The organism is Microbacterium sp. 67-17 (assembly GCF_001898325.1).
Classification (GTDB): Bacteria; Actinomycetota; Actinomycetes; order Actinomycetales; family Microbacteriaceae; genus Microbacterium; species Microbacterium schleiferi.
Map to the genome: position 1 here is coordinate 224,211 of NZ_MKTR01000014.1, position 56,249 is coordinate 280,459.

Below are 56,249 nucleotides of genomic sequence, written 5' to 3' on the forward strand. Positions count from 1 at the left end.
CCCGGCGGTGGTGACAACCCCGGCGGTGGTGACGGCTCCGGTGTGCCGACGGAGAACACGGTTCCCGTGAGCGTCGCGGACCTCGACCCGTCGCTCGAAGGCGTCATCGCCCCGTCGGGGACGCTGCGCGTCGGCGACCCGATCACCATCTCGGTGCCGGGCCACGACGGCGAGTGGGTCCAGGTCTGGCTCCACTCCACGCCGACCCTGATCTCAGGCTGGACGAAGGTTGCTGGCGGCACCGTGACGGCAACCGTTCCGGCATCCGTGCCCGCGGGTACCCACACGCTCGTCGTGCAGAACAGCAGCGGGGTGATCGGGTGGGCGACGGTCACCGTGCAGGGCGCAACCGGCCAGGCGGTGCTCAGCGATGGTGTCATGGCGCAGACGGGTGCCGACGGACTGCCGCTCGGGATCGTCGCGGTCATCGCGTTCCTGGCGATCCTTGCTGGCGCGGGGATCGTGGTTCGCCGCCGCATCGCCGCCTGATTGGCGCGGACGTCTCATACCGGCCAGCGGTAGGGTGGCGGATGCTGCGGCATCCGTCACCGCCGCCGGCTGAGGAGAGTCCATGATCGTCGGGATCGGCGTCGACCTTGTCGACATCGAACGCTTCGAACGGACGATAGCGCGCACCCCGAAGCTGCTCGTTCGACTGTTTTCACCAGCCGAACGGATGCTGAAACCGCGGTCTCTGGCCGCGCGCTACGCGGCGAAGGAAGCGCTCATCAAAGCGCTCGGCGGGTCGGACGGTGTGCACTGGACCGAGATCGAGGTGACTCCCGAGGCATCCGGTCGACCGTGGTTCACCCTCACGGGTTCGACCGCCGACGTCGTCGCCGCCCGGTCGATCACGACCCTGCACCTGTCGATGTCCCACGACGCGCACCTGGCCACCGCCTACGTCGTCGCGGAGTCTGCCCAGGGACGCGGCATTGCCGAGGAGGGAGCGGCATGAGCGTCATGCCCGGGTCGAGGTTGCCCGAGGGGATGCTGCGCGAGGCATCCGTCGACGTCGCTGCGATCGCGGCGAATGTGCAGCACCTGCGACGGATGACCAACTCCGAGGTCATCGCTGTCGTGAAGGCCGACGGGTATGGCCACGGTGCGACCCGGTCAGCCGTCGCGGCTCTGGCGGGCGGTGCGACCCGGATCGGTGTCTCGGACATCACCGAGGCACTTGCTCTGCGCCGTGCGGGGATAACCGCCCCGATCCTCGCGTGGCTGCACGCGCCGGGTACGTCGTTCCGCGACGCAGCGCACGCCGGGATCGAACTGGGCATTTCGAGCTTCGACCAGTTGCAGCAGGCCGCCGGCGCGGCATCCGTCGACCGGCCCGTCGGCGTGCATCTGAAACTCGAGACCGGACTCGGTCGCAACGGCATCGCACCGGCTGATTACGGGGTCGTCTTCGCCGAAGCCGCGCGGCTCGAGCGCATCGGCAAGCTGTGGGTGATCGGACTGTTCAGCCACCTCTCGAACACGAGCGACGACGATGACCGGGCGGCGCTGCGGGTGTTCCTGGATGCCGCGGGCTCGGCGGCCGCGGTCGGTCTCGCGCCCCCGCTTCGCCACCTCGCCGCCACCCACGCCGCCATCGCTCTGCCCGAAACACGGCTCGGGTGCGTGCGGCTGGGCATCGGGATCTACGGCCTCTCGCCGTTCGCCGACCGCACGTCGGCAGACCTGGGCCTGCGGCCCGCCATGACGCTGCGGGCGGCGGTCGCCGCGGTGCGCCGCGTGGATGCCGGACACGGCGTCTCATACGGGTACCAGCACCGCACTGAACGCGAGAGCACCCTCGCGCTCATCCCGATCGGGTACGCCGATGGGGTCCCGCGAAACGCGTCCGGGCGCGGGCCGGTCTGGATCGGCGGCAAGCCCTTCGCGGTGGCCGGCCGCATCGCCATGGACCAGTTCGTCGTCGACGTCGGCGACCACCCGGTCGCGGTGGGTGACGAGGCTGTGCTGTTCGGCGACCCCACCCTCGGTGTTCCGTCCGCCGACGACTGGGCCCGCGCCGCCGACACGATCAACTACGAGATCGTCACTCGGATCGGTCCGCGCGTGCCCCGGCGGCAGGTGTCATCGTGAGCGGCCTCGATTCCCTGATCGGCGAGCGCGAGATCACGAGCCCCGCCGACATGCACGCCCTCGGGGTGCAGATGGGGCGGATGCTGCGTCCGGGCGACCTCGTTGTGCTCACCGGCGTCCTGGGTGCAGGCAAGACGACCCTCACGCGCGGGATCGGCGAGGGACTCGGCGTGCGCGGCCCGATCCAGAGCCCGACCTTCGTGCTTGCCCGCACGCATCCCTCTCTCGTCGGCGGCGCGCCGCTGGTGCACGTGGATGCCTACCGCCTGGGCTCCGCCGCCGAACTCGACGATCTCGACATCGACTACGACGGATCGGTTGTGGTCGTCGAGTGGGGGCGCGGAATGGTCTCGGGCCTGCGCGATCACTGGTGGGATGTCGAGATGCAGCGCGAGTGGCACGGCACCGGCGTCGACACCGCCTGTGGCACGTACTCCCGTGCCACGGAAGATCTCGCCGCCGATGCGCCGCGCCTGGTCAGCATCCGTCGCGAACCATCCTGATCCGCGACGCTCCCGAGGGAGCCGGGCTCGCACCCGGTCGACCCGGACCGATTGCAGGATGAACCGGGTGCCACGAGGACAAAGCACGCGGGCTCCGGCGGTTGAGCCTGTACACGGCACACGTCAGGCGTTCGCGGGTTCGGGCCCGGATACCCTGGAGGGGTGATTCTCGGCATCGATACCTCGGTCGGCACCGCAGTCGCGGTCGTCGAGGCCGATGGCGTGGTGCTCGCCGAAGCCTCGAGCGCGAACCCCCTCGGACACGCCGAGGTCATCGGCGACCTGCTGCGGGCTGCCCTGGGCGCGGCGCGCGCTGACGCCCCCGTCGGGCACGCCGGCGCCGGCACCCCGGGCGCGCCGGCGCAGATCACCGCGGTAGCTGCGGGAATGGGTCCCGGGCCCTTCACCGGATTGCGCGTCGGCATCGCCGCAGCCCGCACTTTCGCGCTCGGGCGCGGCGTCCCCGTGGTCCCGGTGGTCAGCCACGACGCTGCGGCCCTCGGCATCCTGCTCGATCAGGCCCTTCTCGGCGAGACGGAAGCCGGCCGCTTCGCGATCGTCACCGACGCCCGTCGCCGCGAATTCGCCTACACGGTCTACGAGGGGATGGATGACGACGGCCTGCCGATCCGGGTCACCGAACCAGCCCTCACCCCCCGCGACGCGATCGATACCGTGCTCGCCGGGTTCGGCGCCGAGCGGCGCGACACGACGGCAGTTTCGGCGGCGATGGTCGCGCTGGTGGCCGCGCGGGCGCTGGCAGCGGGGCGTGAGGTCGGCCCCCGTGATGCGCTGTACCTGCGCTCGCCGGATGTCACCCTCCCCGCCGGGCCGAAGAAGGTGGGCGTATGAGCATCCGCCTCGCTTCTGCCGACGACCTCGCCGCGATCATGGCGATCGAGCGGACCTCGTTTCCGACAGACGCCTGGTCAGAGGCGATGATGGCCGGCGAACTCGCGTCGCCGCACGGTTCGTACCTCGTGGTCGAAGAGGCGGGTCGCATCATCGGCTACGGCGGCGTCCGCGCGGTGAGCGGGGCAGCGGATGCCGACATCCAGACCATCGCCCTCGATGCTGGCGTGCGCGGCGCGGGACGTGGACGGATGCTGCTCGCCGCGCTTCTCGAACGCGCCCGCGGGGCCGGCGCGCGGACCGTATTCCTCGAGGTGCGCGCCGACAACCCGGTGGCCCAGGGCCTGTATCGGCGCGAGGGCTTCATCGAGACCGGACGCCGGCCGCGGTATTACCAGCCCGACGACGTGGACGCGATCATCATGCAGCTCGATCTGGTGGGTTGGGATGCCGCCCGGCAGGAGGCCAGCGGTACCGAGCCCGCAGCCGCGGCATCCGGGGGAGTGTGCACGTGAGCGCCGCCGAACCGCTCGTCCTCGGGATCGAGACCAGTTGCGACGAGACCGGCATCGGCATCGTGCGCGGCCGCACCCTGCTCTCGAACACGATCGCCTCGAGTATGGACGAACACGCCCGGTACGGCGGGGTCGTCCCCGAGGTCGCCGCGCGAGCCCACCTCGAAGCCCTGCAGCCGACGATCGAGACGGCGCTTGCCGAAGCCCAGGTCTCCCTCGCCGAGATCGACGCGGTCGCGGTGACGTCCGGACCGGGGCTCGCGGGGGCGCTCATGGTCGGCGTCGGCGCCGCGAAAGCGCTCGCCGTCGCGCTCGACAAACCCCTCTACGCCGTCAACCACCTCGTGGGCCACATCGCCGCCGACCTTCTCGACGCCGAGGCGGAGCCCCTGGAGTACCCGACGATCGCGCTGCTGGTCTCGGGTGGGCATACGTCGCTCCTGCTCGTGCGCGATCTCACGAGCGATGTCGAACTGCTCGGCGAGACCGTGGATGACGCCGCCGGCGAGGCCTTCGACAAGATCGCGCGTATCCTCGGCCTGCCCTACCCGGGAGGGCCCGAGATCGATCGGGCAGCGGCATCCGGATCTGACGGCCTCGGCGGCACGAGGGCCGGCGACCCGAATGCGATTCGCTTCCCGCGGGGGCTTTCGCGCGCGAGCGACCTCGCCGAGCACCGGTACGACTTCTCGTTCTCGGGCCTGAAGACCGCCGTCGCACGCTGGGTCGAGCAGCAGGATGCCGCGGGCCAGCCGGTCTCGACAGCGGATGTCGCGGCATCCTTCCGCGAAGCCGTCGTCGACGTGCTCGTGACCAAGGCGCTCGCCGCCTGCGCTGACTACGGCGTGCCGCGGCTGCTGCTGGGCGGCGGGGTCATCGCGAACCGGCGGCTGCGCGAGGTCGCCCTCGAGCGCGCGGAAGCGGCAGGGGTGACCGTGCGGATTCCGCCGCTGTCGCTGTGCACCGATAACGGGGCGATGATCGCGGCGCTTGCCTCGGAACTGATCATGGCCGGGCGTACCCCGTCGACGATGGCCTTCGGTGCCGACTCGACGCTGCCGATCACCGACATCCAGGTCGCGGGGGAGGTGGGATGACTGATCGTTCTCGAGGGTTCTCACGGTTCCCGACGGCGCCGGTCGAGGTGCCGACGACCCTCAGTGGCCCCGACTTGTCGTCGGATCGTCCCGGATGGGAGCCGGATGCTGGACCGGTTGAAGCAACGAGCTTCGACCGCGGGTTCGCCGGTTGGGCCCTCGGGTTCGCGATCGTGGGTCTTGCCGTCTCGCTGTTCGTGGGATGGGGCTTTGTCATCGGGATCGTCGCGATCGTGGCGGGCATCATGGCGCTGCGGCATCCGCGCGACAGCAGGCGCGTCGCGGTGTGGGCGATCGTGCTCGCCGGCGTATCCATCCTCTACAGCGCCGGCTGGCTCCTCTACGCCTGGACCGTGCTCACCTGACCTGACCGCACGTCGTGGGCTGCGGTCCGGCGTGCGCCGACTCTTCGGTCGCGCCGTGTTGCGGGTTCGGGGATGTCGCACCCGCAGATTGGCGCGACTGATGGGTGGGGGTGGTTCTTCGGTCGCGCCGTGTTGCGGGTCGGGTGGGCTGGAGGCCGCAGGATGGCGCGACTGAACGAAGGGGGTCGCTCGCCGAGAGCCTTGGCGTCAGGCCGCGGGCGGAACCCGGTCGGCGAGGATCGCGACGCGGGAGCCCGCGATGCGGGTCATGATGAGGGTCGCCGACTCCTCGCCCTTCAGCTTCAAACTCTGACGGAGTGCGGCGGGGTCGACATCCACTCCGCGCTTCTTGATCTCAAGGATGCCGATACCGCGCTCCTTCAGCGCCCGCGCAAGCTTCTTCGTGTCGGCCGGCAGCACCTCGCGCACCCGGAAGCTTTGCACGAACGGACTCGTCACCGCCTCATCACCGGTGAGGTACGCGATCTTCTCCGCCAGCATCCCCGCCCGCAGCGACCTCGCAACCTGTCCGATCAGGCGGGCACGGATGACTGCCCCATCGGGTTCGTGGATGAACTCGCCGAGCGCGCGCACCGGTTCGTCCTCGCTGTCGGCGGGCGCCGTGAGCTCCGCGGCGTGCTGCCCCCGCAGGAGCAGCGCCGACCGTGTCACGCCCTCGCGCGCGAGCGCGCCCGACCACAGCACGAGCTCGATCGTCGATCCGTCGGCGCTGACCCACTGCGCCTCGTACCCGTCGGGGATGCGGTCGCGGTCGAGTCCCGGGCCGAGCTTGACGCCGCCCGGCATCCAGCCGGTGAGTTCGAACACCCACTCCAGCGACGGTGACCAGTCGTCGGTACGCGCGCGGCCCGTCTCGCCGGCCTCGCGCCGTGCCGGATCAAGCCAGACCGCCTCGACCCCGCTGAGGTCCTGGTTCTCGGCCAGGCCGTGGCGCACGGTGACGTCAGCGCCGAACGGCGCAAGATTCACGGTAGCGAGGGCCGCGGTCACCTCGTCGGCGTCGACGGCGTCGACACGGATGCCGAGACTTGCCAATGCCAGCGCATCTCCGCCGATCCCGCAGCCGAGATCTGCGACGCGCTCGATCCCCGCGCGGCGGAACCGCCCGGCATGGTGGGCGGCAACCGACAGACGCGTCGCCTGTTCGAGACCGGCGCGAGTGAAGAGCATCCGTGCCCCGAAGTCGCCGAACTTCGATCGCGCCCGCTCCCGAAGCCGCGCCTGGGTCACGACAGCCGACACCAGGTCGGGGGAGTGCCCGGCGCCGCGCAGCCGCGAGACGGTGCGCGCCACCTCGTCGCTGGAGGAGACGGGGCCGAGGCTGTTCAGCAGGTCGAGTCCTGCCGGCGTCAGCAGCGCCCGCACCTCGGCGATGTCCATCCATCCACCCTAGGCGCGGGCGCTGCTAACTCCTCAACGGCGCCGTCGGATCGAGCTCCGTCGGCCGATTGTCACCGCTGACCCCCGATTCTTGAGGAGTTGCCGACGCGGTCGACGCGGCATCCGTGTCAGGTGCAGCTGCTCACGAGATCCCACGAGGATGCCGAGACTCGCTGCAGACTCGCCACGGTGGCGTCGCCGAGGCCGAGGTAGTCCTGGGTTCCCACCGCGTAATAGGGGTTGTAGGGGTTCACCCCGTACGACGTCGCGCGGCCCGCAGCCTTGTGGGCGGCGTTGGTCGCGGTGATGCAGTCGCTCGGCGGGACCGTCGGCGTCGGTGTCGGCGTGGGAGTGACCGTCTGGGTCGGGGTCGGGGTCGGCGTTCCGGTCGGTGTCGGCGTGGGCGTCGGCTGACCCGACCGATCGACGCGGCGGTTGTTGTCGAAGAAGAACTCCGTCACGTATGCCGGGTAGTCGATGCTGTTCGCGCTGATGTACGAGCCGCCCGAGCCCGCGCCCGCCGGCCAGTTGTGGCCGAGTCCGGTGTTCTGTATGACCGAGACCCGGGGTCCTTCGGCGTCCGCGTACAGCGTGCCCGAGCCCGATGTGTTCGTTCCGGCCAGGCCCGAGAGGCTGAAGCTCGAGGTCTGGTCGGCATCGTAGATGTCGGCCATGATCTGACCGTTGAGCGTGTTGTATCCGGGCGCCACTGTCGAATCGTTGCTGCCGTAGACGACCGAGGTCAGCTGCGTGTCGAATGACCCGGATGCCGAGCCGGCGAAGCCCGTGCACGTCGATATCCCCTGGCTTTTCGAGACCGCGACCGACGAGATCTGACCCGAGGTGGTGCCCACCGTCGGCCCGGCGTTGATGCCCATCCCGGCGAAAACGTCAGGCGCGAGGCATCCCATGACCATCGTCTGCCCGCCGCCGGACGAGAGCCCCGACACATACACCTGGTCGGCGTCGATACCCAGGCTCGCGCGGGTGGTGAGCGTCGAGGCCAGCGAGAGCAGGTTGTCGTCGTGGCGCGACGGCGCGGTGCGCGAGTGATTCGCGTCGTAGTAGTCCCAGCAGCCGAGGATGACGCCGCCGTTCGGGGCATCCGGCAGCGCGACCACCATCCCGTACTCGTCGGCAGTCTGCGCCCAGTTGCCGGCGGACTGCAGATCGGATGCCTTCTGCACGCATCCGTGGAGCGAGATCATCAGCGCCCGGCCGGCGGGGAGAGCGGCAGCCGTCGTCGGCGTGTACAGCCGCACCGACATCCCGGCGATCGTCTCGGTTGTCCAGGCGCCAGTGCCGCCCGTGGATCCGCCGCCGGAGCCGCCCCCGCCGTTTGTGCATCCCGGCAGGGTCTCGAAGCCCGGGGGACAGGTGATTGCCTGGGCGGCGGGGGCTGCTGCGGCCAGGCCCGCCACCGCCAAGCCTGCCGCCAGGAGCGCGCCGACTGCGCGCTTTCGGACACGAGAGATCATGCGTCATCCCTTCGTCGGCGCCCCGGCCATCGCCCCGGGTGCCATCGCGCGGTCGTCCCGGTCGGAGCACGGGCATCCCTCGTCAGCGAGCGGATGCCGAGGTGCGTCATCGCACGCGACTCACGGTAACTGAAAGATGATTCATATACCAGGTTAAGTCGTCGCGCATGGCAGGACTCTCATCGTGCAGGCCGCCGTGATGACTAAGCGGGCACACGGATGTCGAACCCGGCGCATCCGGATTGGCACTCGCGTTGCGTGAGTGCCAGAGCTTCAATACACTTGCGTTAGCACTCTCGGTGTGAGGTTGCTAACGAGTCTTGGTATCTCAAGGAAAGCAGAGGTAGACCCGTGTCGGTTTCCATCAAGCCGCTCGAGGACCGCATCGTCATCAAGCAGGTCGAGGCCGAGCAGACCACCTCGAGTGGTCTGGTCATCCCCGACACCGCGAAGGAGAAGCCCCAGGAGGGCGAGGTCGTCGCGGTCGGACCCGGTCGTATCGATGACAACGGTAACCGCGTTCCGCTCGACGTCGCCGTCGGTGACCGCGTCATCTACAGCAAGTACGGCGGGACCGAAGTGAAGTTCGGCGCCGACGAGTACCTGGTGCTCTCGGCTCGCGACGTGCTGGCGGTCGTCGTCCGCTGAGTCGACAACTCTTCGACGGGGCTCGGATGCTGCGGCATCCGGGCCCCGTCTGTTGTCGTGTCCGGGGACGCACGCCTGCGGGGCATGGCAGGAATCCACCGGGAGTCGGCCGCCCGGCTCTCTGCCTGCACGACAGACGCGCGCCGCAGTGTCGCTGGCGCGCCCTAGGCTGAGTGGGTGACGCGCGAATCGGTTCCGGGGGATGGGACTTCCGTACCCGCAACCGGTGACATTCCGGCATCCGGCGCGGCCGAGATCGCCGGGTCGGATGCTGCGCAGCTCGCCCAGGAAGCGCCAGCAGAGGCCGCGCGCGAGCGGCTCGTCGGCGGTGTCTTCGCGTTCTCGGCCTACCTGCTCTGGGGCTTCCTTCCGCTCTACTTCATCCTGCTGGCCCCGATCACAGGCTGGGAGCTGGTGGGATGGCGGATCCTGCTCTCCCTCGTCTTCTGCATCTTCCTGCTCACCGTCATGCGCGCGTGGCGTCCGTTCCTCGCGATCGTGCGTCAGCCGCGCCTGCTCGGCTGGACGGCGCTGGCGGGAGCTGTCATCTATGTCAACTGGCAGGTGTTCATCCTCGCGACCCTCTCGGGTCACGTCATCGAGACGAGCCTTGGCTACTTCATCAACCCGATCGCCACGGTGTTGCTCGGTGTCATCGTGCTGCGCGAGCGGTTGCGTGTGACGCAGTGGGTCGCCATCGCGATCGCAGGCATCGCTGTGATCGTCACGATCGTCGGCTATAACTCGGTGCCGTGGGTAGCTCTCACGCTCGCGGCATCCTTCAGCGTCTATGGCCTGATCAAAAAGCGCATCGGGCCGTCGGTGGATGCCGTCAGCGGCCTCACCCTCGAGTCGGCGTGGCTCACGCCGGTCGCGATCGTGCTGCTGGTGGTCACGTCGCTGACGAGCGGTCTCGCCGCCGGCGCATACGGGGTCTGGCATGTCGTGCTGGTAAGCCTCGCGGGCGCCGCGACAGCCGTGCCGTTGCTGCTGTTCGCCGCCGGAGCGCGGCGCGTGCCGCTCACCGTGGTCGGACTGCTGCAGTTCATCGCCCCGATCATGCAGTTCATCACGGGGGCCTGGATCCTCGGAGAGCCGATGCCTCCGGAACGTTGGATCGGCTTCGGATTGGTCTGGGTCGCGTTGGCAGTGTTGACCGTCGACTCGATCGTGTTCGCGCGCCGAGCGCGCGGCGTCAGCGACGTCGCCGAATACAGCTGACTCGGCGGCCGCACGCCGAGGCCCGGGTGTCAGCGCACGAAGCGGGCGATGGCTGCCGAGGCTTCGCGGATCTTCTCCTCGGCCTGCTCGTCGCCCTGGCGCGCGGCATCCACCACGCAATGACGCAGGTGGTCTTCGAGAAGCCCGAGCGCGACCGACTCCAGCGCGGCAGTGGTCGCGCTGATCTGCGTCAGGATGTCGATGCAGTACTTCTCGTCCTCCACCATCGAACGGATGCCGCGGGCCTGCCCCTCGATGCGCTTCAGCCGGTTCAGATACCGCTGCTTGTCGCCGATGTAGCCGTGGTGCGCCGCCGGCCCGTGAGCACTGTGCTCGCCATCCGCCGCTCCGCCCTCGTGCGGGGTCGTCTCGAGAGTGTCGCTCATCGCGGGCTCCGTTCGTTCGTGCGTGTGCGTGACGGGGCGACTGCCGGGTCGATGCTCTGGAAGCGGCGCAGTCGCAGGCTGTTGCCGACGACGAAGACGCTGGATGCCGCCATTGCCGCCCCGGCGATCATGGGGTTCAGCAGCCCGAGGGCAGCCAGCGGAATCGCCGCGACGTTGTACGCGAACGCCCAGAAGAGGTTCCCACGGATTGTGCGCAGCGTCGCGCGCGACAGCCGGATGGCATCGACCGCACCGAGGAGGTCTCCGCGCACGAGCGTCAGATCGGATGCCTCGATGGCGGCGTCTGTACCCGTGCCCATCGCGATGCCAAGGTCTGCCTGCGCGAGCGCTGCGGCGTCGTTGACGCCATCGCCGACCATTGCCACGACCAGGCCGCTGGCCTGAAGAGCCTCGATCTGTGCTGACTTCTCGGCCGGCAGCACGCCCGCGATCACCTCGCGGATGCCGACCTCGTCGCCCACGCGCCGCGCCACGGCCTCATGGTCACCGGTCAGCAGGATCGGCTCGAGTCCGAGCGTGCGCAACCGGGTGACGGCCTCCCTGCTCGAGGGCTTCACCGAGTCTGCGACGGTCAGGATGCCGCGAGCCTCCCCATCCCACGCCACGACGACCGCCGTCATCCCTGTTGCTCCGGCACGCTCGATGGCGGCCGCGATCTCGGCATCCGGATGCACTGACCAGTCGGACATCAAGCCGAGCGATCCGACCGCGACGGCGTGGCCTTCGACCACCCCCGTCGCACCCCGCCCCGCCAGGGACGAGAACGAAGCGGCCTCGGGAAGCGGACCCCCTCCGGCAGCCGCGGCCGCCGCGATTGCCTGGGCGATGGGGTGCTCGGATGCCGACTCCACCGCTCCAGCAAGACGCAGCACCTCGGCGGCATCCCCGCCTCGCGCGGGCAGCACGTCGACGAGCGTCATCCGGCCCTCTGTGACGGTTCCTGTCTTGTCGAGCACGATGGTGTCGACGCGCCGGGTGGACTCCAGGATCTGCGGGCCCTTGATCAGGATGCCGAGTTGCGCGCCCCGGCCGCTCCCCACGAGGAGCGCGGTCGGTGTCGCGAGCCCCAGCGCGCACGGACAGGCGATGATCAGCACGGCGATCGCCGCGGTCAACGCCATCGCCGTGCCGCCGCCGAGCAGGAGCCAGGTCACGAGGGTCAGGGCGGCGATCACGATGACGATGGGCACGAACACCCCGGCGACGCGGTCGGCCAGTCGCTGCACCTCGGCCTTACCCGCCTGCGCCTGTTCGACCAGGCGCGCCATCTGCGCCAGCTGAGTCTGCTCGCCCACACGCGTGGCGCGCACGACGAGGCGACCACCGACGTTGACCGTCGCGCCGATGACCGCGTCACCCTCACCGATCTCGACGGGAACCGACTCGCCCGTGATCGTCGAGGTATCAACCGCTGATGTTCCCGACACGACGACCCCGTCGGTCGCGATGCGCTCGCCGGGGCGCACGACGAACTCGTCGCCGACCCGAAGCTGCGCGAGCGGAACCCGCACCTCGGTTCCACCGCGCAGCAGCGCGGCATCCTTCGCGCCGACCTCGAGCAGGGCGCGAACCGCCTGGCTTGCGCGCCGCTTTGCTCGCACCTCGAGGTAGCGGCCCAGCAGCAGGAATGTCGTGACCCCCGCGGCGACCACGAGGTAGATCGTGTTTCCGGCTTCGCCGGGCTGTGCGATCCACGTGAAGCCGTGGGTCATGCCCGGCATCCCGGCGCCCCCGAAGAACAGCGCGTACAGCGACCACAGGTAGGCGGCCGAGACTCCCATGGAGATGAGGGTGTCCATCGTGACGGCGCCGTGGCGCAGGTTGATCGCCGTCGCCCGGTGGAACGGCCACGCCGCCCACACGACGACGGGTGATGCCAGCGCGAGCGATGCCCACTGCCAGTACGTGAACTGCAGCGCGGGGATCATCGCGAGCAGGACCACCGGCACCGACAGCACCGCCGCACCGATCAGACGCTGACGCAGCGAGGCGAGCTCGGGATCGGCCGCAGTGTCATCCCTCTCGGAGGCCGGTGGTGCGGGCAGGGTCGCCGTGTATCCGGTGCGTTCGATCTCGGCGATGAGGGCTGCGGCATCGGCGCGCGCCTCGCCACCGTCGGCCGGGACGTCGTCGACGTGGACGACAGCCTTCTCGGTGGCGTAGTTGACGGATGCCGACACCCCCGGCATCCGGTTCAGTCGCTTCTCGATGCGCGCGGCGCACGAAGCGCATGTCATTCCACCGATCTGAAGCTCGATCGGTGCCGAGCCGCCCCCGCCGAGGGGCATCACAGTCGCGCGGCCTGGTACCCGGCCTCGTCGACCGCGCTCAGCACTGCACTGTCGTCGAGGGTGTCGGCGGTCACTGTCAGGAGTCCCGTCGCGGCGCTGACCTCAATAGCCGTGACTCCCGGGATCTGCGACACTTCGTCGCGCACGGCGTGCTCGCAGTGGCCGCAGGTCATTCCGGTGACGAGGTATTCGTGGTTTGTCATGGCGGGTTCCTCCCGTGCGCGTTCCGTGTTGAGGTATATACCCCCATGGGGTATATACCTCAACACTACGCCTATCCGTGCCCTTCCCGCTCCGCAGATCACGACGGATACCTGCGCCAGGTAACGATCTGATGGCGTTACACATCGTTAACGCACCGCAACACACGCGAGACCAGTCCGCGGATAGGTTATTGGCACTGTGCGGGCGCTTGACGGCCCGCATCCATTCACAGCAAGGAGCATCATGGGCGTCTTCACACGATCCCGCGCCGGCTCGATCCTCGGCGGTATCGCCGTGGTCGGTGTCAGCGCGGTCTTCCTGGCGGGTTGCGCCGGCGACTCCGGTGGCGGGAGCGGTACCACCGAGCCGAGCGAATCCCTCGACCTCAAGATCGGCACGGCGCTGCCTGTCACCGGTAACCTCGCCTTCCTCGGCCCGCCGGAGATCGCGGGTACCGAATACGCCGCATCCGAGGTCAATGCCGCGAACGCGGGCGTGACCATCGAGATGATCCAGGGCGACTCGGGTGACACCGACAACAAGGCCTACGAGACCGAGATCCCGCGTCTGCTCGGCGAGGGCGTCTCCGCCATCATCGGTGCAGCCTCGTCGGGCACGTCGCTGCAGTTCATCGACCAGGTCGTCGGCGCCGGTGTCATCCAGTTCTCGCCCGCCAACACGTCGGCGGCGTTCACGACCTACGACGACAACGGCCTCTACTTCCGCACGGCACCGTCTGACACCCTGCAGGGTGAGGTGCTCGGAAACCTGATCGCCGAGTCGGGCGCGCAGACCCTGGGCATGATCGTCCTCAACGACTCGTACGGCACCGGTCTTGCGAGCTTCGTCAAGGACGCGTTCGAGGCAGCTGGCGGCACCGTCGTTGCCGAGCCCACGTACAACACGGGTGACACGAACTTCTCGGCTCAGGTCTCGGAGGTCGTCGCGGCCAACCCCGACGCGATCGCTCTGATCACGTTCGAAGAGGTCAAGACGATCCTGCCCGAGCTGTTCGCCGCAGGCGTGCCCGCCGACAAGCTCTACTTCGTCGACGGCAACCTGTCGCAGTTCGGCAGCAACGGCATCGACGTGGGTGGTTCGCTCGAAGGAGCCAAGGGAACGCTTCCCGGCCTTTCGATCGACACGATCACCGACTTCACCGATTCGCTCAACACCTTCTGGGTCGATGAGGGCAACGAGGAGCTGACCGAGTTCAGCTACGCTGCCGAGTCGTACGACGCCGTCATCCTGCTCGCGCTGGCGTCGCTTGCCGCCGGCTCCACGGATGGCGCGGCGATCGCCGACAAGCTGGTGGAAGTCTCGGGTGGATCCGGTGACGGTGAGAAGTGCACCACGTTCGCCGCGTGCGCCGAGATCATCAACGGCGGCGGAGTTGCTGACTACGACGGTATCTCCGGTCCGATCACGTTCGACGACGTGGGCGACCCGACCGAGGCGTCGATCGGCATCTACCAGTACACGGCAGACAACGACTACGTCGCGTACGAGTAAGTCTCACGGCTAGCGAGCGGGGCTCCGACCTTCGGGTCGGGGCCCCGCTCTCGTGTGTCCAGCGGACGCTGTGACCGACGACGGATGTCGCGCCAGCCCGGGTCCGTGTGTGAACTCTCACGCGAGGGGTCGCAACACGCCGTATCCCTAGGGAGCGGTGCGGCGTGTTGCGACCCCTCGCGTGGGGCAGGGGCCCTCAGGGCGCCGGCGCGGCGAGTCCGGGCTAGGCGCCGAGGGTGCCGAGGTAGAGGCCGATGACCTTCGGGTCGTTCAGCAGCTCGCGGCCGGTGCCGGTGTAGGCATCCTTGCCCTGGTCGAGCACGTAGCCGCGGTCACAGATCTGGAGGCACCGACGGGCGTTCTGCTCGACCATGATCGTCGTCACGCCGGCCTTGTTGATCTCGGAGACGCGCAGGAAGGCGTCGTCCTGCCGGGCGGGGGAGAGGCCGGCGGAGGGCTCGTCGAGCAGGATGACGGCAGGGTCCATCATGAGGGCACGACTCATCGCGACCATCTGACGCTCACCGCCCGAGAGTGAGCCCGCTCGCTGGTTCAGCCGCTTGCCGAGCTCCGAGAAGATACCGGTAACGAACTCCAGTCGCTCGTTGTAGAGCTTGGGGCGCTGGAACAGGCCCATCTGGAGGTTCTCGGCGATCGTGAGGCTCGGGAAGACGTTGTTGGTCTGCGGCACGAACCCGACACCCTTGGCAACGAGCTTGTTCGCCTTGAGGCCCGTGATCTTCTCGCCGTTCAGGGAGATGTCACCCTGGCGCACCTTCACCTGACCGAAGATCGCCTTGAGCAGCGTCGACTTGCCGGCGCCGTTGGGGCCGATGATGCCGATGAGCTCGCCGTCCCAGGCGGTCAGGGTCGCTCCGTTGAGGATGTTGACTCCGGGCAGGTACCCGGCGTGAACGTCATCGACCAGAACGACGGGTGTGCCCTCGCGGACGGGGGGACGCTCGTCGGTGGCTGCTGCGTCGGTCATGACTTCTCCGTCCCGGTGCTCTCGCCCGACTCAGGTGTCTTGCTGGGGCTGGCATCCGACTCGTGGTGAAGGGTCTTCTCGATCACCTCGTCGAACTCCTGCACCTCCTGCTGCAGTTCGATGGCGGCGGTATTGAGTTCGCCGGGCACACGGCCCGTGACAACGCCCAGGTCGACATCCTGGTGCGACCCGAGGTAGGCATCGATCACCGCGGGGTTCTGCATGACGGTGTCGGGCGGCCCCTCGGCGACGATCTTGCCCTCGGCCATCACGACGACCCAGTCGGCGATGTGACGGACCATGTGCATGTCGTGTTCGACGAACAGCACCGTCATGCCCTCGTCCTTCAGGTCCAGGATGTGGTCAAGCAGCGACTGCGTGAGCGCAGGGTTCACCCCAGCCATCGGCTCATCGAGCATCACGAACTGCGGCGAGCTCATGAGGGCTCGCGCCATCTCGAGGAGCTTGCGCTGGCCACCCGACAGGCTCGCCGCGAAATCGGACTCCTTCGCGTCGAGCTTGAACTTCTTCAGCAGCACGCGGGCGCGCTCTTCGATCTCGGCATCCTGCTTTCGCCACAGGAACGGGAAGAGGGACGCGAAGAAGCTCTCGCCCCGTTGCCCCGTCGCACCGAGCTTCATGTTCTCGAGCACTGTCAGAAGTCCCAGAGCCTTGGTCAGCTGGAACGTGCGCACCGCGCCCATCCGCGACACCTTGAACGCGGGAACTCCCGCGAGCGCTGTGCCGTCGAAGGTCCACGACCCCTCATCGGGCTTGTCGAAGCCGGTGAGCAGGTTGAAGAACGTCGTCTTTCCGGCGCCGTTCGGGCCGATCAGGGCGGTGATCGCATTCCGCGGGATCTCGAGGTGCTCGACATTCACGGCGGTCAGGCCGCCGAACGTGCGCTTCACGCCGTCGGCGATGATGATCGGGTCGACCTTGGCGACACCCGGGCGGATCTCACCCTCATGAAGGCCTGTCGTCTTGGGACGCGCCACCGGCGCGAGCGGCTCATCGGACAAAGCTCAACTCCTTCTTGTTCCCGAGGATCCCCTGCGGGCGGAAGATGATCAGCAGCATGAGCGCGACCCCGATCAGGACGAAGACCGACTGCTGTGCCTGCTCGCGCGAGAGGAAGGGCAAGAGCCCGGCATCCACCAGCGCGGGAAGGAGGTTGGAGAGGAACGCTCGCACGACCCAGAACAACACGGCGCCGAGCACGGGGCCGAAGATCGTCGCCGCCCCGCCCAGCAGCAGCGCCGTCCAGATGAAGAAGGTCTGCGAGGTCACGTAGACGTTGGGGTTGACGTTCGTTCCCATCGCCGTGACGATGCCGCCGGCGGCGATGATGACGCCACCGATGACGAGGGCCTGCATCTTGAACGAGAACACGTTCTTGCCGAGCGACCGCACGGCATCCTCGTCTTCTCGGATGCCCTTGATGACGCGTCCCCAGGGGCTGCGCATCAGCGACCAGGTGAACAGCACGGCTACCGCGGTCAATGCCAGGCCGATGATGATGACCCACCACTGATCGCTCGTGTACGTCCACGGGCCGAAGCCATAGGTCCCCTGCGGCAGCGGGTTTGCCGCACGGAACTCGGCCTGGAAGCCGAACAGGCCGTCAGCAGAACCGGTCACGTCCTTGTAGGCGGTCGAGAGGAACAGCAGCCGCACGACCTCTGCGGCGGCGATCGTCACGATCGCGAGGTAGTCGCCGCGAAGACGCAGCGTCGGGATGCCGAGAATCAGCGCGAACACCGCTGCGAGCACGAAGCCGACGAGCGCCGCCGCCCACCACGGCAGCCCGAACGTCAGGATCGAGATCGCGAAACCGTAAGCACCGACTGCCATGAAGCCGGCGACACCCATGTTCAGCAGGCCCGCGAAGCCGAAGTGGATCGACAGGCCGATAGCCGCCAGCGCGAAGCCGAGGGTGGTGGGGCTGAGGATCTGGCTCAGCGTGTTGCTCAGAATCTGACCGAAGTCCATCGTCGTACCCCCTTCAGCCCACTCGCTCTTTTCGACCCAGGATGCCCTGTGGTCGCAAGAGGAGGATCAGAATCAGGACGACCAGCGCGCCCACATACTTGAGATCGTCGGGAACCCCGAACAGGCTCGTGGTCTCGACGAGGATGCCGACGATGAGGGATCCGACCAGGGCGCCAAGGGCAGTGCCGAGGCCGCCGAGGACCACCGCGGCAAACAGCAGCAGCAGGATGCTCGAGCCCATGTCCCACTTGATGCCGGGGCGGAAGTAGGCCCACAGGACGCCGGAGAGCCCCGCGAGGGAGGCCGCCAGGATCCAGACGATCCGTACGATCGCGTCCACGTCGATTCCGGATGCCGCCGCCAGCGATGGGTTGTCGGACACTGCCCGCGTCGCGCGCCCGATCCGACTGCGCGTGAGCCACAGAGCGAAGACGATGATCACGACGACCGAGATGACCATGCTGAGCAGGTCCATCCAGGTCAGCACGATCGACCCCGGCAGCGGGATGACGCCGGAGAGCGGATTGGGCAGTTGCAGGGTGCCGCCGCCGACGAACATCTGGAAGATGTAGCGGAGGGCCAGCGAGAGCCCGATCGACACGATCATCAGCTGGACGACACCGAGGCCCTTTCGGCGCAGGGGGCGCCAGAGCCCGGCATCCATCGCGTATCCGAATGCTCCTGACACGATCACCGCCAGCGGGACTGCCACGAGCAGCGGCAGACTCAATCCCACGGCGAACAGCAGCGCTATGAGGGCACCGAAGGTGACCATCTCGCCGTGGGCGAAGTTCGAGATCCCGGTCGTGCCGTAGACCAGCGACAGGCCGATGGCCGCCAGCGCCAGCATCAACCCGAAGTTGACGCCATTGACCAGCCGCTCTAGCAACTGATCGATGAAGCTCGTCGTGTTGCGTTCGCCTTCACCGATGAAGAAGTTCGTCGTGACGCGGCCACCCGGCCCGACGGTGACCTCACGGACATTGGGCGAGGTGTCTTCGCCGGTCTCGTCGATGACAGCGATGCCCTCGGGGAGCGTCTCTTCGTTGAGGGTGACTGTGTAATCAGCATTGCGTTCGGGCACCCCGACCGACCACTGCCCGCTGGCGTCTGTCTCGACTGTCTGTTCGCCGCCGGGACCGTCCACCGTGAGCTCGACGCCCTCGAGCGGCTCGCCCTCGAGCTGCACGTTGCCGCTGATACGGTAGGGATCGTCCTCGGCCGCGTGCGCCGCGGTCGGCAGGGCGAGAAGGCCCATGAGGGTCAGTGCCAACGCCAGAAGCGCACCCGCGCGATTGCGCGTCGTCCTGGCTCGGGCATTCGGATGTGTCACTCAGACCTCCCGGACGGCAACGGCCGAGGAAGTCGCTTCGACCGTGATAGACGACCGTACGAGCGTAATGTGTCGGCGGTGTTTCCGGGGCATATTCGGGTGAGAACGATCCCATTCCGTTGCGGGGCTGGCCGCGAGGACGACTCGGGAATGTTGGCGAGCCCGCGAACGTAGAATTCTCTATAAGGCTCGCGACCGCAGGAGAAGCATGGACACTCACGACCCGTTCGGATTCGTCGGACTCACCTATGACGACGTGCTTCTGCTGCCGGGTCACACCGATGTTATCCCGAGCGAGGCCGACACGTCGTCCCGGGTGACGCGCCGCATCACCGTCGCGATCCCGCTCATCTCCAGCGCGATGGACACCGTGACCGAGGCGCGGATGGCGATCGCCGTCGCCCGTGAGGGGGGCCTCGGCATCCTGCACCGAAACCTCTCAATCGAAGAGCAGGCGGCTCAGGTCGACCGCGTCAAGCGCAGCGAGTCGGGCATGATCTCCGACCCCGTGACCACGACTCCCGACGCCACGATCGAAGACGTCGACGCGATGTGCGCGACCTACCGCATCTCGGGCCTTCCGGTCGTCGACGATGAGGGAACGCTCGTGGGCATCGTCACCAACCGCGACATGCGCTTCGTGTCGGGCTTCGAGCGCAAGACCACCCTCGTCAAAGACGTCATGACCAGCGAAGGTCTCATCACCGCTCCCGTCGGGATCGGCGCGAACGATGTCATCGCGACCTTCGCCAAGCACCGCGTCGAGAAGCTGCCGCTCATCGACGACAACGGCAAGCTCGCGGGCCTGATCACCATCAAGGACTTCGACAAGAGCGAGAAGTACCCGCTTGCCACCAAGGACGAGCACGGGCGACTGCGCGTGGGAGCTGCCATCGGATTCTTCGGCGATGCGTGGGAGCGTGCTGAGGCGCTGCGGGATGCCGGAGTCGACGTGCTCGTCGTCGACACCGCCAACGGTCAGTCGGCGGGAGTCATCGACATCGTGCGGCGGCTGAAGGCCGACCCGTCGTTCGCGGGCATCGACATCATCGGCGGCAATGTCGCTACCCGCGAGGGTGCGCAGGCGCTGATCGACGCCGGTGTGGATGCCGTTAAGGTCGGCGTGGGCCCGGGCTCGATCTGCACGACGCGCATTGTCGCCGGTGTCGGCGTTCCGCAGGTCACGGCGATCTACGAGGCGTTCCAGGCTGCGCGCGAGGCTGGTGTTCCGGTCATCGCCGACGGTGGCCTGCAGTACTCGGGCGATATCGCGAAGGCGCTGGTTGCTGGCGCAGACTCGGTCATGATCGGTTCGCTGTTCGCCGGCACCGACGAGGCTCCGGGTGAGATCGTCTTCCAGGGCGGCAAGCAGTTCAAGCAGTACCGAGGCATGGGATCGCTCGGGGCTCTCCAGACGCGCGGCAAGAAGACCTCCTACTCGAAGGACCGGTACTTCCAGGCCGACGTCCCCACCGACGACAAGCTCATCCCCGAGGGGATCGAGGGGCAGGTCGCTTACCGCGGCCCGCTCGCTGCAGTCGCCTACCAGCTCGTGGGTGGCCTCCGGCAGTCCATGTTCTACGTCGGCGCCCGCACCGTCGAAGAGCTCAAAGCCAAGGGCAAGTTCGTCCGCATCACGTCTGCCGGCCTCAAGGAATCGCACCCGCACGACGTGCAGATCGTGGTCGAAGCCCCGAACTACAAGCGCTGACCCGCGGCATCCGTCTGGCTCGCCGCACCCGTCTCGGGTCCGCGAGGTTCGCAGATTCGCGCGGGCCCCGCACTTTCTGGCCTGAAGCCTGTGGGGTTGGCGCGATTCTGCGACGTTGGCGGCTCCTCCCCAGCGCAGCCGCGCCGTCAGGAGCGTGTAGAAGGATGCCGTCCGCGGTCGTTGCGCTCGCTGACGACACAGACTCGCGGTGTGACGTCAGAGCTCGAAGAGTGGTTGCGGGAACGGCGCGGAATTGCGCACCGGAGCGACATCTTGCGTGCCGGGTACGGGGTCGCGGCATTGCGCGGGTTCGTGCGGGACGGGAGGGCACGCGTCATCCGTCGCGCATGGGTGACCCTTCCGGATGCCGCGCCCGATCTCGTCACCGCGGCCACCGCGGGCGGGCGGATTTCGTGTCTGTCCCTCGCGCGCAGAAGGGGGTGGTGGATGCCGCCAGACCTGGACCCGCATCCCCATCTGCATATGGTCCCCGGCTCCGGTTCTGCGCGCCTTCCGGACGGATGGCCAGGACGGCTCCACTGGACGATTCCTCTCTCGCCGCCTGGCCGCGACCTCACGGCGACGGTTGAGGACGCTCTGGCTCACGTCGCTGGATGCGTTCCCCATGACGCGGCTCTCGCCGTGTGGGAGTCCGCGGTTCGTGTGGAAGGTCTTGCGCCCGAGGCGCTCAGGTGCATCCCCTGGACCTCCCGGGCCGCGCGAGAGCTGGCCGGGGAGGTTATCGGGCTCTCCGATTCGGGGCTGGAGACCCTCGTCGTCCTGCCGCTGCGCCGCTGGGGCATTCCGGTGGTGCAACAGGCGAGGATCGCCGGACGGTTCGTCGACCTCCTGATCGGCGAGCGGCTCGTGCTGCAGATCGACGGGTTCGCGCATCATTCCTCAAGCGCGCAGCGCACGAAGGACATCGCGCACGACGCCGAGCTCGCGCTTCGCGGATACACCGTCATGCGCTTGAGCTACGCGCAGATCGTTCACGACTGGCCGGCAGTCGAGCGCAGCATCCGTCGCGCCCTCGCGGCACGTCTGCACCTCGCATCCTGAGCCCGCCCGCGCCGCGCCCGTGCATCATCCAGGTCCGCAGAATCGCGCCAGGTTCGCAGGATGCCGCGGCAATCGTGCGAACTTCGCGTGATTCTGCGGACTTCGTGGTGCCGGGCACGGCCCGGGGGAGGGGTGGTCGAGCCGCGCGGGGCGGGCGTATGGTCGGGGCATGTGCCGGAACATCCACACCCTTCACAACTTCGAGCCGGCTGCGACCTCGGATGAGGTGCACGCGGCGGCTTTGCAGTACGTGCGCAAGATCGCCGGGACGACCAAGCCGTCCAAGGCAAACCAGGATGCCTTCGACCGGGCGGTCCACGAGATCGCCCACGCTACCCAGCACCTGCTCGACGACCTCGTCGCCGTAACGCCGCCGAAGAACCGGGAAGAAGAGGCGGCCAAGGCTCGGGCTCGCGCCATCGCGTCGGGGCGCTACTCGGTCGCGTAGGGCAGCTCGCGGAATCCGGGAGCTGGCCTCTGCCGGTGTGCCCCGAGCCCGCAGAATCGCGCGAGGTTCGCAGGATTGTGCCCCACGGATGCGGAGTTGGTGCGAATCTGCGGAGTCGGCGCCGGCTGCCCCGCGAGGCCCAGGCGTGCTGGCGCGGGGCTAGCGTAGGGACATGTCACTTCCCCCTCTCGTCGCGCCCGTCGATGCGCTGACGGATGCCGAACGCGACCGCACCGCGCGCCACCGAAAACTCTTCGCTATCGGTGACCTGGGTCAGCGCCGCCTCGCTGCAGCTCGCGTCGCGGTCGTGGGAGCCGGTGGGCTCGGGTCCTCCGTCATCCTGGCCCTCGCCGCCGCCGGCGTCGGAACGATCGGCATCATCGACGACGACGTCGTGGACCTGACCAACCTGCACCGGCAGATCATTCACTCCGTTGACACAGTCGGCGAGCCGAAGACCGAGAGCGCCGCGGCTCGTGCGCGCGGCCTCGCACCCGGCGTGCGGGTGATCGAGCATCCGGTGCGCCTGACCGCGGCGAACGCGCTCGAGATCCTGTCTGGCTACGACCTCGTGCTCGACGGGTCTGACACCTTTGAGACCCGCGACATCGTGGATGCCGGGGCCGCAGAGCTCGGACTGCCGGTCGTGTGGGGGAGCGTGCTGGAGTTCTGGTCGCAGGTGACCGTCTTCTGGTCGGCGCCACCCGCCGGCGTGGATCCGGTGCGCCTGAGCGACCTGTTCCCCGTCGGATCGACCGGCCAGGTCGTCACGTGCGAGCAGGTCGGCGTGCTGGCCTCTGTCTGCATGCAGACCGGGTCGCTCATGGCATCCGAGGCGATCAAGCTCATCGTCGGTGAGGGGCGCCCGCTGCTCGGGCGGATCGCCGTCATCGACGCCCTCGCCGGAACGATGCGAGAACTCCCGGTCCGCTCGGCATCCGCCGTTCCTGCGCCGTCACACGCATGAGCTTCACGCGCACTGTCGCCGAGCATCGCGACGCGATCCTCGCGGCGACCACGCCCTTGACGCCGGTGCGGGTCTCCATCACGGATGCCTGGGGTCGCACGACCGCGGAACCTGTCGTTGCGACCCTCGAGATCCCCGCCTTCGACAATTCCGCGATGGATGGCTACGCCGTCCGGACCGGCGACGGAGCCGTCCCGCGAACCGTCGTCGCCGACATCCCGGCAGGCGTTGCCCCCGGCGCCAGCATCGGGCCCGGGGAAGCAGCCCGGATCATGACAGGCGCTCCGCTTCCGGCGGGAGCCGACGCCATCGTGCCGCACGAGCAGACCGCGGAGCCGTTCCGTGACGTCGCGCCGGGATCGGTCATTCACCTCGACGCCGCGCCGACCCCCGGCGCGCACATTCGCGGCCGGGGAGATGACGTCTCGGTCGGGGATGCCGTGGTCGCGGCAGGCGAGCGACTGGGTGCGCTGCAGCGATCGGCGGCGGCAGCGGCCGGTGCGGCATCCGTGCTCGTTCGCCCGGCCCCGCGCGTTGTGGTGATCGCCAGCGGCGACGAGCTGGTCGCGCCTGGTGAGCCCGTCGGGCCGGGGCAGATCCCCGAGTCGAACGGGCTGCTGCTCGACGGACTCGTGCGAGCAGCTGACGGTGTCGTCACCGAGCTCATCCGCGTCGGCGATGACCCGGCGGTGTTGCGGCGGGTACTCGCCCGCGTCGAAGCCGACTCCCCGGACGCGATCGTGCTGACCGGCGGCGCAAGCGTCGGCGCCTACGAGGTGGTGCGCGAGGTGCTCGAACCGACAGGTGTGCAGTTCCTGACGGTCGCTATGCAGCCCGGCAAGCCGCAGGGGCACGGCGCCGTCGGCGGCATCCCGGTCTTCTGCCTGCCCGGGAACCCCGTGAGCGTCGCCGTGTCGTTCGAGGCATTTGTGCGCCCGGCGCTGCTGCGGATGCAGGGCAGACATGACGTGCTGCGCCCGATCGTGCGCCTGCGAGTCTCGACCGGATGGCGCACGCCGCCCGGTCGCGAGCAGTTCATGCCCGTCGCAATCGATCGGTCGGATCCCGCGGTATGGACGGTGCGTCCGGCGACAGCGGGCGGATCCGGTTCCCACCGCGCCGGTGCGCTCGCGCTCGCCGAGGCGTGGGCAGTGGTTCCGGCATCCGTCGAGGCGGTGGCCGCGGGCGATCTCGTCGATGTCATGCTGGTGACATGAGTTTCACGCACCTCGACGAGTCCGGTCACGCCCGCATGGTGGATGTCACCGGCAAGCAGCCGACGGTGCGTGCGGCCTCCGCGCGCGCCTTTGTCTCGATGGCTCCCGACACCGTCGCGGCGCTGCGTGAGGGCAGTGTGCCGAAGGGTGATGTGCTCGCGGTCGCGCGGATCGCCGGCATCCAGGCCGCCAAGCGCACCCCCGAACTGCTGCCGCTCGCGCACGTCATCGGGGTGCACGGCGTCGTCGTGGACCTGCAGATCGAGGATGCCGGAATGAGCATCACCGCGACGGTGCGCACCGCCGACCGCACCGGGGTCGAGATGGAGGCGCTGACCGCCGTGACCGTCGCTGCGCTCTCGGTGGTCGACATGGTCAAGGGTATCGACCGCACCGTCACCATCACGGATGCCTGCATCACCGCCAAAGAGGGCGGCCGCTCGGGATCGTGGACGCGTGCGGAGTGATGCCTGACGACCCGGTTTCAGGTCCGGGTGTGTCCGCCCCCCGTCCGCGAGCCCGGATCGGTGCGATCATCCTGTCGGGAGGCCGGGCATCGCGGATGGGCGGTATCGACAAGACCACCCTGGAGGTCGCTGGTCGGTCGATGCTGCGACGTACGACGGATGCCGCGCTCGACGCGTGTGATGGGACAGTCATCGTCGTCGGCACGCCGCCCACGCACCCGGCGACGGGTCGCTACCCTGCCGAGGCCGGGCCGAATGCAGGATCAATGCCCTACGGAGCCGCGCCGACGGGTACGGGTGCGCCGTTCATCCTGCGTTCGGGACAGCCGGCCGCATCGCGCGTCGTGGTGATGCGCGAGGAACCGGCAGGAGGCGGGCCGGTCGCCGCGATCACCGCAGTGATCGGCCGCGTGGATGCCGACGAGGTGCTGCTGTTGGCCGGCGACCTCGCCGCAGGCGATCGCACCGTGGCGGCCCTCGTCGCGGCGGGTCGGGGCGACTCCGCAGGCGTGGACGGGATCGTGCTCGTGGACGGTGCCGGTCGCCGCCAGTGGCTTTGTGCCCGGATTCGGACGCAGGTGCTCGCCGAGGCCACTGCCAGACTGACGAATCCGGTGGGGGCGCGGATGAGTGATCTGTTCGCCGACCTGCACTGCCGAGATCTGCCGGATGCCACCGGGGTGACGACCGATGTCGACACGTGGCAGGATCTGTCCCGTGCCCGGTCTCGAGAGTCAGGAGCCCGCATGAACGACCGCACCCTTCCGCCCGAGGCGCTCGATGAGTGGTCCTCGATCCTGCGCGACCGCTTCGGTCTGGATGCCGAGCAGGTTCCGATTGCACTCGTTCTCGACCTCGCGCGCGATGTCGCGCATGACGTCGCGCGCCCCGCTGCGCCGTTAAGCGCTTTCGTCGCAGGGCTCGTTGCCGGCCGTGCGGGCGGCAGTCCCCACGACACGGCGGCTGCCCTCGCCGAAGTCGTTGCGCTCGCCGGCGCGTGGGCCGAGGGTCGTGCTCCTCGCAGCGACGGGAGCGGAGTCTGATGGCGACGGTTCGCTACTTCGCCGGCGCAGCTGACGCGGCCGGTGCCGAGGAAGAGATCCGCGGCGAGGTGACGCTCGACGCCCTGCGCGCTGCGATCGTGCGTGACCACGAACGCCTCGGATTCGTGCTGCCGCGGTGCGCGGTGCTCGTCAACGGAGAGCGCACGGATGCCGATATGCCGCTGTCGGCATCCGATGTCGTCGACATCCTGCCGCCCTTCGCCGGCGGCTGAGCGCGTCCGAACTTCGCAGATTCGCGCGAAGTTCGCAGGATGACGCAGTGGCGGTGCGACGTACGCGCGATTCTGCGGACTTCGCTCGGGCACGTCGCGGGGGCGTGGATGCCGGGGGTCAGCCGCCGATCGCGCTCATGGGGCGCTGGGGCTGGAGGAATCCGGGGTCGTCGATTCCGTGACCGGCGCGCTTGCCCGCGATCGACCGGCGTAGCAGCTCGGCTATCGCGTCGTCGTCAGCCGGCCCGACGCCCTCGCCCCCGCGCAGTAGCGGCAGCAGATCGGACTCCTCGCGGGCGAACAGGCAGTTGCGAATCTGCCCGTCAGCAGTCAGCCGCACGCGGTCGCACGCGCCGCAGAACGGAGCTGACACCGACGCGATGAGCCCGACAGTGGTCGGCCCGCCATCCACGAGGTAGTCCTGCGACGGCGATGAACCGCGCTCGCCGATCGGTGTGAGCGTGAAGCGCTGCGTGAGCTTGTCGAGAATCTCGCCGGCATCGACCATCTCGGTGCGCGACCAGGTGTGCCCGGGATCCAGCGGCATCTGCTCGATGAACCGCATCTGCGCGCCGTTGTCGACCGCGAACTGCACCAGGTCGACGATCTCGTCGTCGTTGACGCCGCGCATCGGCACCGCGTTGAGCTTGAGCGGTGAGAACCCGGCGCGGCGGGCCGCGCGGATGCCGCGCAGAACGTCATCCAGGCGATCGCGGCGCGTCAACTCCGCGAAGCGGCCCCGCCGCAGCGTGTCGATCGAGACATTCACCCGCGCAAGACCCGCCTCTCGCAGCGGCTCGGCAAGCTCGGGGAGCTTGAGTCCGTTGGTCGTCATCGACACCTCGAGCGGGCCCGCGACCCCCTCGATCGCGGCCACGCGACGCACGACATCCACGATGTCGCGGCGCAGCAACGGCTCACCGCCGGTCAACCGAACCTCGACGATGCCGAGGCTTGCGAGAACGCCCGCAACCCGCACGATCTCGTCAGTCGTCAGGATGCTGCTCTTGGCGAGCCACTCCACACCCTGCTCGGGCATGCAATAGGTGCAGCGCAGCGAACAGCGATCGGTCAGCGAGATCCGCAGGTCCCGATGGACCCGGCCGAACCTGTCGACCAACTGCCCGCGCGAGCCGGGTGCCGCACGCTCGCTGGGCGCCGCATCGACGCCGCCGGGCCGGGCGAGCGTCGTCGGCAGGGGCAGGGGGACCGCGCTCATGCGTCGAGTCCCACCCAGCTTGCGGTGCCGTCGTGTTCGTGCTGACGCTTCCAGATCGGTAAGTCGGTCTTGATGCGCTCGATCAGCGCCCGGCACACCTCGAACGCGGGAGCGCGGTGGGCGCTCGAGACTGCGACGACCACGGCGAGGTCGCCGACAGCGAGCTTTCCGATGCGGTGCGTCACGGCGATGGCGCACTCGGCGTCAGTCTCAGCGAGACAAGACGCCGCGATCTCGCCCAGGATCCGCTCGGCGTCCGGGTGCGACGAATACTCGAGAAGCGTCACCTCACCGTGCGCGCCCGGATCGTGGTCGCGGACCGTGCCGATAAAGGTCGCGATCCCGCCGACGGTCGGGTCCGACACCGCGGCGAGGTGCGCCGCGAGGTCGAGGGGCACGTCGCTGATCCGTGCGACCCGCACGGCATCCTGTGTCATCAGTGATCACCGCCCGTGAGCTGATCGAGCACGTGCGGCAGCAGCGGCAGTAGCGTCTCGAGGCCCTCAGTGGCACCGCGCGTCGAGCCGGGTAGATTCGCGATCACCGAACCGGGCCCGTCGACGACGCCGACGATGCCGCGCGAGAGCGCAGCCATCGGTGTGGATGCCGCCCCCTCGCGTCGCAGCAGTTCGGCAAGGCCAGGAATCTCCCGGTCGATGACTGTGTGAGTTGCCTCGGGAGTGCGATCGCGCGGCCCTACCCCCGTGCCCCCGGTCGTGATGATCACGCGGGCGCCGGCATCCAGTGCCCGACGGATGCCGGCGGCAACCGATTCCTCACCGTCCGTCACAACGGACGCGGCCTCGCACGCATACCCCGCTTCGACAAGCCGCTGCACGAGTCTCGGCCCTGTCGCATCCGGACGCTCCCCGGATGCTGCCCGATCGGATGCCGTCACGACGGCAGCGCGAACCTCCGCCCGGCCCGGGGGCGCAGCTGCAGCATCCGTGGCGGCTGTCACGAGCTCGGCCGCCCCGCCACCGTGTCTGTCCCTGCGACCGAACCCCGACGCTCGAGACGGATGATGACGGACTTGGAGGTCGGCGTGCCCGATCCGTCGGCCGTCGAATCCAGCGGAACGAGGACGTTCGTCTCGGGGTAATAGGCCGCGGCGTTGCCGACGGGGGTGTCGTAGTGCACCACTCGGAACTCCTCGGCACGCCGCTCGGTTCCGTCGGTCCACACCGAAACGAGATCGATGATCTCGCCGTCGGCGACGCCCGCGGCTTCGGCATCCGTTCCGTTGACGAGCACGACGCGGCGCCCGTCACGGATGCCGCGGTACCGGTCGTCCTTGCCGTAGATCGTGGTGTTGTACTGGTCGTGGCTGCGCAGGGTCTGCAGCAGCAGGTGTCCCTCGGGGATCGTCGGGTACTCGAGCTCGTTGGCTGTGAAGAGCGCCTTGCCGGTGACTGTCGTGAAGCGGCGCTCGTCGCGGGGGCCGTTGGGGAGGAAGAAGGTGCGCCCCTTCGCGATGCGCGCCTCGTAGTCATCGAAACCCGGAATGACGGCCTGGATGTGCGCGCGCACCGTCGCGTAGTCGGCCTCGATGGCTTTCCAGTCGGCCCGGGGAGCATTCGGTAGGGCGTTGGGCCCTGCGAACAAGCGCTCGGCGATCCGAGCGACGATCGCCACTTCCGACAGCATGTCGTCGGCGGGGGGCTTCAGACGCCCTCGCGATGCGTGGACAGCGCCCATGGAGTCCTCGACGGTGACGCGCTGGTCGATCCCGCCGCGGTGGTCGCGATCGGTGCGGCCGAGAGTCGGGAGGATGACGGCGCGCGTGCCGGTCACGAGGTGCGAGCGGTTGAGCTTGGTCGAGACCTCGACGGTGAGTCGGAGGTTTCGCATGGCGGCTTCCGTCACGGCGGTGTCGGGGGTGGCTGAGACGAAGTTGCCGCCCATCCCCATGAAAAAGCGCGCTTTGCCGTCGCGCATGGCACGGATCGCTTCAACGGTGTCGTAGCCGTGCTTGCGGGGGGCCGCGAACGAGAACTCCGCGTCGAGGGCCTCGAGGAACGGTTCGGGCATCTTCTCGTAGATGCCCATCGTGCGATCGCCCTGCACGTTCGAGTGACCGCGCACCGGGCAGACCCCGGCGCCGGGCCGACCGACGTTCCCTTGCAGAAGTAGCAGGTTGACGACATCGCGCAGCGTCGCGACCGAGTGCTTGTGCTGCGTGAGTCCCATCGCCCAGCACACGATCGTCGCGGGCGATGCGATCACCAGATCGCCGATCTCCCGCATCCGTGCCTCGCTCAGGCCCGTCGCCGTTTCGAACTCGCTCCAGGATGCCGCCTGAATGAGGTCGGCGTAGGCGGAGAAGTCGCTCGTGTGCTGGGTCAGGAAGTCGGCATCCAGGATGCCCGGCTCGCCAGACTCCACGCGACGCTCGTGCTGCTCGAACACATGCTTGGCGAGCGCCTGAAACAGGGCCTGGTCACCGCCCATCCGGATCTGCACGAACTCATCGGCGATCGGGGTGCCATCCCCGATGACACCGCGCGGGATCTGCGGATTCTTGAACCGCATGAGCCCGGCTTCGGGCAGAGGGTTCACCGCGACGATCGTCGCGCCCTTCATCTTCGCCTTCTCGAGGGCGCTCAGCATGCGGGGGTGGTTTGTGCCGGGGTTCTGCCCCGCAACGATGATGAGGCTGGCGTTGTGGATGTCTTCGATCGATACCGTGCCCTTGCCGATACCCAGCGTCTGCGACAGCGCGACCCCGCTGGACTCGTGGCACATGTTCGAGCAGTCGGGGAGGTTGTTGGTGCCAAGGCCCCGCACCAGCAGCTGGTAGAGGAAAGCAGCCTCGTTCGAGGTGCGGCCGGAGGTGTAGAAGATCGCCTCATCGGGGCTGTCGAGCCCGCGCAACTCGTCGGCGATCAGGTCGAGGGCCTCATCCCAGCTGGCCGGACGGTAGTGCGTGGCGCCCTCGTCGAGAATCATCGGTTCGACCAGGCGCCCCTGCTGCCCGAGCCAGTAGTCGTCGTGCTCCAGAAGGTCGGCGACCGAATGCCGCGCGAAGAAATCGGCAGTCACGCGGCGCACCGTCGCTTCTTCGGCAACGGCCTTGGCGCCGTTCTCGCAGAATTCGGCGATGTGGCGCTTGTCTTCCTCGGGCCACGCGCAGCCCGGGCAGTCGAACCCGTCCTTCTGGTTCACACGCAGCAGCGTCCGGGCGCTGCGCACCAGACCCATCTGCTCGATCGACATCTCGAGGGCGTGCATGACGGCGGGCACGCCGACGGCTTCGGTCGCTGGCGCCGAGACACGGAGCTTCGACTCGTCGATATCTGCAGTGGGGGCGGACTTTGCCATGGTGGATTCTCCGGGTGGACTCTCCGGCGGGAGCGGGTGACCTCTCCACGCCGCCGGTCGACGTCGACCTGTTCTCCCGAGACTAACGCCGATCCTCGGCATCCGGCCCCGTCGCGCGGGTGCGGGGCACAATGGGAACTGAACGAAGGGGTCCGAGATGGCAACAGGGATGACGCGGCATCGCGTGACCCGCGTGCGGTGGAACGAGGGCGCGGATGGTGCAACGACGTCGACGCGGGAGGATATCGTGGCCCGCGAAGAGCCGCTGGAAATCCGGATCGACGGCACCTCGTGGTCGGTGACGATGCGCACTCCCGGCGATGACTTCGACCTCGTGGCCGGCTTCCTCGTTTCGGAAGGCGTGATCGCGGCCAGGGATGAACTAGCCTCACTGCGCTACTGCGCCGGATTCGACGAGTTCGGTCGCCGGGAAGAGAACACCTACAACGTCATTGACGCCGTGCTGGGGCGTGGCGCGGTGCCCCCGACGGATGCCCACGCTCGCCACTCCACGACGACCTCGGCCTGTGGAATCTGCGGTACCACCTCGATCGAGGCTGTCAGCAAGCAGTCGCGCTTCGAGGTCGCAGACGACGGCATCCGGATCGATGCCGGCATCCTCGCGCGTCTGCCCGACGTGCTTCGCGAGAGCCAGGCCCTGTTCGACCGGACCGGCGGTGTGCACGCCGCGGGCCTGTTCACCGCCCAGGGGGAGTTGCTGTGCCTGCGCGAGGACGTCGGACGCCACAACGCCGTCGACAAGATCGTCGGGTGGGCCGTGCGCGAAGACCGTCTGCCGCTCTCAGGAACAGTGCTGCAGGTATCGGGGCGCGCCTCGTTCGAACTGGTCCAGAAGGCGCGGCTCGCCGGCATCCCGGTGCTCGCCGCCGTCAGCGCGCCCTCGTCTCTCGCGGTGGATCTGGCTGCGGCATCCGGGATGACGCTCGTCGGCTTCAGCCGCGGTGCGAGCCTCGCGATCTACACCTGCCCCGAGCGGGTGCTCGTGCCTGCGGCAGCAGGCGCCACTGCGCGCTGAACCCCCACGCGAGGGGTCGAAACACGCCGCAGCGCTCCGCGCCGTTACGGCGTGTTGCGACCCCTCGCGTGTGAGGCTGCGGAACGACCCGACGGCAGCCACAGGGCGACAATCGCGCTGATCACCAGCACGATGCCTCCGACGAACACCGCGGGCCGCGCCGCCTCGACGTACAGGTCGGGAACCAGCTCCCCGCCGGCGCCGAGGAAGATCGCCGTGAGCACGGCAGTGCCGAGGGCCAGTCCGATCTCGCGCACCGTCGAGTTGACGCCGGATGCTTTCGCGTGATCCACGATCCCCAGAGTCGCCAAGAGTGCTGTCGCCGACGGTGCGAAGACGAGCCCCATCCCGACACCGGCGATGACAAAAGGCGCGACCATCGCCGCGTACGGAGTGTCAAGACCCAGGATCGCGGCGAGCCAGATCAGCGCCGTCGCCTGCATCACGAGCCCAACGACCATCAGGAGGCGGGTGCCGACGCGGGGGGCGAGCAGACCCGCGAGCGGCGCGATCACCATCGGCGCCAGCGTCCACGGCGTGGTGCGCACTGCCGCCTCCCACGGTGAGGCGCCCTGCACAACCTGCATGTACTGGATGAGCAGGAAGATCGCGCCGAACGTGCCGAAGCTGAAACCGAAGCCGGCGATGTTGGTGACCGTGAAACTGCGGTCGCGGAACAGGCGCAAGGGCATGAGGGGCGCTGACGCGCGGGCCTGCCACGCGACGAATCCCGCCAGGAGCGCCAAGCCTGCCACGAGCTCCGCGATGACCCCGAATGATCCCCAGCCGTCGTCGTTTCCGCGAACGATCGCGTGGACCAGCAGGACAACGCTCGGGGCGATCATGACCGCGCCGATGAGGTCGAGACGCACACGCGCTCCGCGGTCGTTACGCAGGGCCCACAGGGCGAAGGGGATGGCGAGGATCGCGATCGGAACGTTCAGCCAGAAGATCGCCTGCCAGTTCCAGCCCTCCATGATCGCGCCGCCCACGAGCGGGCCGACGGCGACCCCGAGACCCGAGACCCCACCCCAGATCCCGATCGCGAGCGGACGGCGCTCGGGGGCGACACCGCCCGAGAGCAGCGCGAGCGACAGCGGGAATATGCCGGCTCCGCCGAGTCCCTGAACGGCGCGGGCGACGATCAGCTGCGAGGGATCGGTGCTGACAGCGGCGAGTACCGAACCGATACCGAAGACGGCGATTCCGATCGCGAAGACCGTGCGACGCCCGAAGCGGTCGCCCAGGGCGGATGCCAACAGGATCGCACCGGCGAAGGCCAGCGTGTAGGCGTTCACGAACCACTGCAGTTCCTCGACACTCGCGCCGAGGTCGCGGTGGAGCACCGGGAGCGCGTTGGTCATCACGAGGTTGTCGAGGGTTGCCATGAACATCGGTACGGACGCTGCCGCCACCACCAGGCCGAAAGCGCGCTGCCGCGGCGCGGTGCGTTGCGAGGGCTGCACGGGAGCCGGGTCGAGCGTGGTGCTCACGGGATGCCTCCACTGAAGTAATCGAATGATTACATGGACTGTAGTAATCGACTGATAACATGTCAAGCATGGCTCATAACGGCACGCAACGACGCATGAGTTCTGACGAGCGCCGTGCCGAAATCCTGCTGGCGGCTCACGCCGTCTTCGGTGCGCGCGGGTACGAGGGAGCGACGACGGACGAGGTAGCTCGCGCCGCTGGCGTCAGTCAGCCCTACGTGGTCAGGTTGTTCGGCACGAAGGAATCGCTGTTCCTGGCCGTGTTGCATGACGCGGTCGACCAGTTGCTCGACGGATTCCGTGCCGAACTGACCTCGGCCGATGATGAGAGATCCGTCCAGGACCGCATGGGTGCGGCGTACCTCGAGCTGCTCCAGGTGCGGGGGCTTCACCAGACGCTCTCGCACGCCTTCCTTCTCGGCGGCCATCCGGTGATCGGGCCCGCAGCCCGCGAGGGTTTCGTCAGGGTGTGGCGGTTCCTGCGGGACGACGTCGGATTCGACGCCGACACCGCCCAGGCGTTCCTCGCCGAAGGGATGCTGATCAACACGATGATCGGGTTGCGCCTCATCGACGAGGTCGACGCGGATGACGGCATCCATGAGCTTTTCGACACCTGTTTCCCGACCACGATGCGCGCCGTGCAGGATGTCGCTCCGCGCAGCACTGAACCCTGGTGAGCCTCGTCCCGCGTGAGGCGGGGGCCGCGGATGCATGAGTCCGCGCCACCGGTAGGCTGGGGCGCGTGACCATGGAGATCGAGATCGGCCGCGCCAAGCGCGCTCGCCGCGCGTACTCGTTCGACGACATCGCCGTCGTCCCCTCGCGCCGCACCCGCAATCCCGAGGATGTCTCGACTGCCTGGTCGATCGATGCGTTCCAGTTCGACATCCCCGTGCTCGGCGCTCCGATGGACTCGGTCGTGAGCCCCCGGACCGCGATCATGCTCGGCCAGCTCGGTGGACTCGGCGTCCTCGACCTCGAGGGACTGTGGACCCGGTATGACGACCCCGAGCCGCTGCTGGCCGAGATCGCCTCGCTCGATGAGGCGACGGCCACGTGCCGGATGCAGGAGCTGTACTCCGAGCCGATCAAGCCCGAACTCATCCGTGAGCGCCTGCAGCAGATCCGTGACGCCGGCGTCACGGTGGCCGGCGCCCTGACTCCGCAGCGCACGCAGCAGTTGTACGAGACCGTCGTCGCGGCCGGCGTGGATCTGTTCGTCATCCGTGGCACGACGGTGTCGGCCGAGCATGTCTCGAGCGTCGACGAGCCCCTCAACCTCAAGAAGTTCATCTACGACCTCGACGTCCCCGTCATCGTCGGTGGCGCCGCGACCTACACGGCAGCCCTGCACCTCATGCGTACGGGCGCGGCGGGTGTGCTCGTCGGCTTCGGCGGCGGTGCGGCCTCGACGACGCGCGGCGTGCTCGGCATCCATGCACCCATGGCCACGGCAGTCGCCGACGTCGCCGGCGCGCGCCGCGACTACCTCGACGAGTCGGGCGGGCGCTACGTCCACGTCATCGCCGACGGCGGTGTGGGCACCTCCGGTGACATCGTCAAGGCGCTCGCCATGGGCGCGGATGCCGTCATGCTCGGCGTTGCGCTCTCGCGGGCGACCGACGCGCCGGGCCGCGGATACCACTGGGGCCCGGAGGCTCATCACTCCAAGCTTCCGCGCGGACGTCGGGTGAAGGTCGACCAGGTGACGAACCTCGAGTCCGTGCTCTACGGGCCGGCTCCGGTGGCTGACGGAACCGCGAACCTCATCGGGGCGCTGAAGAAGTCGATGGCAACGACCGGCTACTCCGACCTCAAGGAGTTCCAGCGCGTCGAGGTCGTCGTCGCGCCGTATACGGGCGGATGACAGACCAGACAGTCTTTCCCCCGACCCTGCGGGAGGTCATGCTCCGACCCCGCTGGATCGGCGTCCTGCTGCTCGCGCTCGTCGTCGCGGGAGTGTTCGCGTGGCTCGGGCAGTGGCAGCTGGGGCGCGCGATCGACACCGATCCGCTCCCACCCGGCGCCACCGAGGAGGTCAGGCCGCTCGCCGAGATCGCAGCGCCGGGAGAGTACCTTTCCGAGCCGCTCGTCGGCCAGCGCGTCGAGGTCACGGGCGCGTGGGTTCCCGAGGATTTCCTCATCGTTTCGTCGCGTTTCAATGATGGCGTCGAAGGGTTCTGGGTTACGGGTCAGCTGCGTATCGCCGATAAGGCGGCACCGACATCCGTGGCCGTAGCCGTCGGCTGGGCGCCGACGCTCACCGACGCCGAGTCCGCGGCCGAGTCCCTTGAGCAGACCGCTGTCGCGGGAGAGCCCGTGACGATCGTCGGCCGGTTGATCTCCGATGAGGGGCCGGTGCCGCCGCCGCGCGGCGAGCCGCCCTTCACGATGACGCGGATGTCTCCCGCTGCCCTGCTTGCCCAGTGGCATGACACCGCAGGTCTTGACGTCTACCGCAGCTACATCGCCTCGCAGTCAGCGCCGGCGGGCCTCGTGGACATCGCTTCACCCGCGCCGGATGGCGGGTCCACGGTGAACTGGCTCAACATCTTCTACGCGGCCGAGTGGGTGGTCTTCGCCGGGTTCGCGTTCTACTTCTGGTACCGCCTCGCCAAGGACGCGTGGGAGAAGGAAGTCGAAGAACTCGAGGATGCCGCCGCTGCGGCATCCGGCTCGGGAAGCGCCGGCGCGACCGGCGACTAGAATGGGCCCATGCCCCGCGAGCCGAAACCGTCGTCTTTTCCGGCCATTCGCGGAGCCCTGACCTTCTACCAGGTCGCTTCGATCATCACCGGTGTCATGCTGCTTCTGCTGCTGGCCGAGATGATCCTCAAGTACTCGCCGCTGCACGTCGAGCTGTTCGCCGGCGGCTCCGGAGGCTTCCTCTGGTTTGCGCCGGTGCTGGTCGGCCCCGGATGCGAGTGGTATTCGCTCTTCGTTCCGGGCGGGCTCGGCTGCGATCTCGAGTCGGCGGGCGATGGTGTCAACGTGTCGCTGTCGATCCTCGTCGGCCACGGCTGGTTCTATGTCGTGTACCTCTTCGCGTGCTTCCGCATCTGGAGCCTCATGCGGTGGCGGTTCGGCCGGTTCATCGCCCTCGCGCTGGGCGGGATCGTCCCGCTCCTGTCGTTCTTCATGGAGGCCCGGGTCGCGCGCGAGGTCAAGGCGTACCTTGCTGCACGCGAGTCCGAGAGCCACAACCTGGCCGAGCACTCGACGCTGACCCGCCAGAACCCCACAGTTTCCTGACCCACGCTCCTGGATCCCAGGGGCGCCGACCGAAAGCATCCGGTGACAGAACAGACCGAGACCTCGCAGCGACCCGTCCTCGTCGTCGACTTCGGCGCGCAGTACGCCCAGCTCATCGCCCGTCGCGTGCGCGAAGCAGGCGTGTACAGCGAGCTGGTCCCGCACACCGCGACCGCGCAAGAGATCGCCGCGAAGGACCCGATCGGCATCATCCTCTCGGGCGGGCCGTCATCGGTATATGAGCCGGGCGCACCAACCCTCGACCCGGGCGTGTTCGACCTGGGCGTGCCGACCCTGGGGATTTGCTACGGCTTCCAGGTCATGGCCCAGGCGCTCGGCGGTGTCGTTGCGAACACCGGCCTACGTGAGTACGGGGCGACGGATGCCAGCATCATCCAGGACGAGAACGTGCTGTTCGAGGGCCAGCCCGCCGAGCAGAACGTCTGGATGAGCCACGGCGACCAGGTGTCCGAGGCGCCCGCCGGGTTCGAGGTGCTCGCCCGCACCGATGCCACCCCGGTCGCTGCGTTCGGGAACGACGACCGTCGCATGTACGGCGTGCAGTGGCATCCCGAGGTCAAGCACTCCGACCACGGGCAGCGCATCATCGAAAACTTCCTGCACAAGGCTGCGGGCCTTCCCGCGGACTGGAACAGCGGTAACGTCATCGCCGAGCAGGTCGATCGCATCCGCGCGCAGGTCGGCTCGGGTCGCGTGCTTTCGGCGCTGTCGGGAGGCGTCGACTCCGCCGTCTCGACGGCTCTCGTGCACAAGGCGGTCGGTGACCAGCTCGTTGCCGTCTTCGTCGATCACGGGCTCCTGCGCAAGGGTGAGCGCGAACAGGTCGAGCAGGACTACGTCGCCTCGACCGGCGTACGGCTCGTGACCGTCGACGCGCGGGAAACGTTCCTCACGGCGTTGGCCGGTGTCAGCGATCCCGAAGAGAAGCGTAAGATCATCGGCCGCGAGTTCATCCGCGCCTTCGAGCGGGTGCAGCGCGAACTCGTCGACGAGGCCAAGGCCGACGGCGAGCCCATCCGCTTCCTCGTGCAGGGCACCCTGTACCCGGATGTCGTCGAGTCCGGTGGTGGCACAGGCACCGCGAACATCAAGAGCCACCACAACGTCGGCGGGCTTCCCGAGGACCTGCAGTTCGAGCTCGTCGAGCCGCTTCGCACCCTCTTCAAAGACGAGGTGCGCGCCATCGGGCGTGAGCTGGGGCTTCCCGAGGTCATCGTGGGCCGCCAGCCCTTTCCGGGGCCCGGTCTTGGCATCCGCATCGTGGGTGAGGTCACCGCTGACCGCCTCGAGATCCTGCGTGATGCCGACGCCATCGCCCGCGAAGAGTTGACCAAGGCGGGGCTGGACGGCGAGATCTGGCAGTGCCCGGTCGTCCTCCTCGCCGACGTGCGGTCGGTCGGCGTTCAGGGCGATGGGCGCACGTACGGGCATCCGATCGTGCTGCGCCCCGTCTCGAGTGAAGACGCGATGACCGCCGACTGGACCCGGCTGCCGTACGACGTGCTCTCGCGGATCTCGAACCGCATCACGAACGAGGTGCGTGAGGTCAACCGTGTCGTGCTCGATGTCACCTCCAAGCCCCCGGGGACTATCGAGTGGGAGTGACGTGGAGCGGCGCTCATACTCGGGCGATGGTGTTGTGTGTCGCTCGACCGCGTGGCGGGCGAGTGGGAGTGACGTGGAGCGGCGCTCATACTCGGGCGATGGTGCTGTGTGGCACATGACCGCGGGAGCGGGCGAGTGGGAGTAGCTCCCACCGCTGGGGGTGCGTTGCCCGGGGCGCGCTACCTCGTCCTTGCGTCGCGGCTCGTTCCCGATCGCGACGGTGGGTTCACGATCTCGGTGCTCCGGCGGGCGCTCGATATGGCGGCCGCGGGCGCGGAGATCACGCTCCTGACGGTCGATCCGGGGGAAACCGCCGACCACGACACTCATCGAGCCGAGTGGGTGCGGCGTGGTCTCCTTGGCAGTGAGGGGAGTCTTCGGAATCTGTTCGATGACGCGCGCTCGGATCCGTCGTGGTTGCGGCGCTCGGCGATTCCGGGGCCGGTGCCGTCCTCCCCGTGGCCGACGCGGGTCATCACCGACGGCTCGGGCGCGGCGGTGCTCGACGTGCCGGTGGTGAGCGGCGATGCCGCGTGGCATCTGACTGACGCTCCGGTTCGTATCTACGACGGCGACGGAGACGTGATTGGGTGGCTGCCGGGGTTCGGTGGCCTCTACCGCGCCTGGCTGAACGCTGTCGCAGCCGAATCGGCGGATGGCGGCGCGGAGCGCGCCCCGGTTATCGTGCTGTGCGAGGCGCGGCAGATCGGCGAGACGCTGGTCGCGTCTGGCGGACCTGCGCTGGATGCCGGCATCCGTGTGCTGCATACGACGCACGCCTGTCATGTCCTCTCCCCGTTCCAGTGGGACTCGCCGATGGATGCCGCATGGCAGCGGTGGTTCGAGATCGCAGACCGGTTTGACGGCGTGTTGTGGCTCACGCCTTCGCAGCGCGACGACGTCGAGCGTCGGTTCGGCGGCCGACTGCGGTCGTTCGTCGTGCCGCATCCTGCGCCGGTCGTGTCGGCGCCGAGCGATCCCGTTGCCGGCCGCATCGTCATCCTGAACTCGCTCATTCCTCGCAAACGCGTCGATCACGTGCTGCGGGCGCTTCCCGCGATACGTGCCGCGGTCCCCGCCGCGCACCTGTGCGTGTACGGTGACGGCGGGTCGGGTGCGCAGCTGCGCGCTCTGGCGACGGAGCTGGGCGTCGCCGATGCTGTCGAGTGGCTTGGTCACGTCGCCGATCCGGCGACGCAGGCCTGGGCATCCGCCGACGTTCTCGTGCTCGCGAGCACGAACGAGGGGCAGCCTCTCGTGATTCTGGAGGCGCTGGCGGCCGGCGTTCCCGTGGTCGCCTACGACATGCCCTACGGGCCCCGCGACACCCTCGCGTACGGTGGAGGGGTGCTCGTCAGCGATGGCGACATCGACGCCCTCGCCGCGGCGCTCATCGACGTGCTCTCGGACCGTGGCCTCCGTTCGGAGCTTTCAGCCTCGGGACGAGCAGCTGCGGCGGCGATGGATGCCGCGGCATCCATGCGCGCCCTCGGCGACGCGGTTCGCACTGCCCTGGTCGACCCCGTCAGCAGCTGACCCCTAGCGCCGCCGGATGCTCGAGTCGCAACGGCGCACAGGATGTCCGACGCGCCGGGCGTCTTGGGTGTGCGCACGGCGTGTCGGGTAGCGGATGCGCCGTTGCGACAGGGGTGAGGGGTCAGGCGCGCGCCGGATGCGGGGCGCGGGCGGTGCGACGAATGCGGAAGGGCCGCCCGACTCCGAGGAGTGGGCGGCCCTTCTGTAGATCGGTGCGTCAGTTGCTGCCGCGCAGGATCGCGAGGATTCGCAGGATCTCGACGTACAGCCACACGACAGTGACCATGATGCCGAAGGCGCCGAGCCAGGCGTACTGGCGGGGGGCGCCGTTACGCACACCCTGCTGGATCGAGTCGAAGTCGAGCACCAGCGAGTACGCCGCCATTATGACCACGAAGACACCGATGATCAGTCCGAGTGGGATTCCGAAGACCTGCTGACTCAGCAGACCGAATGCGCCACCGGCGATCGGGACATTGAAGATCATCAGCATGACGTTGATGAGCGAGAAGACGAGGTAACCGATCATCGCGATCATGAAGACCTTCGTCGCCTTCTTGGAGGCGCGCACCTTGCCGCTTGCGAACAGGGCCAGGGTGACGCCGACGACAGCGACGGTCGCGAGCGTTGCCTGGATGACGATGCCGGGCCAGATGAACTCGAAGAAGGCCGAGATCGCGCCGATGAACAGGCCCTCGAAGGCCGCGTAGCCCCAGATGAGAGCCGGGCGGATCTTCTTACGTGACGTGAAGATCACGACCATCGCAAGCACGAATCCGCCGAGTGCACCAATGATCCACGGCGCCATCGTCGGGCTCGGGTTCGCCGCGGTAACCGGGGCCATCGTCCACAGCCACCCAGCGACAGCCGTCACCAGCAGGATCGCGAACAGGCCGATCGTCTTGATGACGGTGTCTTCGACAGTCATCCGCCCGGTCTCGATCGCGCCGGCCGACGGCGCTGCGTAGGCACCCTCCAGCTGGGCGTTGACCGCGGCGTCCGTTGCTGCAGCCGGGGGCGCGTACTTCGTCTGCGCCCCGGAGCCGGTCTGGCCGCTCGTCGGGAAAGCGCGGCCCGCGCCCTGCTCCTGGAACGCGGGGTTGTTGAATGCGGGGTTGTTTCCAGCCGCCACGAGTTCACACTCCAAAGTTCGTGAAAAACAGCCGTCTGCTGTTGATCAAGGCTATCGGACGGGGGCACCTGAATGACCCGTGGCCGCTGTGAAGCCGCCATGAACGGCTAGCCTGAGCGCGTGAGCAGGCCCCTCATCATCGGCCACCGCGGTGCGCCCGGCTACCGTCCCGAACACACGCGCAGCTCGTACGAGCTCGCGATCCAGATGGGGGTGGACGCCGTCGAGCCCGACCTCGTCGTCTCCCGGGACGGGGTTCTCGTCATCCGTCATGAGAACGAACTGTCAACCACGACGGATGTCGCAGACCGTCCCGAGTTCGCCGGCCGGCGCACGATCAAGCGGATCGACGGGCTCGACCACTCGGGGTGGTTTGCCGAGGACTTCACCTGGGATGAGCTCGCGACCCTCCGCTGCCGGGAGCGGATTCCGGGCATCCGCCCGGGGAGTGCTGCCTTCGACGACCAGGAACCGCCGCTGCGGCTTCGGGACCTGCTCGCGCTGCTGGATGACCATCGCGCGGGTGGGCGTGAGGTCATCCCCGTCATCGAGATCAAGCACGCCGCCTACTTCGCGTCGCTCGGTCACGATATGGCGCGCCTTGTCGAGTCCGAGCTGGCAGCGAGCGGGTGGAACGAACGCCGCGTGGTCATCGAGTCGTTCGAACTGGCCATCCTTCGCCACCTGCGCGAGCGGGGCACGAGCGCTGAGCTGGTGTTCTTGATCGACGCCGACGGCATCCCTGCCGATCAACTCTCTGACCCGACCGCGCGAACCTACGCCGACTGGATGACGCCCGACGGACTGGACATCCTCGCCACCGAGGTCGACGGGATCAGCCCCGACAAGATGATCATCCTTGCCCCGGATGCCGAGGGCCGCGCAACCGGTCCGGCGCCGCTGGTCGACCGGGCGCATGCACGGGGGCTCGCCGTCTTCACGTGGACGTGTCGGCCCGAGAACGCGTTTCTTCTTCCCGAGTATCAGACGGGCACTCTCGCGGAGTACGGCGATTGGCGAGGCGAGTGGGCGGTGCTGCAGAGGGCCGGTCTCGACGGCGTTTTCGTCGACCACGCCGACCTTGGCGTCGAGGTCTTCGGCGTCTAGGCCGTCGGTGAGGGTGTAGACGCCACGAGCGATGCGCGGGGGCCTCGGCCCCGCCATGGCCGTGATCGCGGCGCCGCTCGCTCTGGCGCGTGCGAGGGCAATCCCGAGCTGGCCCGGCGTGCTCGCTCCAGGACTCCCGCGGGTCTGCTCGAAGCCAACGACCCCCTGTCCAATGCTTGACAGACGGCGCCGGGTAAGCGAATCTTTGTGGCAGGGGTGACCTGAGGTGGATGGACCTGTGCAGCGCGGTGAACGGGGTCTGCAACCCACAGATCCCGGCGTGCGCGCGGAATCTGCGTCTGCGGAGCGCATTCTGCTCTCGCTCCAGATCCAGCCGTGGACGCAGTTTGCGTTGCTCGCCGCCACGGTCGGGGTCATGGTCACCGCCCAGATCTACGGCGACAGTGCGCTCACCCCGGCGGCCTTCGCCGGGTTCGGCTTCATCCTCGCCGGTGCTATCGCCATCGGCATCCTGGCCCGGTCGCGGCCCCGCACCCATACGGCGTGGATTGCGTTGGTTCCGCTCGCGGCGCTCGTGGGGATCCCCCTGATTCGGAACGAAGCCGTCGACGTGGTCGACGGCATCGGCTTCATGATGGTCTTCCCCCTCGTCTGGCTCGGCGCCGCGTTCTCGCTGCCGGCGGTCGTGGTCGGTATCGTGCTTGCGGGGGCCATTCCCCTGATGCCGGCGATCGGTGCGGGCCGGGTGCCCGATTCTGCGCCCGAGTGGATTGCGTTCGGTGTGTTTCTCACCTTCGCTGCCCTCATCGCACTCTCGGCGTTCGGGACCGGTCATCAACTTCGACGGGAGGTCGCCAACCGTGAGGCCGCCCTTGCTTCCTCGGAGGCAGCAGCCGAGGCGAGGGAGCGACTTTCGGCCATCCTGCAGGCAGTTTCCGAGGCCACCGAAGACGCCGTTCTGGTCTTCGGCCCTGATGGGAGCGTCCTCACGGCGAACGACGCCGCCCGTCGCCTGGCCCGACTGGCCGGAATCGACTTGACCGGAGAACCCGCGCTGGCCGGTCGAAAGATCTACTCCGCAGATCGAAGGACGCCGCTGTTCCCCTCGCCACAGACCGTGACGGCACTCGCCCGCAGCGGCGAGGTGCGGGGCCGCATCGCGTGGCTCGGCGACACCGACCAGGTCGCGGTGAGCTATTCGGCCAGGCCGATCTTCCGGGGCGGTGAGCCCCTGGGCACTGTCCTCATCGCCCACGACGTCACCGACCTCGTGGAGGCGATCGAGGTGCGCGATCGCTTCCTGGATGCCGTGAACCACGAACTGCGGACCCCGCTGACCGTGCTCATGGGAGAGACGGAACTGGCGCAGACCGAGGAGGTCTCTCCCCGGGTGGCAGCCCGCCTCGAACGGGTGGATTCGGCCGCACAGCGCCTGTTCACCACCGTCGAACACTTGCTCTCGGCTTACCGGCACTCGGTGCGGGCGCTCTCGCACACGACAAGCGTGGCCCTGGCGGTCGGGGATGTGATCGAGCGCCAGTCGGGCCTTGCCCAAGAATCCGGGGTGAGCGTGGTCTTCACCGATCACGGCGCCGAAACGACGAGCGTAGACGCCCGAAGCCTCGGGGGCATCGTCGAGGAACTCCTGCGCAACGCGGTGCTCTGTTCCCCCCGAGGCGCAACCGTTTCCGTGGAGACACGACGTGAGGGGGACTGCCCGACGATCGAACTCACGGACTCTGGCGTCGGGATGAGCGACACGGAGCGTCGCCGCGCCTTTGATCGGTTCTATCGCACGGACTTCGCCCGCCAGCAGGCGCTACCGGGTGTCGGCCTCGGCCTGTCGATTGCCCGCAATCTGGCAGACGCGAACGGCGTTTCGATCGAACTCGAACCCGCCTCGACGGGTGGAACGTGCGCGCGGCTCACCCTGCCGCCAGCGATTTCTCCCGTGGATGCGACGGCGTGACGACCTCCGCCGGAGGGGCCGCGAGAAGCCGCCGTCCTCGCATAGGGTGGCACCATGGATGCCGCCTCTGATCCACCCGGCGCCGCTGCAACAGGCATTGTCGCGACCGGTCTGCGTCGCTCGTTCGGCAAGGTCGAGGCGGTTCGCGATGTCTCACTGCATGCGCGCGCCGGCGCGGTTACGGGGCTTGTCGGCCCCAACGGGTCGGGCAAGACGACGCTCTTTCTCATGCTCGCCTCGCTGCTTACCCCGGATGCCGGAACGATCCGCATCGGTGACGTCGATCCGATCGAAAGGCCGCACGCGGCCCGTGCCCTGCTGGGATGGATGCCGGACTCGCTCGGCACGTGGGGGGCGCTCTCTGCCCGAGAGACACTCATCGTCACCGGTCGGCTGCACGATCTTCCGAAGGATGCCGCGAGAGCCCGCGCCGACGAGCTTCTCGAACTCGTCGACCTGACCGCGCTCGCCAAGGCTCCTGCCCGCGTGCTCTCGCGTGGACAGAAGCAGCGTCTCGGGCTTGCCCGCGCGCTGGTGCACGACCCCCGCGTGCTGCTGCTCGACGAGCCCGCATCAGGGCTCGACCCGGCTGCCCGCGTCGAGCTTCGACACCTGCTGCGCCGATTCGCCGCCGAGGGACGCACCGTGCTGGTGTCCAGCCACGTGCTCGCCGAACTCGAGGAGGTCATCGACGATGCGGTGTTCCTTCTCGAGGGGAGTTCCGTCGACTCGGGCGCAGCGATCGCGGCACGACGCACGCGCGACTGGCGCATCCGACTGCTGGGGCAGCCGACGGATGCCGCAGCATCCGTTGCCGCAGCGCTTGAGTGGCCGATCGAGGCAGTTCGAGTCGACCGTTCGGACGTGCTGATCCCGCTCGCGACAGACGAGGATGCCGCCGGGGCGCTGCGCCGACTCGTCGAGCGCGGCATCCCGCTGACGGAGTTCGCCCCCGCCGTCGGTGATTTGGAACAGACCTTCCTCGACCTGCGTGGAGGTGAGGGAGCATGAGCGGGACCCGCCTGTGGACGCTCGTCCGTCTCGACCTGACCCAGCGGGTGCGCAGCGTCGCCTGGTACGTGATGCTCGGCGTGTTCGCCGCGATTCTCGTCGTGGTGACTGCCCTGTCTTTGCTCTCGTTCTCATACGCGGGAGGTGCTGGCGCGGGCGCCGGTGTCTACTCCGTGGTCGTCTTCGTGGTGCTGCTGCTGGCCGTTCTCGTCTCGCCGACCCTGTCGGGAAACGCGATCAACGGCGACCGGGATGCCGCAAACCTTGCGCCCGTGCAGGTGACGCTCGCCACGACGGCCGAGATCGTGCTCGCGAAGTTCCTGGCGGCGTGGCTCACGGGTCTCTCATTCGCCGTGATCGCGGTGCCGTTCATGCTCGTTGCCGCCGTCAGCGGCGGAGTCGACCCGCTCGTCGTGCTGGTCTCTCTCGTGGTGCTGATCGTGGAGATCGCGATCATTGCCGCGATCGGTGTGGGTCTCAGCGGCATCGTTGCCCGTCCGCTGTTCTCCGTAGCCGTGACCTACCTGGTGGTGGCGGCCCTCGTCATCGGCACGCCGATCGCGTTCACGCTCGGTGGCGCGGCGATCCGCACCGACGTCACGCAGTCGTACCGCAGCTACATCTACGACGACGAGACCGGCACGACCTCGAACCCGCCCGAGTGCGGCCCCTGGGAGAGCACCACGTACGAGGTGCCGAGGTTCGACACCGTGTGGTGGATTCTCTCGGCGAACCCGTTCGTCATCCTTGCTGACGCCACACCGGCACGCTTCGACACGAGCGGGTACCCCGAAGACCTCTTCGGAAACTTCTCGTACCTCGTCCGCAGTGCCCAGATCCCGCCGCAGGACACCGTGACCTGGGACGACTGCGCGCGGATGCCGCAGCCGACGCCCACGCCCGAGGAGATCTACAACCAGACGACGCCGAGCTGGTTCGTGGGCCTCGCCGTGCAGCTCGTGCTCGCGGGGGCGCTGCTGTGGTGGGGCGGGGCGCGCACCAGGACGCCGTCGCGCACGCTGCCGCCGGGCACGCGCATCGCCTGACCCGAATTCCCAGTAGCGTGAGGGAATGGGTTCGGCGGTGCGGCGCAGCATCCTCGCTGGTGCCACGGCAGTCGTTCTGCTTGCCCTCGGCGCTGGCGTTGCCGTGGTCGTGACCGACGCCCTGGGCATCCGGACCGAAGCCGCTGCGCAGATGCAGCCGCAGCCGCCGGCCGTTGCCCCCGCTGTGGATGTCGTCGTGCCGCCGCAGTTCACGAGCGTTGATGCGCCCAGCGGACCGCGCTACGAGGCTGCGCTCGACGAGCTGTTCGATGCCGTGACCGATGCGCCGAGCACAGGTGCTGACGCGACCCTGACGGTCAGCGCGGGCGATGACCCGGATGACGAGTCCTATCGCCTCGAGCGAGACGCGGCAGCGCTCACGATCGTGGCCGCGGGGGAGGCGGGCGCGGTTCGGGGCCTCTACGACATCGCGGCCCGCATCCGTGCCGGAGAGCCGGCGGTCGTGGACGTGGGCGTCGAGGTGAGCTCTCGTCTGCCGTTCCGGATGGTCGACCTCGGGGCTGTTGGGGTGGTTCCGGACGCCGAGGCCTGGGCCGTCGGGACCGACTACTCTCACGCATCCCGGGCCTTCGAAGACGTGATTCTGCCCGAGGCTCCCTACATCGACGAGGATGCGCTCGCCGAAGCGTACGACGAGTTCGACGCTTTCTTGCGGCATGTGCTCGCCGATGGATACACGGCCGTGGCCTTTCCGGGATTTGTCGAGTACGTGACGTTCGACGGCGTCGACGGTGCGTATGCCGAGGGCGACGATCACACGGCGCGCGCTCTGGCCCTGCGCAAGGCGTTCACGCCGTTCTGGGATCGGGCCGACGAACTGGGCATGGACGTCTTCTTGCGGACCGACATGCTCGCCCTCACGACACCGCTCGAGCAGTACCTTGTGGGACGGTTCGGATCGCTCGACACTGCCAATCCGGAGCTCTGGGATGTCTACACGACGGGTCTCGATGAGCTCTACGCCGCGGCGCCGGCGCTGGATGGCATCCTGATCCGCATCGGCGAAGCGGGTGAGGTCTACGACGTCGACGGCTGGGACGTGTCCTCGAAGCTGGCCGTGACCGAGGCGCCCCAGGTACAGGCGATGCTCGAGGCGTTCACGGGGCAGGCCGAGGCATCCGATCGTGAGGTGATCTTCCGATCGTGGAGCGTCGGGGTAGGCGCCGTCGGTGACATGCACACGAATGTGGAGTCGTACGACGAGGTGCTGGCGGGCATCGACTCGCCGGCGCTGATCGTGTCGACGAAGTACACGCTCGGCGACTTCTATAGCTGGTTGCCTCTGAATGACACGCTCGCGCAGGGTGATCAGCGCCGCATCATCGAGTTCCAGAGCAGGCGCGAGTTCGAGAACTTCGGGGCTTTTCCGAATGATCTCGGCCCCGAGTATCAGTACGCGCTGCAGACCCTGCTCGCCGAGAACCCGAACATCGAGGGTGTCTGGGTCTGGACGCAGGACGGCGGGCCGTGGCGGGCCGGCCCGATGACCCTGTACCTGAAGACCGGCTTCTGGCAGCTCTACGAGCTGAACACGCAGCTTGCGGGAGTGTTGGCGCGGGATCCGGATGCCGACGTCGCGGCGGTGACCGCGGGATGGGCGCGCGAGTGGTTCAGCGACGACCCCGCCACCGTGTCGGCGATCGCCGAGGCGATGGCGCTCTCTCGGGAGGCGATCACGCAGGGCCTGTACATCGAGCCGTTTGCCGAGCAGCGGGTCTTCGCGATCGGGCTCGAACCGCCGCCGATGATGTGGATCTTCGAGTGGGACATCCTCACCGGTGATTCTGCTGTTCTCGATGTCATCTACGAGGTCTCGCGCGACCAGATCGACGAGGCGATCGCGGGTGGTGAGCGGGCGGCCGCCGCAGTTGATGAGATGCAGGCGTTGGTTTCGGGGACGGATGCTTCCACCTGGCGCGACCCCGCGATGCGCGAGGCGTTTGTCGGCACTCTCGCGTACGAGGCGGATGTGCTGCACCTGCTCTCGTCGTACCGGGCGATGATCCTGCATCAGGCGCAGTGGCACGACACTCTCGCGGCCGACGCGTATGCCGCGTGGCAGAGCGACAGGGATGCGTTCGTTGCGCTCGCGGCCGAGCACACAGCCACCTACACCGGCGATGTCGACTACCCGGCATATAACCTCACCGCCGCCCAGCTCGGTGTCGAGCGCGCGGACCGTGACCCGGCGATGGCGTGGCTTGCCCGCATCCTGCTGGTGCTCGCGGTGGCGTGGGTCGTCATCGGGATGCTGGCGGCGCGGACGCGACTTGTCGGCCGGCCAGGTGCCGCGGCGGCGCGGGCTGCGTGGCTTGCAGCGACAAGGCCGTGGCGGGCACGAGAATCGACGCTCGGGATGCTGCCGCTTGACCGGTGGTTGCTGATCATCGTGCCGGGCGGTCTGCTCGTGGCGACTCGCGCCGTGCAGACCTCGTTCCTGTCGTGGACCCACCTGGTCGTCGTGCTCGGTGCATGGCTGGTATTCCTCATCGTCGTGCGCCTCTTCGTGCGCGAGCGCTCGCCGTGGCCGGTGATCGCGGCCGTCGGTGGTGTGCTGGTGTTGCGCAGCATCCTGACCCTGCTCGCGCTCTCGTTCACGGGGCCGGGCGGATACTGGTTCGCCTTCTGGACCGATCCGCTTCGCCGCTCGATCTACATCACGATCGCGTTCGCGCTGTTCGTGTGGCTGTTCGTCGCGGCGGGGTGGGCGCTCTCGAGCCAGTTCGGCGCCCGCCGCGCGACGGGCATCGTGCTCGCCGGTGTCGGGGCCGGGCTGGCGGTTCCCGCGGCGGTGATCGGGCTCGTCGGTCTCGAGTCGGCGCTGACGCTGTGGAATGACGAGATGGGGTTGCTGCCGTGGGGTCTCGCGCGGATCCTCGGCATCACGACCTATCTCGACATCCCGCCCGATATACCGTGGTTCGCGGCGGGCTTCGGTGCTGTCATCGCGCTGATCGGCGTGTTCCTGGCGTTGACTTGGCGGCGCGACGCTGTGACACGCTGACGACCCTCGGCACGTCAGATCGGTCGCGGAACAGCGCTGTAGTGCGATCCGGACACAGCAGGCTCGGCCGGCGCCGCCCCGGGCTGTGCAGGTGGCGAAGACGGGGTACGCCAGGGCGGGCGTTCAGGCGGTGGAGGTGGATCCCAGGCCCAGGCCCACGGCGCTTTCGTGCGAAGTCTTCGGGGCGGTGTCTCCGTGCCCTCCGGTGATCGGTGCCCGGGCGGCGGAACGAGGATGAACGGGCCGAGCCCGTCGCGGACGATGCGCCAGCCGTTGTTGTGCAGCTGCATGTGGTGGAACCGGCACAGCAGGATGCCGCGGTCGATGTCGGTGCGGCCGCCCGCTGCGACGTGGTCGATGTGATGCGATTCGCAGTACGCGGCGGGCACCGGGCATCCGATTCCGGCGCAGCCGCCGTCGCGGATCGCGAGCGCAAGCTTCTGCTTCGCACTGAAGAGGCGTTGCTCGCGTCCGAGGTCGAGGGGGTTGCCCCGGCTGTCGACCGTGACATCGACGGAGCCGTGCTGGCACAGGGCGCGGTCGATGATCGCCCCGGGAAAAGCGTCTCCGCCATCCTCTGCGTGGCCCGTGGCGATCATCCGGCCGAGCGGGTCGCGGGCGCCCGCCTGGTCTTTGACGATGACCATGCGAACTCCAGGCTGGCGAACACCGAAGACGTCGGCGGCCTCAGCCACGGCGCCGGCACGCAGCACGTCGACGAGAAGGTCGTACTCGAGCTGCTCGTTGGTGCGCGGGTCGGCGATGAGGTCCGCAGCTGCGGCACGTTCGGCATCCGTGACGAAGCGCGGTCCGCCGCGCCGGGGTCGGAGTGCCGCCGCAAACATCGAACGCACGAACAGCGCCATCTCGTCGTCGAACGCGATGTGGCCGTGATGCTGGCCGTGCTGGTCGATCCACATCCGAATGGAGCGCTTCTCGTAGCGGTTCTGGAACCGGCACGCCGCCCCTGTCGGGTCGAGGATGTCGCGCATCTGCCGTGCCCGGCTTCGCAGCTCCTCGACCGATGCTCCCTCGACTGCCTCGTCGACGAGTGTTTCCGCCGCAACCGACCAAGCGAGAGCGGCCGAGGCCGGGTCGATGTCCTCGGCTTCGGGCTCCCCGAGTCCGCCGCGGATCGCGTCGTGCTGGGCCGGTGTGAGTCGGCCCTCGAGCAGTGCCACCCGCAGCGGCGCGTGCCACGGCTCTCGTGCAGAGGCGGCAGCGCTCGGGAAATTCGCGTCGAGCAACAGCGCGTTGTCATCGCCAGCAGGGTCGCCGCTCTCGGCGTCCATCGGCGCCGCGGATGCCCCGCCCTCATCGAGCATGGCCGCCCCGACGCGGAGCTGGCGCAGCGCGTCAGCACGGCTCCCGCCCGTGATCGACTGGATCAACGCGGCAGGCGACGCGTGCCCCTGGCCCGCCGCCAAACCCGAATGCCCCTGTTCGCGTCGGGACCTGGTTGCCGCGACACCGGCGATCACGGACTGCAGCCGCTCGGCATCGTTGGCGATCGCCGTGACGTGACGCAGCACCTCCAGCACTGACGCGTCCGACAGTGCCGCTGCGCCAGCGGGCAGCCCCGTGGGCTCGACATCCAGCTCGGCGAACACAGCGAGCTGGTCGAGCCGCTCGCGCATTGCCGTGAGGATGTTCATGTCTTCACTACATCACCAACCTCCGACATTGGCAGGCCCGTCGCCATCACTCGAAAAGCAGCTGTGGACAGGGCTTTGTTTCAGAATCCTGGGGAGGAGACGACCGCCACATCGGATGCGACGCGCGAGGACTGAGGGTGGCACCCGATGGTCCGCCTACCACGACCGACCGGGCTGAGAGAGATGTCCGAGCATGCGACGATGGGACGTTCGATCGAAGCGGGGCTCATGAGCGACAGACGGCTGACGGCGCGTCGGGGATGCTGATCGGCGAGCCAGCGCAGCGCCGCGGCGGGGCGAAGAACGTAGAAGAAGCGCTTCAACGAGGGCGCACTCGAGCGCTGCTGAAGCGCGACATGTCGACAGTGGCGGCCGACGCTGGCGCGTTCCGCGACGGCCAGCGCCGGCGTCAACAGCCGATCGCGAAAGTCGGGGTCGCCGGAGTAGATGATCGGGGACCGCAGCCATTCGATCGCGGTGGCATTGCCTTTCGCGATCAGTCGCACAGTTTTCGCCAGATCCCAACCGTTGACATCGAAGACCGCGTCCAGAGGCGTCTCGATGACATCCCGCTCGGGCCACAGCGAGAGGTAGCGGTCTGGGGACCGCACGAAAATGAACCGACAGTCGTCGTCGCTGTCAGGCGAAGGGAAGCCCCACGCGCGGCTGCCGCTCTCGATCGTCCAGTGGATGCGCACGTCGTGCTCGACTGCCACAGCTGACAAGCGAGCGTCGATCTCGGCTACGACACGCGGATCGAGGCTCGGTGAAATAGCGCGCACGGCTCGACGATACGCGCCGGTGAGCCCTGATCGACGCGACGGCGGGAGTCGAACCCGCTGCGCGACCGGGTATGAACCGGTGCCCGGAACCATCCGGTCCGCCGCGATGAGGACCCCACGCTAACCGCCACCCCTGACGTGCGGCTGCTGTGTTTCTGACCGTGACGTCACATGTCGTCATCCGTCGCTCGCGTGGCGAGCAGATGCTGGTGGGCGAGCCGACGCAGGGCAAGGATGGCGGGTTCGTACATCGCGGTGCCGAGCACGGCGTACGAGACCTGCTCGCTCTCGCTGAGCTCTGCCAGCGGGAGCAGCTCGGCCGCCGCGACCCGCAGGAGCGGGCCGGCGTAGCGGGCGGCGGTCTCGGCATCCCAGGTGAGCCCCGCCGCTTCGATGCCGCGGATCGCCGCCTCGAGTTGCCCGACAGCGGCGAAACGTTCGTCGTAGGTGAGCCCCAGTCGCTCGATCGTCTCGCGCGCGCGGTCGGTGTTCGTCTCGTCGGCGTACGGCGGCAAGGCGCTCACAGCCCTTCCGAGCGTCGCGTACGGCGTCTCGTCGGGCGCATCGATGAGGGACAGAATCTCCTTCACCCGCGCGAGCGGCAGCGCCCGAACGTCGCTGAGGGCCTGGATGACGCGCAGGCGCGCGAGGTGCTCGTCGCCGTAATCCGCGCGGGTTGCGGAGGTCGCGGTGCCGCGGGGGAGCATTCCTTCCCGGATGTAGAACTTGATCGAGGCGACGGGGATGCCGCTGTGTTCAGACAGTTCAGAGATGCGCACGCTGCTCCTTGCTTGGATAGTGGCACTATCCTATATTGGGTAGTGAAACTATCCAATGCGCGCCGGCGGCGCGGAGAGTCGAAGCGGAGCATCCATGTCCCCGATCCTGTCGATCGTCGTCGGCGCCACCCTGCTGACGGTCATCACCATTGCCTACGGCGGCACCTTCGTGCTGCGCACGACGACCGGCGGTTATCCGTTCAACGGTCTGCAGAAGACGTTCTTTCGCGCCGGCCACGCGCACGCCGGCGTGCTCGTCATCCTCGGAATCGTCTGCGCGCTCGCGCAGGCGTCGGCGGGCGTGACCGGCGGATGGGAGTGGGCCGCGGTCGGCGTGCTCGCCTCGGCGATCCTGGTTCCCGCAGGATTCTTCCTGGCGGTGATCGGTCGCGATCCGCAGAAGCCGGGCAAGGCCATGGCGCTGCTGTGGGCCGGGGTCGTCGTGCTCGCGATCTCACTCGCCGTCGTCGGGGCATCCGTGATCGCGGCCGGGGTCGCAGCACTCGGCTGAGCCGCGGCACATGCCCGCCCCGAACGGAGCGACGATTCGTGGCGGGCAGCTGTGGGAAGATCGTCCTGACCCGCCGAGCCCGTCACCCGTTGGTTCTCGCAGCGGCGACGTGAGAGCGGAGAGTGGCGGCATGGCAGCCGTGGACAGCACTGCCGGGGGACCCGGCGCCGTGTCGCGGCGTCTGCCTGTGCGGTATCCGCTGACGTCCTACGGGGATACCGCTGATATCAGCGCGAGAACGAGTCGGCGGCTCGGTCGAACTGACCGCCGCGACGCTTCTCGACGATCTCTTTGCCCAGCGGCATGAGCGACACCGGCACGAGCTTGAAGTTCGCGATCCCCAGCGGAATGCCGATGATCGTGATGCACAGCGCGAGTCCCGACAGGATGTGACCGATCGCCAGCCACCAGCCGGCGAGGATGACCCACACGACGTTGCCGAGGAACGAGAACACCCCCGAGCGCGGGTGGTCGACGACCTCGCGCCCGAACGGCCATAGCGTGTAGAAACCGATCCGGAACGAGGCGATGCCCCACGGGATCGTGACGATCAGCACGCACAGGATGACGCCCGCGAGCATGTAGCCGAGGAACAGCCAGAACCCCGACAGGACGAGCCAGATGATGTTCAGGAGCGTGCGCATGAGGTCCATTGTGGGAGTCGCTCCTGTGCGCGAGGTGGGATTCGGGCGAGCCGTGAGGATCAGTCGAGGCTGCGGCGGCGCTGGGTGCGGCGTAGGAGGCCGGCCGCTCCGGTGACGAGGAGGATCACGCCGAGCCCCAGGATGAGAATCGCCACGCCGGTCGCGGCATCCAGCGTTGCCGCCCACTCGACGGCGGCGCTCGGGCGCGACGGCTCCGACAGGAGCCACAGGCCGCCGATGGCGACGGCGGCGAAGAACAACCCCCAGACAACGGCTGCCCAGCGTGTTCGCGGAGCTTCGACGCCGGGGTGCGCGGGGGTGAGCTCTGCAACGCGCACCGGCGCCGCGGGTTCCTCTGCCGCCGGGGGCGTGAGGGGGACGGATGCGTCGCCCGACGTCGACGCGAGTGCTTCAGGCTTCTCCGGCGCGGGGGCCCGGAACAGCGGTGGCTTCTCGGACGCGACGACCTCGAGGGTCATCGTGTCGTCGCGGTCGTCGATGTCGGCGTTTTCGGTGGGGGATGCGGGGGTGGAGTTCTCTGTGGACATCGTGGTCACCTCGAAGTGGGTCGGGGCAGCGCCCTACGGGGCGGGAAGTGGAGAAAGGGTGGGAAGCGGCTCGGGCGATGACTCGCTGAGCGGGTCGCCACCAACGAGATTCGTGAAGGAGAGATAGACCTGGCCGCTGTCCTGGTCGAGGACGACGCGCTGTGTGGTCTGTACGGGGGTCTGGGGGTAGGCGAGAACCATCTGCAGCCTGCCGTTATCGTCGGTGGGCACTCGTTGGGGACCCACGTGCTCCTGGTTCCCCTCATCCCAGCGGTCGTACCAGACTTCGGTGGTCCCCAGGGACGCGTTGAGATCCAGCGCGACGCCGGGGACCACCGTGATGGTCGTGTAGCCGTCGCCCTTGCGGATAAGCAGCGGCGGCGGTTGCTCCGTGGGGAGCGGCTGAATGGTGAGGTACAGCTCGCCGTCCTCCTGCGAAATGACTCCCTGAGGCTCCGTCGAGTTCTCGATGGTGATGTGAAAACGTGCCTGGTACTCGGAGGCATACGTCACGATGGGTGGAATCGTGGCTGCCACCGTCCCGCCGAACAGTGCGACCACTGTCGCAAACGCCAGGAAGCCGCTACGCCGACGCATGAGCCCGGCGACGATCATCGACACCGCGAGCACGAGCGCTGCGACAAAGAGTCCGTACGCACCCGCAGTCTTGACGTTCACCGAGGTGATCGCTGTGTGCCAGATCGCGGTTCCAGCTCCGGCGACGAGAGCGACTCCGAGCGCGGACACCACGAACGCGCCGCTGGCACGTGGACGGGACAGTCGACGGATGCGGCGCTTCTCGTTCGCGGCGGTTGCGAATGCTGCAGCCTCGGCCTCGCGCTCGCGCCGAGCCTGGTCGCGGGCGAGGCGGTCGGCATCCTTCTGCGAGCGCCGCCACGCGTCGTTCTCGGCGCGCCAGGCGTCGTGGCGGGCGCGCCACTCGGCGATCTCGGCGTTGCCGGCGCCCCGCTCGGGAGGCAGCGGTTCGGCCGGGGGCGCAGTCGGTACGGCATCCGTTGCAGGAATGTCCTCGCTTGCCGCCTCGGATGCCGAGGTCGGCGAGGCGCCACTGCCTGTCGCTGGCCGAGCGCTCGCCCGAACCACCAGGATGACGAGCGCGACCGCCAGCACGGAGCCGACGATCCAGCCGATGATGGCTAGCGGACCGGTGTTCCATCCCGGCACCATCCACCCGAACCACGGCACGACCGGAACGAAGCCGACCACCAGCAGGATGATGATCGCGACCATCGCCGGGTCGAAACGCCCGCGCGTGGCCTCCCGCAGATGGATGCGCCCACCGACATCGGGCAGCAGCGCCCACGCGATCGCGTAGAGCAGCAGCATCGGGAACCCGAGCACGGCGGCGACGACGACAATGCCGCGCACGATCGCAGCGTCGACACGGATGCGGGCAGCGATTCCGGCGCAGACTCCGCCGAGCCATCCATCGGCGCGCACGACGCCGAGCCCGCGCACCCAGGCGAAGAACCGGTCCGCCCCGGTGGGTGCTCCCGTCGGTCGCGGGGGAGGTGGACCCGGATCGGTCGCGGGAGGTTCCGTCGAAGTGCTCATGGTTCGATCGTGGCGGACGGGTCGATCCCACCGCGATGGGGTGATCCCCTGAGCGCACCCTGATTCCGGCGTCCGTGGCTCCCGATCTCGGCATCAGGGTGATTGGATGGCGGCATGTCGTCGGCCCCCGCCTTGCCCGCGCGCCCGCCCCTGCAGCGCCCGCGCGAGTGCCTTGTCTCGGGCACATCGGCCGCCGTTGCCGAACACCTCGACTGGAGCGTGGTCGCGGTACGGATGCTGTTCATCGTCCTTTCTGTGGCATGGGGCGCAGGCATCCTGCTGTACGTCTGGATCTGGGCCTTCACACCCTGGCGAGAGGGCGACGAGGCACCCTCGCGCCGGGCACCGGTCGCGTGGATCCTCGCGTCGCTGTCGGTGGGTGCCGTGATCATCGCGTGCGGTGTCGCGGCGACCATCTCCCGGTGGGACGTCGTCTACGCCACTCGTCCGGAATGGTGGACGGCAATGCTCGCGGCAATCCTGCTCGCCGTGACTGCGGGGCTGTGGGCAACGCTCATCGACGGATCCGATCCCGCACGCGGTCCGCGCCACGCCCTGGGGGTGCGGATCGCGGCATCCGCAGCGCTCGGCACGCTTCTGATCGTGCAACTGACGACCCTGCAGCAGGGAGGTGTCGTGTCGTTCATCGGCGCGCTCGCCCTCATCGGCGGGATCGTGTTGGTCAACTCCTCGACGTTCGTCGAGAAGTGGCGGGAGTTGTCGGGGGAGCGGGTGCGCCGCATCCGCGAGGAGCAGCGCAGCGAAATGGCCGCGCACCTGCACGACTCGGTGCTGCAGACTCTCGCGCTGATTCAGAACCGGGCAGGTGCCTCGAGCGAAGTGGCTCGTATCGCCCGCGCCCAGGAACGCGAGCTGCGCGGTTGGCTCTACGACGGCGACGAACCCGCCGACAGCGACCTGCCGACCGACCTGCGCGATTACGCGGCAGCCCTCGAGATCGACTACCCG

Annotated in this window: 54 protein-coding genes and 1 tRNA gene (2 of these 55 cut by a window edge); 33 read left to right on the plus strand and 22 right to left on the minus strand. The window is 68.4% G+C overall.

Features of this window, described 5'->3' with window-relative positions; all coding sequences use genetic code 11:
* The 8 genes from BGO47_RS06825 to BGO47_RS06860 form a co-directional block, all read left to right on the plus strand.
* Positions 1–489, plus strand: the 3' end of a protein-coding gene (locus tag BGO47_RS06825; protein WP_292709833.1) for a lamin tail domain-containing protein. The gene continues 4,758 nt to the left of window position 1, outside the view; the window shows 489 of its 5,247 coding nt (coding positions 4,759–5,247); the start codon falls outside the window, past its left edge; it ends in the stop codon at positions 487–489.
* An 82-nt stretch (positions 490–571) separates the two neighbouring features.
* The gene (locus tag BGO47_RS06830) at positions 572–958 is read left to right on the plus strand and encodes a holo-ACP synthase (RefSeq protein WP_292709835.1); all 387 of its coding nucleotides are present in this window, start codon (positions 572–574) and stop codon (positions 956–958) included.
* Positions 955–2,094 carry an alanine racemase gene (alr, locus tag BGO47_RS06835; protein WP_292709837.1) on the plus strand — a complete coding sequence of 380 codons (1,140 nt, stop codon included), beginning with the start codon at positions 955–957 and terminating at the stop codon, positions 2,092–2,094. The genes BGO47_RS06830 and alr overlap by 4 nt, the downstream gene beginning before the upstream one ends.
* Positions 2,091–2,597 (plus strand): tRNA (adenosine(37)-N6)-threonylcarbamoyltransferase complex ATPase subunit type 1 TsaE, encoded by a 507-nt coding sequence (tsaE, locus tag BGO47_RS06840; protein ID WP_292709839.1) that lies wholly within the window; start codon positions 2,091–2,093, stop codon positions 2,595–2,597. The genes alr and tsaE overlap by 4 nt, the downstream gene beginning before the upstream one ends.
* A 162-nt stretch (positions 2,598–2,759) precedes the next feature.
* Complete coding sequence (tsaB, locus tag BGO47_RS06845) at positions 2,760–3,449, plus strand: tRNA (adenosine(37)-N6)-threonylcarbamoyltransferase complex dimerization subunit type 1 TsaB (RefSeq protein WP_292709841.1); 690 nt, start codon at positions 2,760–2,762, stop codon at positions 3,447–3,449.
* Positions 3,446–3,964 carry a ribosomal protein S18-alanine N-acetyltransferase gene (rimI, locus tag BGO47_RS06850; protein ID WP_292709844.1) on the plus strand — a complete coding sequence of 173 codons (519 nt, stop codon included), beginning with the start codon at positions 3,446–3,448 and terminating at the stop codon, positions 3,962–3,964. Before tsaB ends, rimI begins: the two co-directional genes overlap by 4 nt.
* Positions 3,961–5,061: a tRNA (adenosine(37)-N6)-threonylcarbamoyltransferase complex transferase subunit TsaD gene (gene tsaD, locus BGO47_RS06855; RefSeq protein ID WP_292709846.1), complete on the plus strand. Its 1,101-nt coding sequence runs from the start codon at positions 3,961–3,963 to the stop codon at positions 5,059–5,061. The genes rimI and tsaD overlap by 4 nt, the downstream gene beginning before the upstream one ends.
* Positions 5,058–5,426, plus strand: coding sequence for a hypothetical protein (locus BGO47_RS06860; RefSeq protein WP_292709848.1), 369 nt, complete (start codon positions 5,058–5,060; stop codon positions 5,424–5,426). The genes tsaD and BGO47_RS06860 overlap by 4 nt, the downstream gene beginning before the upstream one ends.
* Before the next feature lie 207 nt (positions 5,427–5,633).
* On the opposite strand, the gene BGO47_RS06865 is transcribed toward BGO47_RS06860, so the two are convergent.
* Positions 5,634–6,827, minus strand: a complete 1,194-nt coding sequence (locus BGO47_RS06865; RefSeq protein ID WP_292709850.1) for a class I SAM-dependent methyltransferase — start codon at positions 6,825–6,827, stop codon at positions 5,634–5,636.
* A gap of 128 nt (positions 6,828–6,955) precedes the next feature.
* Entirely contained in the window at positions 6,956–8,305 is a 1,350-nt protein-coding gene (locus tag BGO47_RS06870; protein ID WP_292709852.1) for a PHB depolymerase family esterase, read from the minus strand.
* A 351-nt stretch (positions 8,306–8,656) separates the two neighbouring features.
* Between BGO47_RS06870 and groES the strand changes: the two genes are divergently transcribed.
* Complete coding sequence (gene groES / locus BGO47_RS06875; RefSeq protein WP_228177199.1) at positions 8,657–8,953, plus strand: co-chaperone GroES; 297 nt, start codon at positions 8,657–8,659, stop codon at positions 8,951–8,953.
* 255 nt (positions 8,954–9,208) lie between these two features.
* Positions 9,209–10,174, plus strand: coding sequence for an EamA family transporter RarD (gene rarD / locus BGO47_RS06880; RefSeq protein ID WP_292709950.1), 966 nt, complete (start codon positions 9,209–9,211; stop codon positions 10,172–10,174).
* A 29-nt stretch (positions 10,175–10,203) separates the two neighbouring features.
* On the opposite strand, the gene BGO47_RS06885 is transcribed toward rarD, so the two are convergent.
* The 3 genes from BGO47_RS06885 to BGO47_RS06895 are packed head-to-tail and all read right to left on the minus strand — an operon-like array spanning position 10,204 to position 13,075.
* The gene (locus tag BGO47_RS06885) at positions 10,204–10,560 is read right to left on the minus strand and encodes a metal-sensitive transcriptional regulator (protein ID WP_292709855.1); all 357 of its coding nucleotides are present in this window, start codon (positions 10,558–10,560) and stop codon (positions 10,204–10,206) included.
* Positions 10,557–12,869 (minus strand): heavy metal translocating P-type ATPase, encoded by a 2,313-nt coding sequence (locus BGO47_RS06890; RefSeq protein ID WP_292709857.1) that lies wholly within the window; start codon positions 12,867–12,869, stop codon positions 10,557–10,559. The genes BGO47_RS06885 and BGO47_RS06890 overlap by 4 nt, the downstream gene beginning before the upstream one ends.
* Positions 12,869–13,075, minus strand: a complete 207-nt coding sequence (locus tag BGO47_RS06895) for a heavy metal-associated domain-containing protein (RefSeq protein ID WP_292709858.1) — start codon at positions 13,073–13,075, stop codon at positions 12,869–12,871. The genes BGO47_RS06890 and BGO47_RS06895 overlap by 1 nt, the downstream gene beginning before the upstream one ends.
* 244 nt (positions 13,076–13,319) lie before the next feature.
* On the opposite strand from BGO47_RS06895, the gene BGO47_RS06900 reads away from it, so the two are divergent.
* Positions 13,320–14,588, plus strand: coding sequence for an ABC transporter substrate-binding protein (locus BGO47_RS06900; RefSeq protein WP_292709860.1), 1,269 nt, complete (start codon positions 13,320–13,322; stop codon positions 14,586–14,588).
* Between the two features lie 223 nt (positions 14,589–14,811).
* Here BGO47_RS06900 and BGO47_RS06905 read toward each other — a convergent pair whose 3' ends face one another.
* The 4 genes from BGO47_RS06905 to BGO47_RS06920 are packed head-to-tail and all read right to left on the minus strand — an operon-like array spanning position 14,812 to position 18,826.
* Entirely contained in the window at positions 14,812–15,576 is a 765-nt protein-coding gene (locus BGO47_RS06905; protein WP_292709862.1) for an ABC transporter ATP-binding protein, read from the minus strand.
* The gene (locus BGO47_RS06910; protein ID WP_292709864.1) at positions 15,573–16,598 is read right to left on the minus strand and encodes an ABC transporter ATP-binding protein; all 1,026 of its coding nucleotides are present in this window, start codon (positions 16,596–16,598) and stop codon (positions 15,573–15,575) included. Before BGO47_RS06910 ends, BGO47_RS06905 begins: the two co-directional genes overlap by 4 nt.
* Positions 16,588–17,568, minus strand: a complete 981-nt coding sequence (locus BGO47_RS06915) for a branched-chain amino acid ABC transporter permease (RefSeq protein ID WP_292709866.1) — start codon at positions 17,566–17,568, stop codon at positions 16,588–16,590. The genes BGO47_RS06910 and BGO47_RS06915 overlap by 11 nt, the downstream gene beginning before the upstream one ends.
* 13 nt (positions 17,569–17,581) lie before the next feature.
* A complete protein-coding gene (locus BGO47_RS06920; RefSeq protein WP_292709952.1) occupies positions 17,582–18,826 on the minus strand; it encodes a branched-chain amino acid ABC transporter permease in 1,245 nt (414 codons plus the stop codon).
* 283 nt (positions 18,827–19,109) lie between these two features.
* Between BGO47_RS06920 and guaB the strand changes: the two genes are divergently transcribed.
* The 8 genes from guaB (at position 19,110) to BGO47_RS06960 (ending at position 26,049) form a co-directional block, all read left to right on the plus strand.
* Positions 19,110–20,612 carry an IMP dehydrogenase gene (guaB, locus tag BGO47_RS06925; RefSeq protein ID WP_292709868.1) on the plus strand — a complete coding sequence of 501 codons (1,503 nt, stop codon included), beginning with the start codon at positions 19,110–19,112 and terminating at the stop codon, positions 20,610–20,612.
* Between the two features lie 210 nt (positions 20,613–20,822).
* Positions 20,823–21,674, plus strand: coding sequence for a DUF559 domain-containing protein (locus BGO47_RS06930; protein ID WP_292709870.1), 852 nt, complete (start codon positions 20,823–20,825; stop codon positions 21,672–21,674).
* Positions 21,675–21,843: 169 nt separating this feature from the next.
* Positions 21,844–22,122, plus strand: coding sequence for a DUF2277 domain-containing protein (locus BGO47_RS06935; RefSeq protein WP_195693077.1), 279 nt, complete (start codon positions 21,844–21,846; stop codon positions 22,120–22,122).
* Between the two features lie 172 nt (positions 22,123–22,294).
* Positions 22,295–23,089 (plus strand): ThiF family adenylyltransferase, encoded by a 795-nt coding sequence (locus tag BGO47_RS06940; RefSeq protein ID WP_292709874.1) that lies wholly within the window; start codon positions 22,295–22,297, stop codon positions 23,087–23,089.
* Positions 23,086–24,306 carry a gephyrin-like molybdotransferase Glp gene (glp, locus tag BGO47_RS06945; protein ID WP_292709876.1) on the plus strand — a complete coding sequence of 407 codons (1,221 nt, stop codon included), beginning with the start codon at positions 23,086–23,088 and terminating at the stop codon, positions 24,304–24,306. Before BGO47_RS06940 ends, glp begins: the two co-directional genes overlap by 4 nt.
* Positions 24,303–24,773 (plus strand): cyclic pyranopterin monophosphate synthase MoaC, encoded by a 471-nt coding sequence (gene moaC, locus BGO47_RS06950; protein ID WP_292709878.1) that lies wholly within the window; start codon positions 24,303–24,305, stop codon positions 24,771–24,773. The genes glp and moaC overlap by 4 nt, the downstream gene beginning before the upstream one ends.
* Positions 24,774–24,802: 29 nt before the next feature.
* On the plus strand, positions 24,803–25,816 hold the full coding sequence (locus BGO47_RS06955) for a DUF6457 domain-containing protein (RefSeq protein WP_292709880.1): 1,014 nt from the start codon (positions 24,803–24,805) through the stop codon (positions 25,814–25,816).
* The gene (locus BGO47_RS06960) at positions 25,816–26,049 is read left to right on the plus strand and encodes a MoaD/ThiS family protein (protein WP_292709882.1); all 234 of its coding nucleotides are present in this window, start codon (positions 25,816–25,818) and stop codon (positions 26,047–26,049) included. Before BGO47_RS06955 ends, BGO47_RS06960 begins: the two co-directional genes overlap by 1 nt.
* 118 nt (positions 26,050–26,167) lie before the next feature.
* Here the strand turns inward: BGO47_RS06960 and moaA are convergent, their stop codons facing one another.
* From moaA to BGO47_RS06980, 4 genes are read right to left on the minus strand one after another with little or no spacing between them, the layout of a single operon-like run.
* Positions 26,168–27,268, minus strand: coding sequence for a GTP 3',8-cyclase MoaA (moaA, locus tag BGO47_RS06965; RefSeq protein ID WP_292709884.1), 1,101 nt, complete (start codon positions 27,266–27,268; stop codon positions 26,168–26,170).
* Entirely contained in the window at positions 27,265–27,705 is a 441-nt protein-coding gene (locus BGO47_RS06970; RefSeq protein ID WP_292709886.1) for a molybdenum cofactor biosynthesis protein MoaE, read from the minus strand. The genes moaA and BGO47_RS06970 overlap by 4 nt, the downstream gene beginning before the upstream one ends.
* Entirely contained in the window at positions 27,705–28,229 is a 525-nt protein-coding gene (locus BGO47_RS06975; RefSeq protein WP_292709888.1) for a MogA/MoaB family molybdenum cofactor biosynthesis protein, read from the minus strand. The genes BGO47_RS06970 and BGO47_RS06975 overlap by 1 nt, the downstream gene beginning before the upstream one ends.
* A complete protein-coding gene (locus tag BGO47_RS06980; protein WP_292709890.1) occupies positions 28,226–30,589 on the minus strand; it encodes an FdhF/YdeP family oxidoreductase in 2,364 nt (787 codons plus the stop codon). The genes BGO47_RS06975 and BGO47_RS06980 overlap by 4 nt, the downstream gene beginning before the upstream one ends.
* A 157-nt stretch (positions 30,590–30,746) precedes the next feature.
* On the opposite strand from BGO47_RS06980, the gene fdhD reads away from it, so the two are divergent.
* Positions 30,747–31,625 (plus strand): formate dehydrogenase accessory sulfurtransferase FdhD, encoded by an 879-nt coding sequence (fdhD, locus tag BGO47_RS06985; RefSeq protein ID WP_292709892.1) that lies wholly within the window; start codon positions 30,747–30,749, stop codon positions 31,623–31,625.
* A 44-nt stretch (positions 31,626–31,669) separates the two neighbouring features.
* On the opposite strand, the gene BGO47_RS06990 is transcribed toward fdhD, so the two are convergent.
* Positions 31,670–33,118 carry a DHA2 family efflux MFS transporter permease subunit gene (locus tag BGO47_RS06990; RefSeq protein ID WP_292709893.1) on the minus strand — a complete coding sequence of 483 codons (1,449 nt, stop codon included), beginning with the start codon at positions 33,116–33,118 and terminating at the stop codon, positions 31,670–31,672.
* A 95-nt stretch (positions 33,119–33,213) separates the two neighbouring features.
* On the opposite strand from BGO47_RS06990, the gene BGO47_RS06995 reads away from it, so the two are divergent.
* The 6 genes from BGO47_RS06995 (at position 33,214) to BGO47_RS07020 (ending at position 39,535) form a co-directional block, all read left to right on the plus strand.
* Positions 33,214–33,798, plus strand: a complete 585-nt coding sequence (locus BGO47_RS06995; protein WP_292709894.1) for a TetR/AcrR family transcriptional regulator — start codon at positions 33,214–33,216, stop codon at positions 33,796–33,798.
* Between the two features lie 71 nt (positions 33,799–33,869).
* A complete protein-coding gene (locus BGO47_RS07000) occupies positions 33,870–34,988 on the plus strand; it encodes a GuaB3 family IMP dehydrogenase-related protein (RefSeq protein ID WP_292709954.1) in 1,119 nt (372 codons plus the stop codon).
* On the plus strand, positions 34,985–35,827 hold the full coding sequence (locus BGO47_RS07005) for an SURF1 family cytochrome oxidase biogenesis protein (RefSeq protein ID WP_292709896.1): 843 nt from the start codon (positions 34,985–34,987) through the stop codon (positions 35,825–35,827). Before BGO47_RS07000 ends, BGO47_RS07005 begins: the two co-directional genes overlap by 4 nt.
* 9 nt (positions 35,828–35,836) lie before the next feature.
* Positions 35,837–36,373, plus strand: coding sequence for a DUF3817 domain-containing protein (locus BGO47_RS07010; protein WP_292709898.1), 537 nt, complete (start codon positions 35,837–35,839; stop codon positions 36,371–36,373).
* A gap of 42 nt (positions 36,374–36,415) precedes the next feature.
* Positions 36,416–37,999, plus strand: coding sequence for a glutamine-hydrolyzing GMP synthase (gene guaA / locus BGO47_RS07015; RefSeq protein WP_292709900.1), 1,584 nt, complete (start codon positions 36,416–36,418; stop codon positions 37,997–37,999).
* Positions 38,000–38,134: 135 nt separating this feature from the next.
* Complete coding sequence (locus BGO47_RS07020; RefSeq protein ID WP_292709902.1) at positions 38,135–39,535, plus strand: glycosyltransferase family 4 protein; 1,401 nt, start codon at positions 38,135–38,137, stop codon at positions 39,533–39,535.
* A 217-nt stretch (positions 39,536–39,752) separates the two neighbouring features.
* Here BGO47_RS07020 and BGO47_RS07025 read toward each other — a convergent pair whose 3' ends face one another.
* The gene (locus BGO47_RS07025) at positions 39,753–40,667 is read right to left on the minus strand and encodes a Bax inhibitor-1/YccA family protein (RefSeq protein ID WP_292709904.1); all 915 of its coding nucleotides are present in this window, start codon (positions 40,665–40,667) and stop codon (positions 39,753–39,755) included.
* A gap of 120 nt (positions 40,668–40,787) precedes the next feature.
* Here BGO47_RS07025 and BGO47_RS07030 point away from each other — a divergent pair, with 120 nt between their 5' ends.
* The 5 genes from BGO47_RS07030 (at position 40,788) to BGO47_RS07050 (ending at position 48,786) form a co-directional block, all read left to right on the plus strand.
* Positions 40,788–41,774 (plus strand): glycerophosphodiester phosphodiesterase family protein, encoded by a 987-nt coding sequence (locus BGO47_RS07030; protein ID WP_292709907.1) that lies wholly within the window; start codon positions 40,788–40,790, stop codon positions 41,772–41,774.
* A gap of 226 nt (positions 41,775–42,000) precedes the next feature.
* Positions 42,001–43,704 carry a PAS domain-containing sensor histidine kinase gene (locus tag BGO47_RS07035; protein ID WP_292709909.1) on the plus strand — a complete coding sequence of 568 codons (1,704 nt, stop codon included), beginning with the start codon at positions 42,001–42,003 and terminating at the stop codon, positions 43,702–43,704.
* Positions 43,705–43,758: 54 nt separating this feature from the next.
* Positions 43,759–44,715, plus strand: coding sequence for an ABC transporter ATP-binding protein (locus BGO47_RS07040; RefSeq protein WP_292709911.1), 957 nt, complete (start codon positions 43,759–43,761; stop codon positions 44,713–44,715).
* Entirely contained in the window at positions 44,712–45,761 is a 1,050-nt protein-coding gene (locus tag BGO47_RS07045; RefSeq protein WP_292709913.1) for an ABC transporter permease, read from the plus strand. Before BGO47_RS07040 ends, BGO47_RS07045 begins: the two co-directional genes overlap by 4 nt.
* A gap of 25 nt (positions 45,762–45,786) precedes the next feature.
* On the plus strand, positions 45,787–48,786 hold the full coding sequence (locus BGO47_RS07050) for a hypothetical protein (protein WP_292709915.1): 3,000 nt from the start codon (positions 45,787–45,789) through the stop codon (positions 48,784–48,786).
* Positions 48,787–48,800: 14 nt separating this feature from the next.
* On the opposite strand, the gene BGO47_RS07055 is transcribed toward BGO47_RS07050, so the two are convergent.
* The 4 genes from BGO47_RS07055 to BGO47_RS07070 all read right to left on the minus strand — a co-directional run bounded on the left by BGO47_RS07055 (position 48,801) and on the right by BGO47_RS07070 (position 52,002).
* Positions 48,801–50,441: an HNH endonuclease signature motif containing protein gene (locus tag BGO47_RS07055; RefSeq protein WP_292709918.1), complete on the minus strand. Its 1,641-nt coding sequence runs from the start codon at positions 50,439–50,441 to the stop codon at positions 48,801–48,803.
* A gap of 80 nt (positions 50,442–50,521) precedes the next feature.
* Positions 50,522–51,223 (minus strand): nucleotidyltransferase domain-containing protein, encoded by a 702-nt coding sequence (locus BGO47_RS07060; RefSeq protein ID WP_292709920.1) that lies wholly within the window; start codon positions 51,221–51,223, stop codon positions 50,522–50,524.
* Positions 51,224–51,256: 33 nt separating this feature from the next.
* Positions 51,257–51,329 (minus strand) — tRNA-Met (locus BGO47_RS07065).
* A 61-nt stretch (positions 51,330–51,390) separates the two neighbouring features.
* Positions 51,391–52,002, minus strand: coding sequence for a MerR family transcriptional regulator (locus BGO47_RS07070; protein WP_292709922.1), 612 nt, complete (start codon positions 52,000–52,002; stop codon positions 51,391–51,393).
* Between the two features lie 94 nt (positions 52,003–52,096).
* Here BGO47_RS07070 and BGO47_RS07075 point away from each other — a divergent pair, with 94 nt between their 5' ends.
* Positions 52,097–52,513: a hypothetical protein gene (locus tag BGO47_RS07075; RefSeq protein WP_292709924.1), complete on the plus strand. Its 417-nt coding sequence runs from the start codon at positions 52,097–52,099 to the stop codon at positions 52,511–52,513.
* A gap of 227 nt (positions 52,514–52,740) precedes the next feature.
* Here BGO47_RS07075 and BGO47_RS07080 read toward each other — a convergent pair whose 3' ends face one another.
* The 3 genes from BGO47_RS07080 to BGO47_RS07090 are packed head-to-tail and all read right to left on the minus strand — an operon-like array spanning position 52,741 to position 55,280.
* A complete protein-coding gene (locus BGO47_RS07080; protein ID WP_292709926.1) occupies positions 52,741–53,157 on the minus strand; it encodes a YccF domain-containing protein in 417 nt (138 codons plus the stop codon).
* A 59-nt stretch (positions 53,158–53,216) separates the two neighbouring features.
* Complete coding sequence (locus BGO47_RS07085) at positions 53,217–53,705, minus strand: hypothetical protein (RefSeq protein ID WP_292709928.1); 489 nt, start codon at positions 53,703–53,705, stop codon at positions 53,217–53,219.
* Between the two features lie 33 nt (positions 53,706–53,738).
* Complete coding sequence (locus BGO47_RS07090) at positions 53,739–55,280, minus strand: PspC domain-containing protein (protein WP_292709930.1); 1,542 nt, start codon at positions 55,278–55,280, stop codon at positions 53,739–53,741.
* Between the two features lie 114 nt (positions 55,281–55,394).
* On the opposite strand from BGO47_RS07090, the gene BGO47_RS07095 reads away from it, so the two are divergent.
* On the plus strand, positions 55,395–56,249 hold the 5' portion of the coding sequence (locus BGO47_RS07095) for an ATP-binding protein (protein WP_292709932.1). 324 nt of this gene lie beyond the right edge of the window; 855 of the gene's 1,179 nt are visible here — the first part of the coding sequence; its start codon is at positions 55,395–55,397; its stop codon lies beyond the right edge, outside the window.

Excerpts from the sequence above, each read along its gene's own strand:
- BGO47_RS06900 (WP_292709860.1), top strand. The coding sequence starts at position 13,320 with ATGGGCGTCTTCACACGATCCCGCGCCGGCTCGATCCTCGGCGGTATC.
- BGO47_RS06905 (WP_292709862.1), bottom strand. The coding sequence starts at position 15,576 with ATGACCGACGCAGCAGCCACCGACGAGCGTCCCCCCGTCCGCGAGGGC.
- guaB (WP_292709868.1), top strand. The coding sequence starts at position 19,110 with ATGGACACTCACGACCCGTTCGGATTCGTCGGACTCACCTATGACGAC.
- BGO47_RS07055 (WP_292709918.1), bottom strand. The coding sequence starts at position 50,441 with ATGAACATCCTCACGGCAATGCGCGAGCGGCTCGACCAGCTCGCTGTG.
- BGO47_RS07080 (WP_292709926.1), bottom strand. The coding sequence starts at position 53,157 with ATGCGCACGCTCCTGAACATCATCTGGCTCGTCCTGTCGGGGTTCTGG.
- glp (WP_292709876.1), top strand. The coding sequence starts at position 23,086 with ATGAGCTTCACGCGCACTGTCGCCGAGCATCGCGACGCGATCCTCGCG.
- BGO47_RS07090 (WP_292709930.1), bottom strand. The coding sequence starts at position 55,280 with ATGAGCACTTCGACGGAACCTCCCGCGACCGATCCGGGTCCACCTCCC.
- BGO47_RS06995 (WP_292709894.1), top strand. The coding sequence starts at position 33,214 with ATGAGTTCTGACGAGCGCCGTGCCGAAATCCTGCTGGCGGCTCACGCC.
- BGO47_RS06920 (WP_292709952.1), bottom strand. The coding sequence starts at position 18,826 with ATGGGCCTTCTCGCCCTGCCGACCGCGGCGCACGCGGCCGAGGACGAT.
- BGO47_RS06970 (WP_292709886.1), bottom strand. The coding sequence starts at position 27,705 with ATGACACAGGATGCCGTGCGGGTCGCACGGATCAGCGACGTGCCCCTC.
- BGO47_RS07040 (WP_292709911.1), top strand. The coding sequence starts at position 43,759 with ATGGATGCCGCCTCTGATCCACCCGGCGCCGCTGCAACAGGCATTGTC.
- BGO47_RS07085 (WP_292709928.1), bottom strand. The coding sequence starts at position 53,705 with ATGTCCACAGAGAACTCCACCCCCGCATCCCCCACCGAAAACGCCGAC.
- BGO47_RS06890 (WP_292709857.1), bottom strand. The coding sequence starts at position 12,869 with ATGCCCCTCGGCGGGGGCGGCTCGGCACCGATCGAGCTTCAGATCGGT.
- BGO47_RS06980 (WP_292709890.1), bottom strand. The coding sequence starts at position 30,589 with ATGGCAAAGTCCGCCCCCACTGCAGATATCGACGAGTCGAAGCTCCGT.
- moaA (WP_292709884.1), bottom strand. The coding sequence starts at position 27,268 with ATGAGCGCGGTCCCCCTGCCCCTGCCGACGACGCTCGCCCGGCCCGGC.
- alr (WP_292709837.1), top strand. The coding sequence starts at position 955 with ATGAGCGTCATGCCCGGGTCGAGGTTGCCCGAGGGGATGCTGCGCGAG.
- BGO47_RS06885 (WP_292709855.1), bottom strand. The coding sequence starts at position 10,560 with ATGAGCGACACTCTCGAGACGACCCCGCACGAGGGCGGAGCGGCGGAT.
- rimI (WP_292709844.1), top strand. The coding sequence starts at position 3,446 with ATGAGCATCCGCCTCGCTTCTGCCGACGACCTCGCCGCGATCATGGCG.
- BGO47_RS06935 (WP_195693077.1), top strand. The coding sequence starts at position 21,844 with ATGTGCCGGAACATCCACACCCTTCACAACTTCGAGCCGGCTGCGACC.
- BGO47_RS06870 (WP_292709852.1), bottom strand. The coding sequence starts at position 8,305 with ATGATCTCTCGTGTCCGAAAGCGCGCAGTCGGCGCGCTCCTGGCGGCA.
- BGO47_RS06860 (WP_292709848.1), top strand. The coding sequence starts at position 5,058 with ATGACTGATCGTTCTCGAGGGTTCTCACGGTTCCCGACGGCGCCGGTC.
- BGO47_RS07005 (WP_292709896.1), top strand. The coding sequence starts at position 34,985 with ATGACAGACCAGACAGTCTTTCCCCCGACCCTGCGGGAGGTCATGCTC.
- BGO47_RS07045 (WP_292709913.1), top strand. The coding sequence starts at position 44,712 with ATGAGCGGGACCCGCCTGTGGACGCTCGTCCGTCTCGACCTGACCCAG.
- BGO47_RS06830 (WP_292709835.1), top strand. The coding sequence starts at position 572 with ATGATCGTCGGGATCGGCGTCGACCTTGTCGACATCGAACGCTTCGAA.
- BGO47_RS06865 (WP_292709850.1), bottom strand. The coding sequence starts at position 6,827 with ATGGACATCGCCGAGGTGCGGGCGCTGCTGACGCCGGCAGGACTCGAC.
- moaC (WP_292709878.1), top strand. The coding sequence starts at position 24,303 with ATGAGTTTCACGCACCTCGACGAGTCCGGTCACGCCCGCATGGTGGAT.
- fdhD (WP_292709892.1), top strand. The coding sequence starts at position 30,747 with ATGGCAACAGGGATGACGCGGCATCGCGTGACCCGCGTGCGGTGGAAC.
- BGO47_RS06940 (WP_292709874.1), top strand. The coding sequence starts at position 22,295 with ATGTCACTTCCCCCTCTCGTCGCGCCCGTCGATGCGCTGACGGATGCC.
- BGO47_RS06915 (WP_292709866.1), bottom strand. The coding sequence starts at position 17,568 with ATGGACTTCGGTCAGATTCTGAGCAACACGCTGAGCCAGATCCTCAGC.
- BGO47_RS07000 (WP_292709954.1), top strand. The coding sequence starts at position 33,870 with ATGGAGATCGAGATCGGCCGCGCCAAGCGCGCTCGCCGCGCGTACTCG.
- BGO47_RS07075 (WP_292709924.1), top strand. The coding sequence starts at position 52,097 with ATGTCCCCGATCCTGTCGATCGTCGTCGGCGCCACCCTGCTGACGGTC.
- BGO47_RS06960 (WP_292709882.1), top strand. The coding sequence starts at position 25,816 with ATGGCGACGGTTCGCTACTTCGCCGGCGCAGCTGACGCGGCCGGTGCC.
- BGO47_RS07050 (WP_292709915.1), top strand. The coding sequence starts at position 45,787 with ATGGGTTCGGCGGTGCGGCGCAGCATCCTCGCTGGTGCCACGGCAGTC.
- BGO47_RS06895 (WP_292709858.1), bottom strand. The coding sequence starts at position 13,075 with ATGACAAACCACGAATACCTCGTCACCGGAATGACCTGCGGCCACTGC.
- BGO47_RS07010 (WP_292709898.1), top strand. The coding sequence starts at position 35,837 with ATGCCCCGCGAGCCGAAACCGTCGTCTTTTCCGGCCATTCGCGGAGCC.